The sequence below is a fragment of the Salinibacterium sp. VpJ6 genome (assembly GCF_059767345.1).
The window spans coordinates 171,139-226,557 of the sequence record NZ_JBSOQL010000003.1; the positions used below are offsets into that span (position 1 = coordinate 171,139).

General features: G+C 61.2%; 61 protein-coding genes (1 of these 61 only partly in view). 48 read left to right on the top strand and 13 right to left on the bottom strand.

Annotated elements, in window-relative coordinates; genetic code table 11:
* Positions 1 to 15: 15 nt before the first annotated feature.
* Positions 16 to 285: a 30S ribosomal protein S15 gene (gene rpsO / locus ACWTV1_RS11570; protein ID WP_009771894.1), complete on the top strand. Its 270-nt coding sequence runs from the start codon at positions 16 to 18 to the stop codon at positions 283 to 285.
* 74 nt (positions 286 to 359) lie between these two features.
* On the opposite strand, the gene ACWTV1_RS11575 is transcribed toward rpsO, so the two are convergent.
* Positions 360 to 968, bottom strand: coding sequence for an HdeD family acid-resistance protein (locus ACWTV1_RS11575; RefSeq protein WP_498505443.1), 609 nt, complete (start codon positions 966 to 968; stop codon positions 360 to 362).
* 101 nt (positions 969 to 1,069) lie between these two features.
* On the opposite strand from ACWTV1_RS11575, the gene ACWTV1_RS11580 reads away from it, so the two are divergent.
* The 6 genes from ACWTV1_RS11580 to ACWTV1_RS11605 all read left to right on the top strand — a co-directional run bounded on the left by ACWTV1_RS11580 (position 1,070) and on the right by ACWTV1_RS11605 (position 6,293).
* Positions 1,070 to 1,987 (top strand): NADP-dependent oxidoreductase, encoded by a 918-nt coding sequence (locus tag ACWTV1_RS11580; protein ID WP_498505444.1) that lies wholly within the window; start codon positions 1,070 to 1,072, stop codon positions 1,985 to 1,987.
* Complete coding sequence (locus ACWTV1_RS11585) at positions 1,962 to 3,251, top strand: benzoate/H(+) symporter BenE family transporter (protein WP_498505445.1); 1,290 nt, start codon at positions 1,962 to 1,964, stop codon at positions 3,249 to 3,251. Before ACWTV1_RS11580 ends, ACWTV1_RS11585 begins: the two co-directional genes overlap by 26 nt.
* 92 nt (positions 3,252 to 3,343) lie before the next feature.
* A complete protein-coding gene (locus ACWTV1_RS11590; RefSeq protein WP_100390051.1) occupies positions 3,344 to 4,168 on the top strand; it encodes a DUF4397 domain-containing protein in 825 nt (274 codons plus the stop codon).
* An 88-nt stretch (positions 4,169 to 4,256) separates the two neighbouring features.
* Complete coding sequence (locus ACWTV1_RS11595) at positions 4,257 to 4,865, top strand: class F sortase (protein ID WP_498505446.1); 609 nt, start codon at positions 4,257 to 4,259, stop codon at positions 4,863 to 4,865.
* A gap of 20 nt (positions 4,866 to 4,885) precedes the next feature.
* A complete protein-coding gene (locus tag ACWTV1_RS11600; protein WP_498505447.1) occupies positions 4,886 to 5,446 on the top strand; it encodes an RNA polymerase sigma factor in 561 nt (186 codons plus the stop codon).
* Positions 5,433 to 6,293 (top strand): anti-sigma factor, encoded by an 861-nt coding sequence (locus ACWTV1_RS11605; protein ID WP_498505448.1) that lies wholly within the window; start codon positions 5,433 to 5,435, stop codon positions 6,291 to 6,293. Before ACWTV1_RS11600 ends, ACWTV1_RS11605 begins: the two co-directional genes overlap by 14 nt.
* Before the next feature lie 44 nt (positions 6,294 to 6,337).
* Here ACWTV1_RS11605 and ACWTV1_RS11610 read toward each other — a convergent pair whose 3' ends face one another.
* Positions 6,338 to 7,345 (bottom strand): helix-turn-helix domain-containing protein, encoded by a 1,008-nt coding sequence (locus ACWTV1_RS11610; protein WP_498505449.1) that lies wholly within the window; start codon positions 7,343 to 7,345, stop codon positions 6,338 to 6,340.
* A gap of 109 nt (positions 7,346 to 7,454) precedes the next feature.
* Positions 7,455 to 8,420 (bottom strand): alpha/beta hydrolase, encoded by a 966-nt coding sequence (locus ACWTV1_RS11615; protein WP_498505450.1) that lies wholly within the window; start codon positions 8,418 to 8,420, stop codon positions 7,455 to 7,457.
* A 207-nt stretch (positions 8,421 to 8,627) separates the two neighbouring features.
* Between ACWTV1_RS11615 and ACWTV1_RS11620 the strand changes: the two genes are divergently transcribed.
* Positions 8,628 to 9,743: an LLM class flavin-dependent oxidoreductase gene (locus ACWTV1_RS11620; protein ID WP_498505451.1), complete on the top strand. Its 1,116-nt coding sequence runs from the start codon at positions 8,628 to 8,630 to the stop codon at positions 9,741 to 9,743.
* Positions 9,744 to 9,794: 51 nt separating this feature from the next.
* On the top strand, positions 9,795 to 10,427 hold the full coding sequence (locus ACWTV1_RS11625; protein ID WP_498505452.1) for an FMN reductase: 633 nt from the start codon (positions 9,795 to 9,797) through the stop codon (positions 10,425 to 10,427).
* 81 nt (positions 10,428 to 10,508) lie between these two features.
* Here ACWTV1_RS11625 and ACWTV1_RS11630 read toward each other — a convergent pair whose 3' ends face one another.
* Positions 10,509 to 10,691 (bottom strand): DUF5302 domain-containing protein, encoded by a 183-nt coding sequence (locus ACWTV1_RS11630; protein ID WP_010205171.1) that lies wholly within the window; start codon positions 10,689 to 10,691, stop codon positions 10,509 to 10,511.
* 321 nt (positions 10,692 to 11,012) lie between these two features.
* Between ACWTV1_RS11630 and ACWTV1_RS11635 the strand changes: the two genes are divergently transcribed.
* Complete coding sequence (locus ACWTV1_RS11635) at positions 11,013 to 13,262, top strand: polyribonucleotide nucleotidyltransferase (protein WP_100390059.1); 2,250 nt, start codon at positions 11,013 to 11,015, stop codon at positions 13,260 to 13,262.
* Between the two features lie 189 nt (positions 13,263 to 13,451).
* Positions 13,452 to 13,637, top strand: coding sequence for a hypothetical protein (locus ACWTV1_RS11640; RefSeq protein ID WP_100390060.1), 186 nt, complete (start codon positions 13,452 to 13,454; stop codon positions 13,635 to 13,637).
* A gap of 49 nt (positions 13,638 to 13,686) precedes the next feature.
* Here ACWTV1_RS11640 and ACWTV1_RS11645 read toward each other — a convergent pair whose 3' ends face one another.
* On the bottom strand, positions 13,687 to 14,247 hold the full coding sequence (locus tag ACWTV1_RS11645) for a YbhB/YbcL family Raf kinase inhibitor-like protein (protein WP_498505453.1): 561 nt from the start codon (positions 14,245 to 14,247) through the stop codon (positions 13,687 to 13,689).
* A gap of 193 nt (positions 14,248 to 14,440) precedes the next feature.
* Here ACWTV1_RS11645 and ACWTV1_RS11650 point away from each other — a divergent pair, with 193 nt between their 5' ends.
* Positions 14,441 to 15,433, top strand: a complete 993-nt coding sequence (locus ACWTV1_RS11650) for an aldo/keto reductase (protein WP_498505454.1) — start codon at positions 14,441 to 14,443, stop codon at positions 15,431 to 15,433.
* Positions 15,434 to 15,564: 131 nt separating this feature from the next.
* Here the strand turns inward: ACWTV1_RS11650 and ACWTV1_RS11655 are convergent, their stop codons facing one another.
* Positions 15,565 to 16,155, bottom strand: a complete 591-nt coding sequence (locus ACWTV1_RS11655) for a TetR/AcrR family transcriptional regulator (protein WP_498505455.1) — start codon at positions 16,153 to 16,155, stop codon at positions 15,565 to 15,567.
* 312 nt (positions 16,156 to 16,467) lie between these two features.
* On the opposite strand from ACWTV1_RS11655, the gene ACWTV1_RS11660 reads away from it, so the two are divergent.
* On the top strand, positions 16,468 to 17,838 hold the full coding sequence (locus tag ACWTV1_RS11660) for a M16 family metallopeptidase (RefSeq protein ID WP_498505456.1): 1,371 nt from the start codon (positions 16,468 to 16,470) through the stop codon (positions 17,836 to 17,838).
* Between the two features lie 18 nt (positions 17,839 to 17,856).
* Positions 17,857 to 18,459: a histidine phosphatase family protein gene (locus ACWTV1_RS11665; RefSeq protein ID WP_100390065.1), complete on the top strand. Its 603-nt coding sequence runs from the start codon at positions 17,857 to 17,859 to the stop codon at positions 18,457 to 18,459.
* Between the two features lie 74 nt (positions 18,460 to 18,533).
* On the opposite strand, the gene ACWTV1_RS11670 is transcribed toward ACWTV1_RS11665, so the two are convergent.
* Positions 18,534 to 19,031: a GNAT family N-acetyltransferase gene (locus ACWTV1_RS11670; protein ID WP_498505457.1), complete on the bottom strand. Its 498-nt coding sequence runs from the start codon at positions 19,029 to 19,031 to the stop codon at positions 18,534 to 18,536.
* 118 nt (positions 19,032 to 19,149) lie between these two features.
* On the opposite strand from ACWTV1_RS11670, the gene dapB reads away from it, so the two are divergent.
* Both dapB and ACWTV1_RS11680 read left to right on the top strand, forming a co-directional pair.
* A complete protein-coding gene (gene dapB, locus ACWTV1_RS11675) occupies positions 19,150 to 19,902 on the top strand; it encodes a 4-hydroxy-tetrahydrodipicolinate reductase (protein ID WP_498505458.1) in 753 nt (250 codons plus the stop codon).
* A complete protein-coding gene (locus ACWTV1_RS11680; protein WP_498505459.1) occupies positions 19,899 to 20,348 on the top strand; it encodes a tetratricopeptide repeat protein in 450 nt (149 codons plus the stop codon). The genes dapB and ACWTV1_RS11680 overlap by 4 nt, the downstream gene beginning before the upstream one ends.
* Here the strand turns inward: ACWTV1_RS11680 and ACWTV1_RS11685 are convergent.
* Both ACWTV1_RS11685 and ACWTV1_RS11690 read right to left on the bottom strand, forming a co-directional pair.
* Positions 20,345 to 21,256, bottom strand: a complete 912-nt coding sequence (locus ACWTV1_RS11685; protein ID WP_498505460.1) for a TIGR01777 family oxidoreductase — start codon at positions 21,254 to 21,256, stop codon at positions 20,345 to 20,347. The two genes, ACWTV1_RS11680 and ACWTV1_RS11685, sit on opposite strands and share 4 nt — an antisense overlap.
* Positions 21,257 to 21,258: 2 nt before the next feature.
* Positions 21,259 to 21,684, bottom strand: a complete 426-nt coding sequence (locus ACWTV1_RS11690; protein WP_100390069.1) for an OsmC family peroxiredoxin — start codon at positions 21,682 to 21,684, stop codon at positions 21,259 to 21,261.
* Positions 21,685 to 21,782: 98 nt separating this feature from the next.
* On the opposite strand from ACWTV1_RS11690, the gene ACWTV1_RS11695 reads away from it, so the two are divergent.
* The 14 genes from ACWTV1_RS11695 (at position 21,783) to dapF (ending at position 36,627) form a co-directional block, all read left to right on the top strand.
* Positions 21,783 to 22,592, top strand: a complete 810-nt coding sequence (locus ACWTV1_RS11695; RefSeq protein ID WP_498505461.1) for a thymidylate synthase — start codon at positions 21,783 to 21,785, stop codon at positions 22,590 to 22,592.
* Positions 22,589 to 23,173, top strand: a complete 585-nt coding sequence (locus ACWTV1_RS11700) for a dihydrofolate reductase (RefSeq protein ID WP_498505462.1) — start codon at positions 22,589 to 22,591, stop codon at positions 23,171 to 23,173. The genes ACWTV1_RS11695 and ACWTV1_RS11700 overlap by 4 nt, the downstream gene beginning before the upstream one ends.
* Before the next feature lie 9 nt (positions 23,174 to 23,182).
* On the top strand, positions 23,183 to 24,157 hold the full coding sequence (dapA, locus tag ACWTV1_RS11705) for a 4-hydroxy-tetrahydrodipicolinate synthase (RefSeq protein ID WP_100390072.1): 975 nt from the start codon (positions 23,183 to 23,185) through the stop codon (positions 24,155 to 24,157).
* Positions 24,158 to 24,251: 94 nt separating this feature from the next.
* Positions 24,252 to 25,928, top strand: coding sequence for a ribonuclease J (locus tag ACWTV1_RS11710; protein WP_100390073.1), 1,677 nt, complete (start codon positions 24,252 to 24,254; stop codon positions 25,926 to 25,928).
* Between the two features lie 146 nt (positions 25,929 to 26,074).
* Positions 26,075 to 28,828 (top strand): FtsK/SpoIIIE family DNA translocase, encoded by a 2,754-nt coding sequence (locus tag ACWTV1_RS11715; protein WP_100390076.1) that lies wholly within the window; start codon positions 26,075 to 26,077, stop codon positions 28,826 to 28,828.
* Positions 28,829 to 28,832: 4 nt separating this feature from the next.
* Positions 28,833 to 29,507 (top strand): CDP-diacylglycerol--glycerol-3-phosphate 3-phosphatidyltransferase, encoded by a 675-nt coding sequence (gene pgsA / locus ACWTV1_RS11720; protein ID WP_498505463.1) that lies wholly within the window; start codon positions 28,833 to 28,835, stop codon positions 29,505 to 29,507.
* Positions 29,508 to 29,517: 10 nt separating this feature from the next.
* Complete coding sequence (locus tag ACWTV1_RS11725) at positions 29,518 to 30,015, top strand: CinA family protein (protein WP_100390078.1); 498 nt, start codon at positions 29,518 to 29,520, stop codon at positions 30,013 to 30,015.
* Positions 30,016 to 30,259: 244 nt separating this feature from the next.
* The gene (locus tag ACWTV1_RS11730) at positions 30,260 to 30,568 is read left to right on the top strand and encodes a helix-turn-helix domain-containing protein (protein WP_100390079.1); all 309 of its coding nucleotides are present in this window, start codon (positions 30,260 to 30,262) and stop codon (positions 30,566 to 30,568) included.
* An 83-nt stretch (positions 30,569 to 30,651) separates the two neighbouring features.
* The gene (locus ACWTV1_RS11735) at positions 30,652 to 30,876 is read left to right on the top strand and encodes a DUF3046 domain-containing protein (RefSeq protein WP_100390080.1); all 225 of its coding nucleotides are present in this window, start codon (positions 30,652 to 30,654) and stop codon (positions 30,874 to 30,876) included.
* 242 nt (positions 30,877 to 31,118) lie between these two features.
* Positions 31,119 to 32,273, top strand: a complete 1,155-nt coding sequence (gene recA / locus ACWTV1_RS11740) for a recombinase RecA (protein WP_100390081.1) — start codon at positions 31,119 to 31,121, stop codon at positions 32,271 to 32,273.
* Positions 32,274 to 32,280: 7 nt separating this feature from the next.
* Entirely contained in the window at positions 32,281 to 33,225 is a 945-nt protein-coding gene (locus tag ACWTV1_RS11745; protein WP_498505464.1) for a regulatory protein RecX, read from the top strand.
* A gap of 43 nt (positions 33,226 to 33,268) precedes the next feature.
* The gene (gene miaB, locus ACWTV1_RS11750) at positions 33,269 to 34,804 is read left to right on the top strand and encodes a tRNA (N6-isopentenyl adenosine(37)-C2)-methylthiotransferase MiaB (RefSeq protein ID WP_498505465.1); all 1,536 of its coding nucleotides are present in this window, start codon (positions 33,269 to 33,271) and stop codon (positions 34,802 to 34,804) included.
* Between the two features lie 7 nt (positions 34,805 to 34,811).
* Complete coding sequence (miaA, locus tag ACWTV1_RS11755; protein ID WP_498505466.1) at positions 34,812 to 35,762, top strand: tRNA (adenosine(37)-N6)-dimethylallyltransferase MiaA; 951 nt, start codon at positions 34,812 to 34,814, stop codon at positions 35,760 to 35,762.
* The gene (gene dapF / locus ACWTV1_RS11760; RefSeq protein ID WP_498505467.1) at positions 35,749 to 36,627 is read left to right on the top strand and encodes a diaminopimelate epimerase; all 879 of its coding nucleotides are present in this window, start codon (positions 35,749 to 35,751) and stop codon (positions 36,625 to 36,627) included. Before miaA ends, dapF begins: the two co-directional genes overlap by 14 nt.
* A 42-nt stretch (positions 36,628 to 36,669) precedes the next feature.
* Here dapF and ACWTV1_RS11765 read toward each other — a convergent pair whose 3' ends face one another.
* Positions 36,670 to 37,290, bottom strand: coding sequence for a class I SAM-dependent methyltransferase (locus ACWTV1_RS11765; RefSeq protein ID WP_498505468.1), 621 nt, complete (start codon positions 37,288 to 37,290; stop codon positions 36,670 to 36,672).
* A gap of 42 nt (positions 37,291 to 37,332) precedes the next feature.
* Between ACWTV1_RS11765 and hflX the strand changes: the two genes are divergently transcribed.
* Positions 37,333 to 38,895: a GTPase HflX gene (gene hflX, locus ACWTV1_RS11770; RefSeq protein ID WP_498505469.1), complete on the top strand. Its 1,563-nt coding sequence runs from the start codon at positions 37,333 to 37,335 to the stop codon at positions 38,893 to 38,895.
* Positions 38,896 to 38,947: 52 nt separating this feature from the next.
* Here hflX and lexA read toward each other — a convergent pair whose 3' ends face one another.
* Entirely contained in the window at positions 38,948 to 39,637 is a 690-nt protein-coding gene (gene lexA / locus ACWTV1_RS11775) for a transcriptional repressor LexA (RefSeq protein ID WP_100390087.1), read from the bottom strand.
* 230 nt (positions 39,638 to 39,867) lie between these two features.
* On the opposite strand from lexA, the gene ACWTV1_RS11780 reads away from it, so the two are divergent.
* The 6 genes from ACWTV1_RS11780 to ACWTV1_RS11805 all read left to right on the top strand — a co-directional run bounded on the left by ACWTV1_RS11780 (position 39,868) and on the right by ACWTV1_RS11805 (position 44,249).
* Positions 39,868 to 40,230, top strand: a complete 363-nt coding sequence (locus ACWTV1_RS11780; RefSeq protein ID WP_100390088.1) for a LysM peptidoglycan-binding domain-containing protein — start codon at positions 39,868 to 39,870, stop codon at positions 40,228 to 40,230.
* Between the two features lie 86 nt (positions 40,231 to 40,316).
* Positions 40,317 to 41,402 (top strand): histidinol-phosphate transaminase, encoded by a 1,086-nt coding sequence (locus tag ACWTV1_RS11785; RefSeq protein WP_341620876.1) that lies wholly within the window; start codon positions 40,317 to 40,319, stop codon positions 41,400 to 41,402.
* Positions 41,402 to 42,007 carry an imidazoleglycerol-phosphate dehydratase HisB gene (gene hisB / locus ACWTV1_RS11790; RefSeq protein WP_498505470.1) on the top strand — a complete coding sequence of 202 codons (606 nt, stop codon included), beginning with the start codon at positions 41,402 to 41,404 and terminating at the stop codon, positions 42,005 to 42,007. The genes ACWTV1_RS11785 and hisB overlap by 1 nt, the downstream gene beginning before the upstream one ends.
* A complete protein-coding gene (gene hisH / locus ACWTV1_RS11795) occupies positions 41,964 to 42,641 on the top strand; it encodes an imidazole glycerol phosphate synthase subunit HisH (protein WP_498505471.1) in 678 nt (225 codons plus the stop codon). Before hisB ends, hisH begins: the two co-directional genes overlap by 44 nt.
* 79 nt (positions 42,642 to 42,720) lie before the next feature.
* Positions 42,721 to 43,470, top strand: coding sequence for a bifunctional 1-(5-phosphoribosyl)-5-((5-phosphoribosylamino)methylideneamino)imidazole-4-carboxamide isomerase/phosphoribosylanthranilate isomerase PriA (gene priA / locus ACWTV1_RS11800; RefSeq protein ID WP_100390092.1), 750 nt, complete (start codon positions 42,721 to 42,723; stop codon positions 43,468 to 43,470).
* A gap of 2 nt (positions 43,471 to 43,472) precedes the next feature.
* Positions 43,473 to 44,249: an SseB family protein gene (locus ACWTV1_RS11805; RefSeq protein WP_498505472.1), complete on the top strand. Its 777-nt coding sequence runs from the start codon at positions 43,473 to 43,475 to the stop codon at positions 44,247 to 44,249.
* Between the two features lie 140 nt (positions 44,250 to 44,389).
* Here ACWTV1_RS11805 and ACWTV1_RS11810 read toward each other — a convergent pair whose 3' ends face one another.
* Entirely contained in the window at positions 44,390 to 44,740 is a 351-nt protein-coding gene (locus ACWTV1_RS11810) for a DUF1844 domain-containing protein (protein WP_100390094.1), read from the bottom strand.
* A 301-nt stretch (positions 44,741 to 45,041) separates the two neighbouring features.
* Here ACWTV1_RS11810 and infC point away from each other — a divergent pair, with 301 nt between their 5' ends.
* From infC to pheT, 10 genes are all read left to right on the top strand, one after another.
* The gene (gene infC / locus ACWTV1_RS11815) at positions 45,042 to 45,659 is read left to right on the top strand and encodes a translation initiation factor IF-3 (protein WP_100390095.1); all 618 of its coding nucleotides are present in this window, start codon (positions 45,042 to 45,044) and stop codon (positions 45,657 to 45,659) included.
* Complete coding sequence (gene rpmI, locus ACWTV1_RS11820) at positions 45,652 to 45,846, top strand: 50S ribosomal protein L35 (protein WP_100390096.1); 195 nt, start codon at positions 45,652 to 45,654, stop codon at positions 45,844 to 45,846. The genes infC and rpmI overlap by 8 nt, the downstream gene beginning before the upstream one ends.
* 18 nt (positions 45,847 to 45,864) lie before the next feature.
* Positions 45,865 to 46,251 (top strand): 50S ribosomal protein L20, encoded by a 387-nt coding sequence (rplT, locus tag ACWTV1_RS11825; RefSeq protein WP_009771944.1) that lies wholly within the window; start codon positions 45,865 to 45,867, stop codon positions 46,249 to 46,251.
* Between the two features lie 104 nt (positions 46,252 to 46,355).
* Positions 46,356 to 47,159 (top strand): TrmH family RNA methyltransferase, encoded by an 804-nt coding sequence (locus ACWTV1_RS11830; protein WP_100390097.1) that lies wholly within the window; start codon positions 46,356 to 46,358, stop codon positions 47,157 to 47,159.
* A gap of 73 nt (positions 47,160 to 47,232) precedes the next feature.
* The gene (locus ACWTV1_RS11835; protein WP_100390098.1) at positions 47,233 to 47,985 is read left to right on the top strand and encodes an amino acid ABC transporter ATP-binding protein; all 753 of its coding nucleotides are present in this window, start codon (positions 47,233 to 47,235) and stop codon (positions 47,983 to 47,985) included.
* 37 nt (positions 47,986 to 48,022) lie between these two features.
* Positions 48,023 to 48,892: a glutamate ABC transporter substrate-binding protein gene (locus ACWTV1_RS11840; RefSeq protein ID WP_498505473.1), complete on the top strand. Its 870-nt coding sequence runs from the start codon at positions 48,023 to 48,025 to the stop codon at positions 48,890 to 48,892.
* A 77-nt stretch (positions 48,893 to 48,969) separates the two neighbouring features.
* On the top strand, positions 48,970 to 49,638 hold the full coding sequence (locus ACWTV1_RS11845) for an amino acid ABC transporter permease (protein WP_100390100.1): 669 nt from the start codon (positions 48,970 to 48,972) through the stop codon (positions 49,636 to 49,638).
* Positions 49,635 to 50,573 (top strand): amino acid ABC transporter permease, encoded by a 939-nt coding sequence (locus ACWTV1_RS11850; RefSeq protein WP_498505474.1) that lies wholly within the window; start codon positions 49,635 to 49,637, stop codon positions 50,571 to 50,573. Before ACWTV1_RS11845 ends, ACWTV1_RS11850 begins: the two co-directional genes overlap by 4 nt.
* Positions 50,574 to 50,624: 51 nt before the next feature.
* Positions 50,625 to 51,665: a phenylalanine--tRNA ligase subunit alpha gene (gene pheS, locus ACWTV1_RS11855; protein WP_498505475.1), complete on the top strand. Its 1,041-nt coding sequence runs from the start codon at positions 50,625 to 50,627 to the stop codon at positions 51,663 to 51,665.
* A complete protein-coding gene (gene pheT / locus ACWTV1_RS11860) occupies positions 51,665 to 54,157 on the top strand; it encodes a phenylalanine--tRNA ligase subunit beta (protein ID WP_498505476.1) in 2,493 nt (830 codons plus the stop codon). Before pheS ends, pheT begins: the two co-directional genes overlap by 1 nt.
* Before the next feature lie 74 nt (positions 54,158 to 54,231).
* Here the strand turns inward: pheT and ACWTV1_RS11865 are convergent, their stop codons facing one another.
* The gene (locus tag ACWTV1_RS11865; protein ID WP_100390104.1) at positions 54,232 to 54,780 is read right to left on the bottom strand and encodes a DUF937 domain-containing protein; all 549 of its coding nucleotides are present in this window, start codon (positions 54,778 to 54,780) and stop codon (positions 54,232 to 54,234) included.
* Between the two features lie 270 nt (positions 54,781 to 55,050).
* Here ACWTV1_RS11865 and argC point away from each other — a divergent pair, with 270 nt between their 5' ends.
* A protein-coding gene (gene argC, locus ACWTV1_RS11870; protein WP_498505477.1) for an N-acetyl-gamma-glutamyl-phosphate reductase crosses the window boundary here: on the top strand, positions 55,051 to 55,419 show its beginning. 678 nt of this gene lie beyond the right edge of the window; only the first 369 of its 1,047 coding nucleotides appear in the window; its start codon is at positions 55,051 to 55,053; the stop codon falls past the right edge of the window.

Here is a 55,419-nt window from a genome sequence, read left to right on the forward strand (position 1 = left end):
AAAGGGGATCACCTTATGGCTCTAGAAGCAAGCATCAAGAAGGCGATCATCGAAGAGTACGCAACCCACCCAGGTGACACGGGATCCCCCGAGGTCCAGATCGCGATGATGACTCGTCGCATCCTCGACCTCACGGAGCACCTCAAGATGCACAAGCACGACCACCACTCACGTCGTGGACTGCTTCTTCTTGTTGGTCAGCGTCGTCGTCTGCTGGGTTACCTGCAGAACGTTGACATCACGCGTTACCGTACGCTGATTGAGAAGCTGGGACTGCGCCGCTAGTCCACTCGTCACACTTGCCAAAGGCCGTCATCGCATTGCGATGGCGGCCTTTGTTGTTGCTGTGAGCGTGTTGCCTATTCGGCGGTGGCCGGTGCGCTGGGAGCAGTGGTCTTGGGCTTGCGCGGCAGCGTGAGCAGGGTGGTGAGGCTCACGGCGATCATGAGTACGGCGCCGATAGCCACGAGCGAGAAGACGCCGGCGGCGGGAAGCACGAACATCGCTACACCGGCCGCCATCGAGACGATGCCGCTGACCCAGCCGAACCAGCGCGGGTGGATGGTGCCGCGCACTCCACCGACGAGGTCGACGACTCCTTCGAGAATCCAGCCGATTCCGATGACGAGGGCGAGCGCGATGAGCGTCTGGAACGGGTTAGCGAGGCACAGGATTCCGGCGATCACGATGAGGAGTCCGAGAAGGCCAGTGGTCCAGCGCATCGGGGAGTCAAGGTTGTTCGCGACGAAAGCGGCGGTCACGCGGTACATTCCCGACGCGATGAGGTAGATGCCGAAGAGCACTGCGATGGTGAGCAAGGTTGCGCCGGGGAACAGCAGCCCGATGACTCCGAGCACAAGCCCGATGACGGCGACCGCCATGAGTTGACCGCGGTGAACGCGCAAGAGTCCGGGGAGAAGATCTTCAGCCGAGACGGGGCGGGGAGTGGTGCTGTCAGACGAGCTCATTACGGTCCTAACCAGAGTTGTCAATGCGTGCCTTACGTTGCCCATTCTCCCAGTTGGATTACCCCAGTGTGCAACTGCGACGCACCGGTTAGGCTCGAAGCATGTCGCGTCGTGTTACTTACTCTCAGCTCGGTGGGCCTGAAGTGCTCACGATTTCCGAAGTTACCGAACCTCACGCTGGTGCGGGCGAGGTGCGGGTGCGCGTGAAGTGCGCCGGCATCAATCCCTTTGACGCGAAGGTTTTTAGAGGGGCGGCTACGGCTAATCCACAAAGCGTGGAATTCCCGAGTGGCAACGGCAACGACTTCGCCGGTGTTGTCGATGAAGTTGGCGCGGGAGTGGACCAGTGGGCTGTCGGTGACGAAGTGCTCGGCGGCAAGGGCTTCAGCGGTCAGGCAGATTTCGTTGTTGTTCCCGCAGCCAAGCTCGTTCGCAAGCCGGCTGATTTGAGTTGGGAACAGGCGGGCGGCCTCGATATCGCCGGTCGTACGGCCTGGGCGAGCGTCGAAGCTGTCGCCCTCACTGAGGCCGACACCGTTCTCGTGAGCGCTGCAGCGGGTGGCGTCGGCGTCATCGCCGCGCAGCTCGCCAAGCTCAAGGGTGCGAAAGTGATTGGCTCCGCCAGCGCATCGAACCATGAGTTCTTGCGTTCGCTCGGCGTCCACCCCGTCGCGTACGGCGAGGGCATGGTCGAGCGCATCCTCGAGATCAGCCCCGAAGGTGTGACCGCTGCCCTCGATAACAACGGCCGCGAAACAGTGGATGCTGCGCTAGCGCTGGGTGCCCCGGCCGACCGCATCAACACGATCGCTGACTACGCGGCGGTCTCGGAGTACGGCACCTCAGGTGTCGGTGCCGCGGGGGCGACCCCGGCCGACCTCGCGTCGCTTGCGGCCCTCGTTGCTGCCGGAACCGTTGAGGTTCCGATCGACTCGGTGTTCCCGCTCGAGCAGGTCTCTGAGGCCTACGCCAAGCTTCTCGAAGGCCACGCTCGTGGCAAGATTGTGCTCACGCTCTAGAGAGGCATCCGCCATTTTCCAGCTCTTTTCTACCGGCATCATCGCCGGGATCGCGGGCTTTGCATCATCGTTCACCCTTGTGGTTGCTGGGCTGCACGCGGTCGGCGCGAGTGACGACCAGGCAGCCTCTGGCCTGTTGATTCTGACGGTCATGATGGGGCTTGTGACGATTGGGCTGGCGTGGGGCTACCGGATGCCGATCACGGTCGCGTGGTCGACTCCCGGTGCCGCTCTGCTGATCGTTGCGGCGCAGGGTGACGTCGAGTTTCAGGCCGCAGTTGGTGCCTTCATCGTGTGCGGCGTGCTCATTATGGTGTGCGGCCTGGTTCCCGCGCTGGGGCGACTCATCACGCGAATTCCGCAACCGATCGCGAGTGCAATGCTCGCGGGCATCCTGTTTCCGATTTGTCTTGCGCCGATTACCGCGTCGGTGGAGTACCCCTGGTTGGGCCTTCCGATGGTCGTGGTGTGGTTGATTCTGTTGAAGGTTGCCCCGCGCTGGGCTGTGCCGGGAGCGCTTGTTGCAGCGATTGTTGCGATTGCGCTGACGACCGACCGCAGTCTGTTTGGTGATGCCGCCGTGGTGCCTCAGCTCACTCTCGTGATTCCCGTCTTCGACCCGATTCTGATCGTAAGCCTCGGTATCCCGCTGTTCATCGTCACGATGGCCGGGCAAAACGTGCCGGGCTTCACCGTCATGCGCACCTACGGCTATGCGGTTCCCGCCGGCCCTGCTCTCGCTGTTACCGGTGCCGCGTCTGCCGCGAGTGCGTTCTTCGGCGGTCACGCCCTCAACCTCGCCGCTATCACCGCAGCGCTCACGGCGAGCGAAGAAGCGCACGATGACCCGAAGCGCCGCTGGATCGCCTCTGTGGCAGCGGGCACCACTTACGTTGTGATCGGTCTGGGGGCCGGTTTCGCCACCGCCCTCGTCTCGGTAGCGCCTCCCATTGTGGTGGTGGCGATCGCGGGGCTTGCGGTGATCGGTGCTCTCATCACTTCGGTGCGTACTGCTCTGGATGCTGCCGAGCACCGCATCGCGGCCATCGCCACGTTCCTCGTTGCCGCGTCGGGCATCACCGTGATCGGAATTGGCTCCGCGTTTTGGGCGCTCATCGTCGGAGCGATCATCATGGCGTGGCTCGGTTGGCGCCGAAAGACTGGCGTCACGGCCACGCCAGCGGGTCCGGATGCCGCCCCCGAGGGAGCCGGGCCGACCGCCCCTGAGAGTGCCGCACCGGCCGTCCCAGAAAAGAAACTTTAAAGTTTTTTGCGATTGCTGCATCCAAAACAGGGGTTCAGCCAGAAGTACTCCATGTAAGGCGATTTACGCCCGACCATGAGAGGACAAGAACAGTGCGAAACAAAATTTTTGCCGGTGTAGCTGCCGGAGCGATTGCCGCCGTAGGAGTCGCCATCCCCGCCAACGCAATCTCGGACACCACCGCTGACCTGTACGTTCTGCACGCAGTGCCGGGACTCACCGTAGACGTTTACGTCAACGGCGAACTCACCCTCGACGACTTCGAGCCCGGTGACCTCGCAGGCCCTCTCGACCTTCCGGCCGACACCTACACGGTCGCGATCACCGCCTCTGATGCCGCCGACGACTCGTCGCCCGCCATCGGCCCGATCGACCTCACGCTCGAAGCAAACACGAGCTACACCGCGGTGGCTCACCTCGATGAATCAGGTGACCCCACGGCCAGCCTCTTCACCAACGACCTCTCGACGGTCGCTGCCGGTGAAGGCCGACTCACCGTTCGCCACACGGCTGCAGCCCCCGCTGTCGACGTGCTCGCCAACGATGCAGTTGCCTTCGAAAACCTGAGCAACCCCGACGAAGTGAAGGCTGACCTTGCGGTCGGAACGATCTCCGCCGCTGTTGCACTCACCGGAACCACTGACCCCGTCATTGGCCCGGCTGACGTCGAAATCGCCGAAGGCGTCAACACAATCGTGTACGCCTGGGGCAGCGCCGCAGACGACAACCTCACCCTCGCAGTGCAGACCATTGACGGTCTCCACTCGAACCCCGGCGGAGTAGACGCCGGAACTGCAGGACTCGCCGCTGACAACAACAACGGCATCCTCGTCGCCGGTCTCGGTGGCCTCGCGGCACTCCTTGCTCTCGCAGGATTCGCCGCAACCCGACTCTCCGCCGCCCGCGCAGCGAAGTAGTCACAGCACAACCTCCACAGCACGACCCAGTACGACCCAGCACGACCCAGTACGAACAGCACTCACACACCCCAGCAAGGAGAACGTCATGGCCCCGAGAACCCTAGTCCTCGCGGCCATGGCGCTTCTCCTTGCTGGCTGTGCTGCAGCCCCCGCAGAATCCATCGCCCCGACGCCCGTGCAATCCCCGCCGCCCACCGCGGTGATCGATGTGCCCCGCCAGTCGAGCGAACTTGCACCGGTAGAGCAGCTTGCTGCCCCGGTTCGCATCCACATTCCTTCCGTCTCCATCGACATCCAGATCACACCGGTCGGAGTCGAGGATGACGGTCTCATGCAGATCCCCGAAGACATTCGAGTCGCCGGCTGGTACCGCTACGGTCCCGCACCCGCCAGTGACACCGGTTCGACCGTAATCACCGCCCATGTCGACGACTTCGAACAGGGCCTTGGCCCCTTCGCCTATCTCAAAGAGATGCCAGCGAATGCCGAAATCATCGTGACAACAGATGACGGCGTCGATCACCGCTACGTTCTCGAATCCGTGCAGAACATCGAGAAGAAACAACTGCCTCTCGACCAGGTCTTCGACCGCGACGGAGCTCCACGAATTGTGCTCATCACGTGTGGGGGACAGTTCGATCAGAACGTCTTGAACTATTCTGACAACGTCATAGCGATTGCTAACCCGCTATGAACACCCTCAACCGGAGAGCTATGACGGACGACGAAGCCGCAGACGAAGCCCGCATGACGCAGGCGTTCATCGCGGGCGACGAAGCGGCGCTCGCGGAGGTGTACAAGCGGTGGTCATCGCTCGTCTTCACACTGGCAGTTCGCTCGCTCGGCGATCGCGGCGATGCAGAAGACGTCGCTCAAAAAGTCTTCGTCTCAGCCTGGACCGGGCGCTCAAGTTTCAAGCCTGAACGATCGAGCCTGTCGGCGTGGCTCGTCGGAATCACCAAGAACAAGATCGCCGACACTCACGAAGCTCGAGCGCGAATTCGCCGGCTTCAAGAAGAACTGGCGTCAACAACTTCGCGGGGGGAGGCTGTCGTGGAAGACTTCGACTTGGCCGACACCCTGATGGTTGCCGACGAGATCGCTCGCCTTGAGCCGGATGCTCAAGCGATCATGCGATTAGCGTTTTTCGACGATCTCACCCACAACCAAATAGCCGACCGTCTCGAACTACCTTTAGGCACGGTCAAGAGCCATATCCGGCGCAGTCTGCAACGGATGCGAACACGATTGGAGGCGACCTATGCGACACGTTGATCCTGAGGTCCTTGCGCTGCTCGCCCTGGGTGAGCAAGTTGCCCTCCCCGAAGACAGTGTGCACGTGCGCGAATGTGACCAGTGCCGTCGCGAGATCGAAATCCTTGCGCGTGCTGCAATGATTGGCCGTTCCACTTTCGATGCTGGTGAGCTGCTCGAAGCTCCCTCGCGCGTCTGGGATCGCATCAGCGACGAGCTGGCGCTGACGGCCGAAGACGCAAGCGCGACATCCGCCCCCGCCGTTGGCGATGCTGACGACAGGGTTCCCAGCGACAGGGTGCCCAGCGACGAACTGGCCCAGAAACGCGTCGAACGCGTCGAACGCGACGATGTCGCGCTAGACGAGTCAACCGCAACGAGCATCGCGGAAAGTGGCACTGTGCACTCTCTTGCCGAGCGCCGTCGCCGTCCGTGGATCGGCTTTGTTGCTGCAGCGGCCGCCGTCGCCCTCGTCGCGAGCGCCGGTACCGCGCTGTGGGCAACTTTCAGTCCTGCTGCACAGCCGACCATCCTCGCAAGCGCAACCCTCGAAGCATTCCCTGCCTGGCCAGATTCCACGGGTGAAGCCAAGCTTGAGCAATTGCCCGACGGTACGCGCGTGATCGACGTCAACTTTAATGCTCCCGCGACCGACGGTGGCTACCGTGAAGTCTGGTTGATCACAACGGATGCCACGGCTCTCGTCAGCCTCGGAATCGTTGAAGGTACGTCAGGTCAGTTCACGGTTCCCGACGGGCTCGATATCTCGAGTTACGACCTCGTGGACATCTCAGAGGAACAGTTCGACGGAAACCCGGCTCACTCCGGCGACTCCATCGTGCGCGGTCAGCTCTCCACCGAGGCCTAGCGAGCGCCGCTGCTGTGCACTGTCGGCGTGAGCCCGAACTCCGATTAGTCGAAGTGCGTGGTCTCGAGCCGGTGAAGGGCGAGAGCTACGGAGAGCCGGGTGCGACCGCGCGACGTGCGCACGTCAAAGCCGAGTTTCGCGCTTAACTCTTCTGCCCGCGACTGCACCGTCGAGTGGTGAAAACCGAGGGTCGCTGCTGCTGCGCGAAGGCTCTCGCTCGCGGCCAGAGTGTCGAGCATGGGCACGATGCGTGGGGTCGCACGAATCACGACGCCGAGCGACTGGAGGTCGCAATTCTCGGGAGCTCCCGCGGGACTGATTTCGGCGAGCAGCAACAACGAACCAAGATCATCCCCGTACAACACGGGCTCATGATCGGAGGTCAGGCGTAGCGCGGTGAGCGCCGAAAGCCACGAGCGCACCAGATCGGCGGGGGAGGCAGCGATGCCGATGCCGGCGCGCTCTGCTGCCACGGCATCCGTACTGAGCACGATTTCGGCGCGAACGGCGCCAGCGACCGTTGTCATTACGGCAGCAGGGCCCGCAGCTGCTGTCGTAGTGCTTGCTGGCTGAGTGATCACGCGGTAGCGCGTAGTGCTCGCCAAGTGCAGAGATTGGGCTGCGGCTTGGCGGTGCTTGACGGTTTCGGTGGGGTCGAGAAGGGTCTCGACGGGATTGCGTAGTGCTGCGGCAGGGCCGGTGCGTTCGAAGAGGATGCTGAGGGCGAGCGCGACACGCTCGAGAATCATGTCGTCGTTCGCGTGAGCGCCGCCGTCACGTTCGATCCAGACCGTCCCTCCACCGGTAAGGCTTCGGGGCGGCCACGAAGCGGGGGAGCCAGGATCAGCACTGCGGCGTCCACGTTCGTCGACTCGCAGGCTGAGAGACGGCGAGGCCACCCCGGCGGGGCATCCGGCCAGCATGCTCGCGCCGCGAACAAGAACCTCGGCGTTGGCATGACCGGCGGTCAACGCGTCGAAGTATGAGATCACCCGCAAGGTTTCGCTGGCCTCGGGGTCGAGCGCCTTCAAGCGTCCGGCTAGTTCTTGCATTCTCGTTCCGCCCTCTGTGGTTCGAGCCCTACTCTATTGCGGCCCTGCGAGAACAGACAGTCGCGGTTGGGCTCGAACCACAGTGACGCTGGGGTGTGCCAGTGGATGATTAGAGGCCGAGCGTGCGGCGCAAGCAGCTGAGTCGTGCATCTTGCGTGGCGACCGATAGCGCCGCGAACGGAGCCAGTACATCGTAGGCATGGAAGCCGCCGGGCCAGACGTGCAGTTCGCAGTCTCCACCTGACGCCCAAATGGTGGAGGCATACGCAACGTCTTCGTCGCGGAACACTTCTGCAGTGCCCACATCGATGAACGCCGGAGGAAGATTGCTGAGGTCTGTCGCTCGCGAGGGAGCCGCATAGATCGAGACGTCGTCTGTCTTGCGGCGGTCGCCAAGCAGGGCATCCCAGCCGGTGTCATTGCTGCCGCGATCCCAAATGCCCTTGCCGTCGATCTGATAGCTCGACACGGTGTCATTGCGGTCGTCGAGCATCGGATAGATCAGCATTTGGGCGGCGAGCGGAGGCCCTTGACGGTCGCGCGCCAGTAGTGCCGTTCCGGCGGCAAGCCCACCGCCCGCGCTACCGCCCGCGATGACGAGCTTTTTCGCGTCGATGCCGAGCCGTGCTGCGTTTTCCGCCGTCCACACTAGAGCGGCGTAGCAGTCGTCGACGGGAGCGGGGTCCGGATGCTCGGGAGCCAGACGGTATTCGACCGACACCACCACGGCATCCAACTCTTCGACCCAGTCGAGCATTGTCTCGATCCCTCTGAAGCGATCGCCGAAGATCATTCCACCGCCGTGGGTGTGCACAACGCCGACTCCGGCAACGCTGTGATCGTCGCGTTGGAAGAGTGAGACGAGCAAATCGCCACCGGGACCCGCGAACGTTTCCTCGCGATGAGTTATCTTTCGACCAGCGAGAATCTCCTCGAGCGACAGGGTGGGCGTGGCCCGCCGTGGCTGGATCATGTCGGGGGTAATGGTCGAAGGCTCTTGCTCATTGATGATCGCGAGCGCCGCAGCCAGCTCCACATCGAACGGGGGAGCGGGATGAAACTCAGATGCACTCATGGGGCCTCCATCGGTTTGCGCCACAGCGGTGTGACGGCCTGCCTCCACGCTAGAGCGTTGCGGCACTGCGCGAGTACCGCCACTCATTCCACGATGGCTGCACGTTAACCGCCATGTGGCGGTACGGCTCCGGAATTATCGGGAAATAGCGTGGTTGAACGGAATAACTGATTCATCCAGACAGATTTTGGGAGACCGGAGCACACCATGCAGTTCGGAATTTTCACCGTCAGCGACATCACTACTGACCCGACCAATGGCACGACGCCCACCGAGGCGGAGCGCATCAAGGCCACCGTGACCATCGCCAAGAAAGCGGAAGAAGTCGGGCTCGATGTCTTCGCCCTGGGGGAGCACCACAACCCTCCGTTCTTCTCCTCGAGCCCCACCACCACGCTGGCCTATATCGCCGCGCAGACCGAGAAGCTCATCCTCTCGACCAGCACGACGCTCATCACGACGAACGACCCCGTGAAGATCGCGGAGGACTACGCGATGCTTCAGCACCTCTCCGACGGTCGCGCCGACCTCATGATGGGCCGCGGCAACACGGGGCCGGTGTACCCGTGGTTTGGCAAAGACATTCGCGAGGGCATCCCGCTCGCCATCGAAAACTACTCGCTGCTGCACAAGCTGTGGCGTGAAGAGTTCGTGAACTGGGAGGGCAAGTACCGCACGCCGTTGCAGGGCTTCCAGTCGACGCCGCGACCCTTGGATGGCGTGCCTCCCTTTGTCTGGCACGGTTCGATCCGCAGTCCCGAGATCGCTGAGCAAGCCGCGTACTACGGCGACGGCTTCTTTGCGAACAACATCTTCTGGCCCAAAGAGCACTACATGCGTCTCGTGAGCTACTACCGTCAGCGCTTCGAGCACTACGGCCACGGCACCGCGGAGCAGGCCATTGTGGGTCTCGGCGGTCAAGCCTTCATGCGCAGCAACTCACAGGCGGCCAAGGCAGAGTTCCGCCCGTACTTCGACAATGCTCCCGTGTATGGCCACGGACCCTCGATGGAGGACTTCACCGACCAGACGCCGCTCGCCGTGGGTAGCCCGCAAGAGGTCATCGACAAGTACGCCGGCATGCGCGAGCACTTCGGCGACTACCAGCGCCAGCTCTTCCTCATGGACCACGCTGGACTGCCGCTCAAGACCGTTCTCGAGCAGCTCGACATTCTCGGCGAAGAGGTCGTTCCCGTCCTCCGCAAGGAGTTCGCCACCAATCGTCCCGCTGAGGTTCCGGATGCCCCCACTCACGCTTCGCTCGTCGCCAAGCGCGATGCGGCTCTCGCCACCGTCGCGGCCGACGCCCCCGCAACCGTCTAGCTTCGCTACCGGCTCGCTTCACTCCACTAGATCCCCAGAAAGAAGCACATCATGTCCGACGTCAAGAAAATTGCCGTCATCGCCGCTGGCCTCAGCCAGCCATCGTCCACCCGACTGCTCGCCGACCGGCTCACTGAAGCAACCGACACCGACCTGCGTGACCGCGGTATAGAAGCCGAAGTGACCGTCATCGAGCTGCGCGACCTCGCGCACGACGTGACGAACAACCTGCTCACGGGCTTCCCGAGCACCAAGCTCGACGAAGCGATCGCCGCTGTCACCAGCGCCGACGGGCTTATTGCCGTCACGCCCATCTTCACGACGAGCTACAGCGGGCTGTTCAAGTCATTCATCGACGTGCTCGACCCGCAATCCTTGACGGATCTGCCGGTGCTGCTCGGAGCGACCGGTGGAACAGATCGTCACTCCCTCGCGATCGACTACGCGATGCGACCGCTCTTCAGCTACTTGCATGCCGTGGCTGTGCCGACCGGCGTCTATGCGGCATCCGCGGACTGGGGAAGTGGTTCAGATAGTGCGTCGAGCACTCTTCCGGCACGAATCGCGCGGGCGGCGGGAGAACTCGCGGCGCTCGCCGCGGTGTCCGATCGTTCGAGCCGGGTTATTGATCCCTTTGCGCTGCCGGAGGGCTTCAGCCCCGTCGGTAGCTTCGGAGCGCAGTAAGAACCAGCCGCGCTGCTCGGCGAACTCCGCGGGGAGCATCCCCGCCGATCTCGCCGGGCGGCAGCGGTCGCTTCGTTTGTTTTACCCAGTCTTGCGGCGGAAGTCGCGCTTGTGATCGGCGCGGTCCTGAGTGCCGTGGATAGCCGATTCGGCATCCAAATGTCCTGGGCGTGATGTTTCTTTGCCCTGCTTGCGATCAAGCGCCTCGCGGAACCTGCGCTTGTTCTCTTCGCTCGCAGAGGGTGTTTCTTCTGTGGGTTCCATACCCGTCAGCGTAGGCCACCTGCATGATAATCAGCGCCGAAACCGTGTCGTGCGCCAATCTCTAGGGCTTCCCAGACCCCCGGTGCTACGATTGTGAGCAGTTGTCCACGTAGTAGTAGGGCAACAAACGGAGCAGGCTGGCAAGAAGCTGGTCACCGGTGGTAATTTTCCGAGTCGTTCGGAGGCTTTCTACTGTTGGCCAGACACGCGCCGCCACTCTAGGCATGCGCGTGAACCATCGCGTCCTTCTGCCCGCTCCTGCTCCTTGACGAGTCGCACACCACACGGGTGCGCGACGTAAAACAAAGGAGAAACCCCCGCATGGAGGGTCCAGAAATCACATTCGCCGAAGCCGTTCTCGATAACGGCAAGTTCGGCAAGCGCACCGTGCGCTTCGAAACCGGTCGACTCGCTCAGCAGGCACAGGGTGCCGTTGCCGCGTACCTCGACGAAGAAACCATGATCTTGAGCGCCACGAGCGCGGGTAAGCACCCGCGTGAGGGCTTCGACTTCTTCCCGCTCACCGTGGATGTCGAAGAGCGTTCGTACGCTGCCGGCAAGATCCCCGGAAGCTTCTTCCGCCGCGAGGGTCGTCCCTCGACGGAAGCGATCCTCGTCTGCCGTCTCATCGACCGTCCGATGCGTCCAACCTTCGTTGAGGGCCTCCGCAACGAAGTTCAGATCGTCATCACCGTTCTGAGCATCGCTCCGGACGAGTTCTACGACGCACTCTCGATCAACGCCGCATCGCTCAGCACCCAGATCTCAGGACTTCCGTTCTATGGTCCGGTTGCCGGCATCCGCATGGCTCTGATCAACGACCAGTGGGTTGCCTTCCCGAAGCACAGCCAGCTTGCTGACGCTGTCTTTGACCTCACCGTTGCTGGCCGCATGGTCACCAACGACCAGGGTGAAGAAGACATCGCCATCATGATGGTTGAAGCAGAAGCTACCGAGAACAGCTGGGAGCTCATCAAGGCTGGCGCCACGAAGCCCGACGAGGCTGTTGTTGCTCAGGGCCTTGAAGCCTCGAAGCCGTTCCTCAAGCAGCTCGTCAAGGCTCAGCTCGAGGTCGCCAACAAGGCCGCTAAGCCTGTTGCCGAGTTCAAGCTCTTCCCGCCGTACTCCGACCAGGCGTACAACGTGGTCAGTGAAATTGCTGAAGCTGAGCTTCGCGACGTCTACAAGATCGCCGACAAGATCGAGCGCCAGACCGCTGATGACGAGCTCAAGGCTCGCGTCAAGGCTGAGGTTCAGTCCAAGGTTGACGCTGAAGAACTCAGCGAAGACGTACTCGGCATGGTTGGCGGAGCGTACAAGGCCGTCAGCAAGAAGGTCATGCGTACCCGCGTGCTCACCGAGGGCATCCGTATCGACGGCCGTGGCTTGAGCGACATTCGTGCGCTCGATGCTGAGGTCGAGGTCATTCCTCGCGTTCACGGTTCGGCTATCTTCCAGCGCGGCGAGACTCAGATCCTGGGTGTAACCACGCTGAACATGCTCAAGATGGAGCAGCAGATTGACTCACTGGCACCAGTGACCAAGAAGCGCTACATGCACCACTACAACTTCCCGCCCTACTCGACTGGTGAGACCGGTCGCGTTGGTAGCCCGAAGCGTCGCGAGATCGGGCACGGCTTCCTCGCCGAGCGCGCTATCGCACCGGTGCTTCCTGCTCGTGAAGACTTCCCTTACGCCATCCGCCAGGTATCCGAGGCTCTCGGCTCCAACGGTTCCACGTCGATGGGTTCCGTCTGTGCTTCGACTCTGTCGCTGCTGAACGCTGGTGTGCCGCTGCGCGCACCCGTCGCCGGTATCGCAATGGGGCTCATCTCCGACGAGGTCAACGGCGAGACGCGTTACGCGGCTCTCACCGACATCCTCGGCGCTGAAGACGCACTCGGCGACATGGACTTCAAGGTTGCCGGTACGAGTGAGTTCATCACCGCTATCCAGCTCGACACCAAGCTCGCTGGTCTGCCGTCGTCAGTTCTTGACGGTGCACTCAAGCAGGCTAAGGAAGCGCGTACCGCGATTCTTTCGGTGATCAACGCTGCAATCGACGCTCCCGACGAGATGGCCCCCACGGCTCCTCGCGTGATCTCGGTTCAGATCCCGATCGACAAGATCGGTGAGCTCATCGGGCCCAAGGGCAAGAACATCAACCAGATTCAGGATGACACCGGAGCCGACATCTCGATTGAGGATGACGGAACGGTCTACATCGGCGCTGTCGATGGTCCTTCTGCCGAGGCTGCACGCGCGGCGGTCAACGCCATCGCGAACCCGCTCAACCCTGAGGTGGGCGAACGCTTCTTGGGTACGGTCGTCAAGATCGCTACCTTCGGTGCATTCGTATCGCTCACCCCGGGCAAGGACGGACTGCTGCACATCTCTGAGGTTCGCAAGCTTGCCGGTGGTAAGCGTGTCGAGAACGTCGAAGACGTACTCGGAGTCGGCCAGAAGATCCAGGTTGAGATCACCAAGATTGATGATCGTGGCAAGCTCTCGCTCGCACCCGTCACTGACGAGGCTGACGCAGAAGCAGCGGCTCCCGCTGACGAAAGCTAAGTCCCGCTAAACGCAGGTCATACTCAGCGCCCATTCTCCTTGAGGATGGGCGCTGAGTCGTTAATGGGGCAACTGTGTGTCGGGCAGAAAAATTTCTTTTTCACATCCCAGTAAAAATGGGGGTAGTCACCCTAGTCTGCCCTTCGATTGGGTCCCGCTATCGGTGCTCCATGCCACTATCCTGAGCGAGTGACCCGAATCACTACACCTCTTGACGCCTTCATGAGCGACATGCTCCTGTGGCTTGAGACCGCATGGTACCTCTGGGTAGCCCTCGGCATTGTTGTTGTCGTCGTGGTCGTCAGCGTGGTTGTCGCGAAGATGCGCAGCCGAGGCTACGAACGCGTTCCGCACTACTACCGCCGTAACACCTAAGCAGAGCTCATCGCGTTCTCCTGATGACCCGCATGCCCGATGCGGGTGTTTATCGTGCCCGCGAAGCCTCTAGCGTGTACGCGGCTTCGGTGCTCGAGTATCCGATCAGTTGCGCTCGCGCCACGATGTGATCGCGAAGCACAAAGCCCAGCATGGCGGGGGTGCTGCCCTCGGCGAGGTCGAGGCGTTCAACGTTGAGTGCGCTCACCGTGAAGACGTAACGGTGGGGGCCGTGGCCGGCCGGCGGCGCAGCGCCCTGAAATGCTTCGAGGCGAAGTTCGTTGGCCACGGTAATTGCACCATGCGGCATGAGTTGCGACTCCGGGTTTCCAGCATCCTGGGGGAGCGATTCCACCGACGCGGGAATGTTGTAGACAGCCCAGTGCCACCAACCGCTACCGGTAGGCGCATCCGGATCGAAAACGGTGAGCACGAAGCTCTTCGTTCCCGAGGGAAAGCCGTGCCAGTGGAGAGTGGGGGAGCGATCTTCGCCTCCCGCATTTGCAATGCCGGAGCGTGCGAAGGTTGGCAGCTCACCGCCGGGTTCAAAATCGGGGCTCTCTAGGGTGAACGACGGTACTTCGGGCAGTTTCCAGTTGGGGTCATTCACGGCGTCGATCCTCTCGCTTGCGGAAATGGAACTGTGGCCATTATGGCGAGAATGACGTGACGCCGACACCGTGCCGTGCTGCACCAGAGGAAAAATGAGTCATTTCGACACGGACTAGTAACGATCTGTCTGTCCTCCGCGTATTTGCGGTGTTGGCGGCATATTCTTACCAAAAGCCTTGTGGGAGGCCGTTATGACGCAAGTGCACCCGACGCGATCACTGCCGGGTTCCATTCGTGTGCGCCCAGTAACGGGGCAGCACTTTTCGACTCGAGTCATCGGTTCTTCTGACCTTCGTGTTTTGCCTCTCGCGCTCAGCGGAAACATCTTCGGGTGGACCGCAGATGACGCGGCCACCACCTCCATTCTGAACACCTTTGCCGACGGCGGAGGCAACTTCATCGACACGGCTGACTCCTACGCCTCAGGTCGCAGCGAGCTCATGATTGGCAAGTGGATGCGCACCCGGCGCAATCGCGATCAGATCGTAGTTGCTACCAAGGTGGGCAAGAGCCGCGACAATCCCGGTATGGATGCCGCGGCGATCAAGCGCTCCGTGGATGCCTCGCTCGCGCGCTTGGGTACCTCGCACATCGACCTGCTGTATCTGCACGTCGACGATGAATCGGTCGACTTTGACGAAACCTTGCTCGCTGTCGACGAATTGATCGGCGATGGCAAAGTGCGCTACTTCGGGGGCTCTGATCACACGGGCAACCGGCTCATTCAAGCGCGCATCGCGTGCGGCCAGATGGGCGTTGCCCCCATGGTCGCCGTGCAAGCCCACTACAACCTTCTCCACCGCCAAGAGTATGAAACGGGCCTCGCTCACGTCGCGGCGATCCAAGGTCTGGGCGTTATGCCTCGCTTTGCATTGGCTAGCGGTTTCTTGAGCGGCAAGTACCGTCAGCGTGCTGACCTTGCTCTCAACTCTCGCGGCCACGACGCTGCGCAGTACTTGCGCCGTCGCGGAATCAAAATCTTGAACGCTCTCGATGAGGTTGCCGAAGAGCAAGATGAGAGCGTGGCGACAATCGCACTCGCGTGGTTGTTGAACAAGCCAGGTGTGGTCGCGCCCGTCGTGAGCGCGAGTCGTGCAGAGCAAGTGCCGGAATTGATTGCGGCGGCCCGCGTTCAATTGACGCGACACCAGTCAGCAGAGCTCGACCGCGTCTCTAGCTACTAGCGGGAGCGGCTAGCGCGCGAGCTGCTACCGGGCAGCGAGAGCGCAGCAGCGTTCAGCGTCGTTCGAGTGTGCATCGAGCGCTGAGTGCCTGATGCTACGTGCTAGCCGCGCCGCGACGCGATGATGCTGCGTTAGACCGTGACAGCGTCGCTGAGTACGCGCTTGACGACGCGAGCCATGGCGGCGCCGGCAGCAATAGTGTCTCCGGCGTAACCGCCAGCGAGAGCGCCATCCTTGGCGAGCATGAGTTCGTCAGCGGCATCGCCAGCGAAGGGATGCTCTGCAGCACGCATGAGTTCGTAGAGCGACTCGTTGTACCAGTCGCGGTGATCGGAGATCAGCACGCGAACGGGGTGAGTCGGGTCGGGGAACTCTGCGACTACGTTGAGGAAAGGACAACCACGGAAGTCGGGCTTCGTGAGTTCGCCAGCGACTGACTCCAGGAGGCCAAGAACGGCGTCGTGGGGTGAGGCGGCGTTATCGATGATCGATTGCGTTTCGGCTTCGACGGCAGCGCGACGGCTCTTGACGTACTCAAGGATGAGGTTGTCTTTTGAGCGGTAGTGCTTGTAGAACGTGGCCTTGGTCACGCTCGACTGAGCGATGATGCGGTCTACGCCGACGTTCAGAATGCCGTCTTGGTAAAAGAGTGTGTTGGCCGTCTCGAGGATGCGGCCTTTGGCCGGAGCGCGCTGCGCAGTCTCTGGTGTCTCAAATATCATCGCAGCGCACTCCTTCCGTGGAGGTTCGGACCAGGAACATTTCCCCACTATGTGCATCGCAAGATTTCGGGTTCAAGCGATGCGGTTTATTTTCACGACCACGTTCGGGTCCAGGTCGCAGGTTTTACATCGCCGGGTTCGGGTCCCGGTGATGGGTTATTGGCTTCGGGTGCCTACAAAGAACATTAGCACGTGAGGACATACAGACAAGTCTGTCTGTCCTCATTTTCATTCCCCAGTTTGGGGGATGGTTCTGCAGGGTCCCTGAGCATCAGGCGCTGGAAGGCCAGTAATGACGTAGGCTCATAGGTGATGAGCGACGCTGTGATTCTTCCTCTTTACCTTTCCGAACTGTCGTTCACCGCAACCGGCGACAGTCTCGTTCGTAGAACTGTTTTGCCGAGCGGTGTGCGCATCCTGAGTGAGCAAGTACCGGGTGCACGCAGTGCGACGGTCGGCTACTGGGTAGCAGCGGGCTCCCGCGACGAGCATCCTGAAACGTACGGTGCAACGCACTTTCTCGAGCACTTACTCTTCAAGGGCACGGCGTCGCGCTCTGCTCTCGACATTGCGGTGAGCTTCGATGCTGTCGGCGGCGAGCACAACGCCATGACGGCCAAGGAGTACACCTGCTACTACGCCAAGGTGCAAGACATCGACTTGCCCATGGCGATCGAAGTCATTGGTGACATGCTCACCTCGAGCTTGATCGACCCCACGGAGTTCGCGAACGAACGCGGGGTGATTCTCGAAGAGCTGGCGATGGCGGATGACGACCCCACCGATGTAGCCAGCGAGCGTTACTTTGAGGCCGTCTTTGGCGCGCATCCGCTCGGTCGTCCGATCGGCGGTAGCCCCGACACGATCAATGCGATCTCTCGCGACGCGGTGTGGGATCACTATCAGTCGAATTACCGTCCTCAGGATCTCGTGATTACGGTGGCGGGAGCTGTCGACCACGATGAACTTGTGGCTGCCATCTCCTCATGCCTCGTTGCAGCCGGCTGGGATCTCTCGATGGAAGCATCGCCGGTTGCCCGCCGTGACCTCTCGGGAAGCGCGCATTCCACCGTGCTGACTCCTGGCCAACGCCTGCACGTGACACAGCGCCCCATCGAGCAGGCCAACATTATCGCGGGTGTTGAAGGGCTCTCGGCAACCGACAGCCGACGCGCCACGATGACAGTGTTGAACTCCATTCTGGGTAGCGGCATGTCGTCGCGGCTCTTCCAAGAGGTGCGCGAAAAGCGCGGTCTCGCGTACTCCGTGTACTCGTTCTCGCCGAGTTACTCCGACGCTGGTGTCTTCGGCATCTACGCCGGTTGCTCGCCCGCCAAGGTCAGCCAGGTCACCGAGCTCATGCTCGAAGAGTTCCACAAGCTCGGCACCGCGCACGTGACCGACGAAGAGATTAGTCGCGCGATCGGTCAGTTGCGGGGAGCGTCAGCGCTCGCCCTCGAAGACTCGGACTCGCGGATGTCGCGCCTCGGTCGTAGCGAGCTCACCCTCGGTGAATTTATTGACCTTGATGCCTCGATTGCCCGCATCTCTGCGGTCACGGCCGATGACATCCAAGAACTTGCTCAAGAACTCTCGTCACGACCCCTCTCTATTGCAGCAGTGGGGGCCGTCAACGAAGAGATGTTCGCCGGTATCGATCTCGGCAGCGTTGCCGAGAGCTAGATCGACAAAGGAATGATGATGGCCCATTACTTGTACCTCGTGCGTCACGGCGAGCAGCAAGACGCAGAACACGGTTTGCCCGACGGCCCGCTTTCGGGCAAGGGGGTGCGCCAAGCGCAAGCGATCTCGGAGCGATTGAGTGGCGTGCCGTTCACTCGAGCGTTCCATTCGCCACTTCAGCGAGCCGCTGAGACTGCCGCAATCATGACTGAGCGGATGCCCGCCCTCGAGTCACAGCCGACGACGCTGCTGATGGACTGCATTCCTAGCGGACCCACTCCCGATATGCCTGCCGCTTTCGAACCTTTTTTTGGTTCGATCACCGATGAAGAGATTGATGCCGGTCAGGCTCAAATGGAAGACGCCGTTGCCGAGTTCCTTACTCCGGCGCGCGAAGACCGTCACGATCTGCTGATCACGCACAATTTTGTGATCTCCTGGTTCGTCCGCGAAGTTCTGGGCGGAGACCAGTGGCGGTGGCTTGGGCTCAACCAGGCCAATTGCGGTCTCACTATCATCCGAGTGCGCAGTGCGAAGCCACCCGTTCTCGTGAACCACAACGACCTCGGTCACCTGCCCGTTGAGTTGCGCACGGGAATGCCGGCTGAGCAGCCCTACTAGACGCTAGTTCGCTAACGGGTGTGTGCGAGGCCGCAGCACGCCAGCACGCCAGCGCATGCTGAGGCCTACGTCACCTAGACCAGCGGCTTGAGATACCAGGTTGTGGCGTTGGGGTTGTCGTTGTACGGCGCGCACGGCTCGAAGCCGCTCGAGCGGTAGAGCCCGCCTGCTGCGGCAAGACTTTCGTTGGTGTCGAGCACGAGTTCGGTGGCGCCCCAGGCTCGCGCTCGCCGTTCCAGCTCGCCAAGCAGCTGACGCCCGAGCCCTGCACCGCGGCCCTCGGGCCGCACCCAGAGGTGCTTGACCTCAAAGCGCGCGGGCTCAAGCTGGCGGATGCCGCCACAGCCTAGAGCGCCGCCGGCAGCGACACCGTCGGTGTCGACGTCGGTGTCGTTGCCATCGGGCTCGATCACCACGAAGACGCCCTGAGGTTCGGTGAATTGCTCCGCGCTGGGGAACGTCGTGACATACCCCGAGGGCGTCGGAAACGTCTCAGCGCGGTAGCTGAAGTATTCCGTGAGAAGTTCGAGAGCGAGAGCATCCGTGACCGGAAGTGAACGAAACTGAAGCACACAACCACAGTACTCTCGCCGTTGCGGAACGGCTGCCCGGCGCCCGTGCTGCTTCGAGTGTTTCCTTGCCAGCCGTAGGGGAGTCTGCGACGCCGCTCAGCATTGGTAGATTTGAACAATGACAACGAAAGTAGCGGTAGTCGGCGCAACCGGTCGCATGGGCAAGTACATCAGTGGCGTTGTTGAGGCATCCGCTGACTTCTCGCTCGCGGCCTCCCTCAACTCGCGTTCGGAGCTCAGCGAGATGCTCGTTGCCGACATCGTGGTGGATGTCACGGAGCCCAGTGTCTCGCCCTCCGTTGTCGACTTCGCCGTGCGCAACGGCAAGAGCGTTCTCGTGGGTACCTCCGGCTGGAGCGAGGACCGCGTGCAGGGACTGCGCTCGCTGCTCACCGAGACCCCGGAGATCGGCGTCGTCATCATCCCCAACTTCTCGCTTGGCTCCGCGCTTGCCACGTCGTTTGCCGCATCGGCTGCTCGCTACTTCGACTCAATCGAGATCATCGAGAGCCACCACGCTGCCAAAGTCGATTCGCCCTCCGGTACCGCCGTGCGCACCGCAGAACTCATGGCCGACGCCCGCAGCGAACGCGGCCCTGCGCTCGCCCCGCATGTCGACCAGCGGGCACGCGGCGAACAAGTGGCCGGAATCCCCGTGCATAGCCTGCGCATGACGGGAGTGATCGCACACCAGCAGGTCATCTTCGGCGGGCCCGGTGAAGTTCTCACTGTCGACCACCGCACCATGTCGCAAGACTCCTACGAAGCGGGCATCCTGCTCGGTCTGCGCGCTGTGCCCACCGCTCAGGGCGTCACGGTTGGCCTCGACCAACTCATTGATCTCTCCCCAGCTGGATCGGCCTCCGAGTGAAAACTCGCATTGCCGCTCTCGTGATGGTGGCGCTGCTCACCATCTACCTGATCTTCGTCATTAACTATTCGACGATTCTGATCCGTGCTGACGAGCCCATCGTGAACGTAATGGGCTGGGCACTGCTCGTGCTGCCCATCATCGGGTTCTGGGCGCTCGCCGCGGAACTCTTCTTCATCGTACGGGCCGAACGTCTCCTCGCCACTCTCACGGAAGAGGGAGCGTTGCCGGATGAGGTTGTTGAGCTTTTGCCGAGTGGTCGTCCTGACCCTGCCGCGGCCGATCGCGCGTTCGATCGCTACCGCACAGAGGCGGAGGCAGAGCCCAACTCGTGGCGCACCTGGCTACGTCTCGGCCTCGCCTACGACGCTGCTGGAGACCGGGGCCGAGCGCGCTGGGCTACCCGTCGCGCTATTGCGCTGTCGCGCGGCAAAACCCCGCGCTAGTCGACGAACGCGTCGATGGCCTGCTCGATGGTGGTGTGGGTGAACGTGAAGCCCGTGCTCGCGAGAGTGGGCGATTGAACGTTCTCGTCGACCAAAATGAGATCCTTGCCAGCGTCGCCCAGCATCCGAAAAGCGAAGCTCGGCACAGCGAACCAGTGCGGCTTTCCCATTTCGCGAGCGAGCGTCTTGGTGACGGTCTCGGCAGTAGCCGGGGTAGGGCCCACAAGGGAGACCACTCCCGAGAAGTCACTGCGCAGCAAGTGCACGATCGCGGCGGCTTCGTCGTGGAGGCTGATCCACGGCCAGTATTGAGCGCCACTGCCCAGGCGACTTCCTACGCCGAACCGGGTCAGCAGGTTCAAGGGAGTGAAGGCTCCGCCCTTGCCCACGACAATTCCGGTGCGGAACATCACGAGCCGTGTTGTCGGGGGAGTGAGGCGAGCAGCCTGCTCCCACGCGTAGACAACATCGCTCAAGAAGCCAGTGCCCTTGCTCGATTCATCTGTGAGTACTTCGCCAGGGCGGCTACCGAAGAAGCCGACTGCTGAACCGCTCAAGAACACCGACGGTGGCGTCGTGGCTCGGCGAATCGCTTCGGCCAACACGCGGGTTCCATCGACGCGCGATCGCAGAATCTCGCGCTTGTAGCCGGGGGTCCAAGGTATCTTTCCCGTGGAGGCTCCCGCGAGGTTGATTACGGCATCCGCCAGCTCAATCGCGCGATCATCTATCGTGCCGGCGCTGGGGTCCCAGCGGAATTCGTCTGCACCCTCCGGTTCGCGGCGCACAAGTCGCAACACTTCGAAGCCCGCGGCCTCCAGCTGAAACACCAGTTCAGTGCCGATGTAGCCGGAAGCGCCCGCAACGAGGACGCGAGAAACGGTGGGTGCAGACGCAGAGTCAGTCATGACTACGCCAAGCTCGCTTCGAGAGTGATGGGGATGCCGGTGAGGGCGCGCGATACGGGGCACCCATCTTTGGCCTCGGCCGCCAGTCGCTGAAAGTCGTCGTCGCTGAGATTCGCTACTTTGGCGCTCACCAGCAGGTGGCTTCCGGTGATGCCTTCGGCTGGATCAAAAGTGACCGCCGCAGTGACCTGCAGGCTTTCGGGGGGAGTGCCGTTTTCGGCTAGTCCGTTAGAGAACGCCATTGCAAAACACGAGGCGTGAGCGGCTCCGAGGAGTTCCTCGGGGTTGGTCGTTGCTTCTTGACCTTCGGATCGTGCAGCCCACGTCACGGGGAATTCCGCCGCATCTGAGGAATCGAGTGATGTCGTTCCCTTGCCGCTAAAGAGGTCTCCGAACCAGAGTGTTGTTGCTTCGCTCGTTACAGGCATTGCCGTTCCTTTCGTCGTTCCCCAACCCTAGGCGCTGGCGTGGCGGCAGGGGTGAGAAAGCGGTGTGAAGTGCGACGCGCATCAGTACTATTGATGCGATGGCAACCACGATCGCAACACCCTATGAAGACTTGCTGCGCGACACTCTCGCTCACGGCGTGACGAAAGGTGATCGCACGGGCACCGGCACCCGCAGTGTGTTCGGTCGCCAATTACGGTTCAATCTCGCGGAGGGTTTTCCGCTTATCACGACCAAGCGTGTTCACTTCAAGTCGATTGCTTACGAGCTGTTGTGGTTCTTGCGCGGTGAGAGCAACGTGTCGTGGTTGCGCGATAACGGCGTGACGATCTGGAGCGAGTGGGCGGATGCCTTGGGCGAGCTCGGCCCGGTCTATGGCGTGCAGTGGCGTTCCTGGCCAACACCCTCGGGTGAACAGATTGACCAGATCTCTGAGGTCATCGAGCAGATCAAGACCAACCCTGATTCTCGGCGGTTGATCGTCTCTGCGTGGAACCCCGCTGACATTCCTAATATGGCGTTGGCGCCGTGCCACGCGTTCTTCCAGTTCTATGTGGCCGATGGCAAGTTGTCGTGCCAGTTGTACCAGCGCAGCGCCGACCTTTTCTTGGGCGTTCCGTTCAACATCGCCAGCTACGCGCTGCTCACCCACATGGTGGCGGAGCAGACCGGGCTCGAGGTGGGAGACTTCGTCTGGACCGGTGGCGATTGCCACATCTACGACAACCACGTCGAGCAAGTGACCGAGCAGCTGACTCGCGAGCCGTACGCTGCACCGCAACTGAAGATCACGAGCGCACCAGAGAGTATCTTCGACTACGCCTTCGAAGACTTTGAGATCATCGGCTACGAACACCACCCCGCCATCAAAGCACCGGTCGCGGTGTGAGCGACTCGACTCGTCCTATCTCGGTCGCGCTTATTTGGGCGCAGTCCGCTGGCGGAATCATCGGCCACAACGGTTCGATGCCGTGGCATCTTCCCGAAGACCTTGCCCACTTCAAAGAACTCACGCTCGGCAGCCCCGTGATCATGGGCCGCAAAACGTGGGACTCTTTGCCTCCACGATTCCGCCCGCTGCCCGGTCGCCGCAATATTGTTGTCACGCGCCAAGAAGAGTGGAATGCGCCGGGAACTGAGGTTGCTCACACCGTGGAGTCTGCTATTGATCTGGCTGCGGCATCCGCGTCGACAGTGGATGCCGATCTGACCGATCGTGGGCACGGCGAGCCGGTCGAAACCGTGTGGGTTATCGGTGGCGCCGAGATCTTTGCGTCGGTGCTCGACAGCGCCGATCGTCTCGAGGTTACCGAGATTCGCGAGACGTTTGAGGGCGACACGATTGCGCCCGAAAGAGACGATGAGTGGATGCTCGTCGCGAGCGATCCGAGCGATGGTTGGCACACTTCGACCACCGATCTTCGCTACCGATTCCTCCGTTACGAGAATCAGCGGGCTCAGCAGCGGTAGCCTAGAGGGGTGACTATTGAAAATCCCTTCGGCCAAGTCCTTGTTGCGCTCATCACGCCCTTCACCGCAGACGGTGAAGTGAGCTGGCCCGACGTAGAGAAGCACATCGACGATGTGATCAGTTCTGGCGCCGACGGCATCGTCGTCACCGGCACCACGGGGGAGACGAGCACGCTCACCGACCCCGAGAAGATCAAGCTTGTTGAAGTCGCGAAATCCGTTTCGGCCGGCCGCGCCAAGATCATCACGGGCGGTGGCTCGAACGAGACCGCGCACGCCATTGAACTGTACAAAGCCAGCGAGAAGGCCGGCGCCGACGGCGTCATGATCGTCACCCCGTACTACAACAAGCCGACTCAGGCGGGGGTGCTCACGCACTTCCGCATGATCGCGGATGCCACCGATCTTCCGGTGATCTTGTACGACATCCCCGGTCGCACCGGCATCCCCATCACGTACGAAACGATTCTGCGTGCAGCCAAGCACCCCAACATCTTGGCCGTCAAAGACGCCAAGGGTGACTTCAGCGAGGTGAGCCGCGTGCTCAACCAGACTGACCTGATGTACTTCTCGGGCGACGACTCGAACGTGCTGCCGCACCTCGCGATCGGTGCTTCGGGGCTCATCGGTGTCACGGCGAACATCGCTCCGGCTCCCTACCGGGTGATCGTGGATGCGGTGAACGCTGGCGACCTCGCCACTGCCACCGCAGCGCACCAGGCGCTCGAGCCGCTTGTGCGTGCTGCCATGACCCACGTTCCGGGAACAGTTGCTGCCAAGTACATCCTTCAGGGCCTCGGCCGCATCTCGAGTGCACGCGTGCGTTTGCCGCTCGTCGGGCCAGAAGATGCTGAAGCCGCGATGATCGAAGACGAATTGGCGTTGGTTGGCGAGATCAAGGGCCTCGATCTGTCGAACTTTCGTCCCGACCGCAATGCCGCTGCCGGCGGAGCGCTTCCCAAGATCGCGGGAGCAACCCGCTAGTTTCCCCGCGAGGGGTAGGGTCTGGCCTGAGCCAGAGCCACACATTTTTAGCACGGGGGCTGACGGCCCCACCCCACTAAATGCAAGGTACTGAATGCCCGTTTCTGTTTTTGACCCGCCCGCACTCGAGAAGGGCACGCTCCGCGTGACCCCGATTGGTGGTCTTGGCGAAATTGGTCGCAACATGACCACGTTCGAGATTGACGGCAAGATCCTCATCGTCGACTGTGGTGTGCTGTTCCCGGAGGAACACCAGCCCGGTGTCGACCTGATCCTGCCTGACTTCAGCTCTATCCGCGATCGACTCGACGACGTTCTTGGCATTGTGCTCACACACGGCCACGAAGATCACATCGGCGCGGTTCCTTATCTCTTGCGCCTGCGCCAAGACATCCCCCTGATCGGTTCCACTCTCACGCTCGCCCTCATCGAGGCCAAGCTCAAAGAGCACCGCATCAAGCCGTACACCCTCAATGTTGCTGAGGGCCAGAAGGAGAAGATGGGGCCGTTCGATCTCGAGTTCGTCGCGGTCAACCATTCAATTCCGGATGCTCTTGCTGTCGCCATCACGACCGTTGCCGGCACTGTGCTGCACACCGGTGACTTCAAGATGGATCAGTTGCCGCTCGACAACCGCATCACCGACTTGCGTGCCTTTGCTCGCCTCGGTGAAGCCGGTATCGACCTGTTCCTCTCAGACTCGACCAACGCTGACGTTCCCGGCTTCACGCCGAACGAACGCGACATCGGCCCGGTTCTCGAAGCCGTTATTGCTAAGGCTCCGCGCCGAGTGATCGTCGCCAGCTTCTCCAGCCACGTGCACCGTGTGCAGCAGGTATTGGATGCCGCGATCGCGAACAACCGCAAGGTAGTTCTCATGGGGCGCTCCATGGTGCGCAACATGGGTATCGCTGCCGATCTCGGCTTCCTCAAGGTGCCCGACGGAGTGCTGTTGGACGCCAAGAAGGCTGTCAACTACCCCGACAACCAGCTCGTGTACATGTCCACGGGTAGCCAGGGCGAGCCGATGGCTGTGCTTGCTCGTATGGCCAACATGGAGCACCAGATTGAGGTCGGCCAGGGCGACACCGTCATCCTCGCCTCCAGCCTCATTCCGGGTAACGAGAACGCGGTGTACCGCGTCATCAATGGCCTCACCAAGCTGGGGGCCAATGTTGTACACAAGGCCAACGCCAAAGTTCATGTCTCGGGCCACGCTGCAGCAGGGGAGTTGCTCTACTGCTACAACATCCTTCGTCCCAAGAACGTGCTGCCGGTTCACGGTGAGTACCGTCACTTGGTCGCCAACGCAAACCTCGCGATTCAGTCCGGCGTGCCGGCTGAAAACACGATCATCGCCGAAGACGGCACCGTCATTGATCTCAAGGACGGCCACGCTGCCGTCGTGGGTCAGCTCGATGTCGGCCTCGTCTACGTTGACGGTTCAAGCGTCGGTGAGATCACGGATGCTGACCTCAAGGATCGCCGCATCCTCGCCGAAGAGGGCTTCATCTCCATCTTCGTTGCCGTGGACGCGCAGACCGGCAAGGTCATCGTCGGCCCCGAGATCCAGTCGCGCGGCTTCGCGGAAGACGAGAACGTCTTCGATGCCGTACTTCCTCAGGTGGTCAAGGCTCTGACGGATGCTGCCGAAAACGGAACGCGCGACACTCACGCGTTCGCTCAGGTTGTTCGTCGCACCGTCGGTCGCTGGGTCAACACGCAGCACCGTCGTCGTCCGATGATCGTTCCGGTCGTCATCGAGGCGTAACGAATTATTAATGGCGCGGAGGCTTCGGTCTCCGCGCCATTGTCGTGCGCCCGCGTCCTGTTGGGCGGTCGCTGTCGACCGGCCGAGAGCCGGAGCCATGAGTGTCGCTGCGGTGCTCTGACAGAGGCCACAGGTAGCTTTGAATCATGGCTACGCGTACAACGTCGAACTCGCGCTCGGGTGCGTCGAAACCGCGCGCCAAGAACACGTCAAACAAGACTCAAGCAACCAAGAGGCTCCCGCGGGGCAAGCAAGCACCGGTCGAGCCCGAAGGGCCTTTGACCAAGTTGTGGCTTGCGCTTGCCCACATGGTGGGAGGCGCTTTCCGCGTCTTTGGTCGCGAAGAACTCACCAAGGATGAGCGCCGTGACGGCGTTCCCTTCTTGTTCTTTTTGCTGGCTATTGTCGGGGCCGTTGTGGAGTGGTTTAATCCGACAGACTCCGTCGCGATCGCGCTCGATGCCTACACGTTCGGCGGGCTCGTCGGCCGCGTGGCCTTCGCGCTCCCTGTTATCTTGCTGCTGCTTGCGGTCTGGATGTTTCGGCATCCGTCGAGCGTGCATGACAACGGCCGCATCGGCATCGGCCTCAGCATTCTCATTGTCACTGTCGCGGCGTTATGCCACGTGTACAGCGGTCAACCGCACCCCTCAGAGGGCGCAGAGATCATCGCTCGTGCCGGGGGAGTCTTTGGTTGGCTTCTCGCAAACCCCTTGCTCTGGCTCGGGGGAGAGTGGCTCGCGGTGCCGCTCATCGTGTTCCTTCTGGTGCTCTCGCTCTTCATCATCACCAAGACGCCACCCAACCGCCTGGGGTCGCGACTCCGTGAGCTCTACGCATACCTCTTTGGTGCTCAACTGCAGACAGACGAAGAGCGCGCTGCGGCCAAGCTGCAGGCCAACACCGGCAAGAACGATTCTGTTCAGTTCGGTTCGCTGACCGATATTGGGCTGGGCGACAACGACACTGGCTCGCTGCCGTGGTGGCGCCGCAACAAGTCGCACCCCACCGAAGACAAAGCGTTCGACAGCCCCGTGATCGGGCGAGACAACTCCACCGAAATCGTTGACCCGGCACCGAAGGCCCAGCCCACTGCGCCTCCCGCCGCGAAAGACCTTACGAAGAAAGAGGAAGATTTCGGCGTCGAGCTGCTCGAAGATCTCCTCAAAGCTGAAGACGCTGTCAAGAAGTACGCAACCGGTGAAGTGGATGCGCCCGCCACTGGTGTTCGTGACGACGGCCCTGGCGTCCTCCCCGGTTTCACCACCAAGGCGAGCGAAAAGGGTAACGCCGGCGAATTCGATGGTCCGCACGAGACCACCCCGCAGCAATCGAACATGACTTACCGCTTGCCGCAGGCATCGATGCTTTCGGCCGGCACGCCGCCGAAGTCGCGCTCAGCAGCGAACGACGAAGTCGTCGCTGCCATCACCGAAGTTCTCAAACAGTTCAGCGTGGATGCCACCGTCACCGGTTTCAGTCGCGGCCCCTCGGTCACTCGCTACGAGTTGGAGCTGGGCCCGGGTGTCAAGGTCGAGCGCGTCACGGCGCTCGCCCGCAACATCAGCTACGCCGTGGCAAGCAACGAGGTCAACATCTTGTCGCCGATCCCCGGCAAGAGCGCCATCGGTGTCGAGATACCTAACAAGGATCGCGAAATCGTTTCGCTCGGCGATGTGTTGCGTTCGAGTGCCAGCACCAAGAGCGAACACCCCATGACCATTGGTCTGGGTAAAGACGTCGAGGGTGGATTCGTCGTAGCCAACCTCGCCAAGATGCCTCACTTGTTGGTGGCTGGTTCTACGGGCTCCGGTAAGTCGAGTTTCGTCAACTCCATGATCACGTCGGTGCTGATGCGCGCTAAGCCCGCTGAAGTTCGCATGGTGCTCATCGACCCCAAGCGCGTTGAACTCTCAATTTACGCCGGGGTCCCTCACCTCATCACGCCCATCATCACGAACCCCAAAAAGGCTGCCGAAGCCCTCGCGTGGGTCGTGAAAGAAATGGATATGCGGTACGACGACCTCGCAAGCTTCGGTTACCGCCACATTGATGACTTCAACCGCGCCGTCATCGCGGATGAGATCAAGCTTCCGGAGGGCAGCCAACGCAAGCTCAAGCCGTATCCGTACCTCCTCATCGTGGTTGACGAGCTCGCCGACCTCATGATGGTCGCGCCGCGCGACGTTGAAGACTCGATCGTGCGCATCACCCAGCTGGCGCGTGCCTCGGGAATTCACCTCGTGTTGGCGACCCAGCGCCCGAGCGTAGATGTCGTGACCGGTCTGATCAAGGCCAACGTTCCGTCGCGCCTCGCGTTTGCGGTGTCGAGCATGACCGACTCCCGCGTGATCCTCGATCAGCCGGGCGCCGACAAGCTCATCGGCCAGGGTGACGCGCTCTTCTTGCCCATGGGTGCATCCAAGGCCATTCGTGTTCAAGGCGCGTGGGTACCAGAAAGCGAAGTTGCTGAGATCGTGCAGCACGTGATCGCTCAAGCTCAGCCTGAGTACCGCAACGACGTCACCGCTGTCGCCGAGAAGAAGCAGATCGATGCTGACATTGGCGATGACCTCGATGTCCTTCTCGCGGCGACTGAACTCATCGTGAGCACTCAGTTCGGATCTACGTCAATGCTGCAGCGCAAGCTCCGGGTCGGCTTCGCTAAGGCAGGCCGCCTCATGGATCTGCTGGAGTCCCGCGAAATTGTTGGCCCCTCCGAAGGGTCGAAGGCTCGTGACGTTCTCGTGACAGCAGAACAGCTCCCGGCGGTGCTCGCTCGGCTGCGCGGGGAAGACGACCCCGGTCCTGTTGACGCAGTAGAAGAGTCCCTCAGCGGATACGATGAAGTAGAAAGCTCCTCAGATGAGGATGCTTGGAATTTGACCGATCGGGAGTGATCGCGTGGGTGAACAACCTGTTTCGGAGTCCACTCCACCCGTAGTTCCTAGCTTCTCGATGCGCGGACGAGTGTTCCGTCGCGGCGATACGCCAGCATCTAACGGCAATATCGCCAACATCATTACGGTTGTGCGCATCTTCATGGCGCCCGTCTTCATCTGGCTGCTCTTGCTTGATGACGGTGAGATGGGACCGATTCGCTACATTGCAGCGGCGCTCTTCATCATTGCGATTGTCACGGATGCGGTCGATGGCCATCTGGCGCGTGGTCGCAATCTGATTACCAATGTGGGCATCATCCTTGATCCGATTGCCGACAAAGTTCTCACCGGCGGGGCCCTTGTGGCGCTCTCCATTCTGGGAGAGCTGCCATGGTGGATCACTATTCTGATTCTCGTGCGCGAGTTTGGCATCACGATTTATCGCTTCGCCGTCCTCTCCAAGGTCGTCGTTCCCGCGTCGCGCGGTGGCAAGCTCAAAACGGTTCTTCAAGCTGTCGCGATCGCGCTGTTCCTCGTCCCCTTGTTTACCGTGCTCGGCTCGTGGGTCCTGTGGCTCAACTGGTCGGTCATGGCTATCGCTGTCGTACTCACGGTCTACACCGGCATCGAGTACTTGTGGCTCGCCTGGCGCCACACCCGTGCATCCAAGCCAGTAACTACAACCCCAGGAGTGTGACCCTTCTCTCGTGACTACTGAAGAACTCGCCACAAAGATTGTGGCGATTCTCTCCGAACAACGTCTCACGCTTGCGCTTGCAGAATCCCTCACGGGTGGCATGTTGTGCGCTTCTCTCGTCGCCGTTCCCGGTGCTTCGGCCGTGCTTAACGGATCCGTCGTGGCGTACAACACGGCCATCAAGCATCAGGTTCTCGGAGTCGACGCGAGTCTCTTGGCCATCCACGGCACGGTGTATCCGGATGTCGCAGCCCACATGGCCATGGGAGCACGCGAGATTCTCGGCGTTGGCGACCAACAGGCATACTTCGGTTTGGCCACGACCGGTGTTGCCGGCCCCGGTCCGCACGAGGGCAAGGAGCCGGGAACCGTGTTTATCGGATTCGCTGCCACAGGATTCGTCGAGACACGCGACTTTCACTTCACGGGTGATCGGCACGAGATTCGCGAGCAGGCGGTGACGGCAGCACTGCAGTGCCTCTACGACTACCTCACGTCAGAGGATTAACGCGAGCGCATTTCGATGAGGATGTCAGAATGCCGCTCAGCGAAAATGTGTCACGACCGCCCCAAAAGAGGTGACAGATTCGCCCTGATGGTGGGAATATCCTACGTTTCGGTGCGGTTACAGTAAGCGAACTCACAAGGCTTCTCCAGAGTGGAGCGGCTAGAGTTCTCAACATACAAGTGGCTGTAGTCTTAACTATCCAGAGTTATCTGGTCGCACGATTCAGCCAGAAAGGGAGTGTCCAATGGTTCTAGTTCGTCAAGAAATCGGTGACGTTCTCCGTGACTTCCGCTTGCAAAAGGGACGCACCCTTCGACAGGTCGCAAGTAAGGCGAGCGTTGCGCTCGGCTACCTCAGCGAGGTAGAGCGTGGTCAAAAAGAAGCCAGCTCTGAGATTCTTGCCTCGGTAGCTGAAGCTCTCGATACACCTATCTCGGTGATCATGCGCGAAGTCGGAGACCGACTCGCTGTCATCGAAGGTGCCACCACAATCCCCGATACTCTGCCCGACGAGCTCGTCGCAGAGTTCGATTCCAACTTGGTTACGCGCTAACCCAGCACGTCAGATGCCCCGTTCCGGTGTGGAGCGGGGCATTCGTGCGTTCGGGCACAGGTTGGCGCGCTTAGGCTGGTGGGATGCGACTGAGTGAGTTTTGGCTAGCTGTTTCCGATGAGTTCGGTGAGGCCTACGGTCGCGTGCTCGTTAACGACCAGGTGTTGGGGTCGGTCGGTGGCGTAACCGCGTCTCAGGCCTTGTCTCGCGGTGTTCCCGCCAAGCAAGTGTGGACCGCGCTGTGTGATGCCATGGACGTTCCTGCTGATCGCCGCTATGGCGTAGGCCAGCGCGAGCCTAAGAAGTAGCCTGCTTTCTCCCCGCGTGGTGTGTTCGAACATGTGTTCGATATTGTTAGTCTTCTCCCTAACATCCATTCGAATACTGCTTATGGATGCGTTACGCCCGTCGTAGTCCTGGAATGTCAGAGCCTGCACGTAGCGTGGCATTAGCAACACAGCCTTTGTCGGGAGGCTGCGGGCCTTGCATCATCGGTCCGCACGAATCGCGACAGCCTATGGGCAGCAACCTACGACTAACGGAGAAAATAATGCCATCAGCAGCAGACCGCGAGAAGTCCCTCGAGACCGCTCTCGCTCAGATTGACCGTCAATTCGGCAAGGGCTCAGTCATGCGCCTGGGCAGTGATGAGCGCGCTCCGGTCGAGGTTATCCCTACCGGCTCTATCGCTCTCGATGTCGCACTCGGCACGGGCGGCCTTCCGCGTGGCCGCATTGTTGAGATCTACGGCCCGGAGTCCTCGGGTAAAACCACGCTTACGCTCCACGCAATTGCTAATGCACAACGCAACGGAGGCATCGCAGCGTTTATCGACGCCGAGCACGCTCTCGATCCGGAGTACGCCGCCAAGCTGGGTGTCGATATCGACGCACTTCTTGTCTCACAGCCCGACACCGGAGAGCAGGCGCTTGAGATCGCCGACATGCTCGTGCGAAGTGGATCAATCGATCTGATCGTCATTGACTCGGTTGCTGCGCTGGTTCCTCGTGCAGAAATCGAGGGCGAGATGGGTGACACTCACGTGGGTCTCCAGGCGCGCCTCATGTCGCAGGCGCTGCGCAAGCTCACCGGTGGGCTCAGCCAGACCAACACGACCATGATTTTCATTAACCAGCTGCGCGAAAAGATCGGTGTCTTCTTCGGTAGCCCCGAGACAACCGCCGGCGGTAAGGCGCTCAAGTTCTACGCGTCCGTTCGCCTCGACATCCGTCGTATCGAAACGCTCAAGGACGGCACGGATGCGGTGGGTAACCGCACGCGTGTCAAGGTCGTCAAGAACAAGATGGCTCCGCCCTTCAAGCAGGCAGAATTCGACATCCTCTACGGAATCGGAATCTCGCGAGAAGGTAGCCTCATTGACTTCGGCGTCGACCACGAGATCGTACGCAAGTCCGGTGCCTGGTACACCTACGAAGGTGACCAGCTCGGCCAGGGTAAAGAGAAGTCGCGTGCGTTCCTCATCCAGAACCCCGAAATTGCACTCGAGATCGAACAGCGCATCATGCGCAAGCTCGGCATTGGTGCTGAGGCCAAGGCTGCGAACGCCCTTGAAGCCAAGGTCGCCGCAGAAGCGGCAGCCGTCGCCGAAAAGGCTGCGAAGGCTGCGCCCAAGGCCGATGGCCCCACGCTGCCGGTAGCAACCAAGACTGCTGCCGCGCCGCTCAAGAAGGCCTCCGGACAGTAGAAGCGCCATGACTAGCTCCGACGACGACTACATCGCTCCCGTTATCAACCTGTTTGGTGACCGCAAGGCTGCAGCGCAGCCTGAAAACGCTGCGGTGGAGTCGTCGTCGGAGAGCGTCGATGAGACGAATGCCAGCGCGGCCGGTTCCCCGGTTGAAGAGGAAGGTTGGGCAGACGAAGCACCGGTCGATGCCTTCCCGCATGACACGCGCGACCTCGGGATTGTCGCCCCGGCAACCCTCGCTCCGGTCGCATCGATCAACCCTGTGCGAGCCCTCCCGACCATGCGCGACTTTGAGTCGGCGAGCTCTCAAGAGAGCAACGACACCGGCAGCATCGCGCACGAGGATGGCCCCACCTCGGCGACGGGGGAGCCCGACGCTCCCGACCTGTCCAGCGCAAACCTGTCTAGCGCAGACTCGTCGAACGCAGGCTCGTCGCGGGCTGGGCGCCGCGAGGCGCGTGACGGGTTTTCGGAAATCAGCAGAGTGAGCATGCGTGCTCTCGCCCGTAGAGGCATGTCTTCACATGAGATGACCCAGTTTTTGAGTACGCGTGAATTCGACAGTGACGAGATCGACGCCGAGATCGAGCGACTAGAGGGTTCTGCGCTTCTTGACGATGCGGCTCTGGCAGAAACTCTTACGCGCACGTTGCGCGAACGCAAAGGCTTGGGGGCTTCCGCGATCACCGCAGAGTTGCGCCGCCGCAAGATCGATCAAGAGCACATTGATGTCGTTGTCGACTTTGAGCGCGACGACGAACAAGAACGTGCGAACGAACTGGCCTTTAAGCGGGCTCCGCAGCTGCGGTCCCTCGACAGCGTGACGGCCAAACGACGGCTAAGCGGTTTCCTGCTCCGCCGCGGCTACTCAGGCTCCGTCGTGTCGGCCGCAGTAAATGCAGCCTTGGCCGGCGGTGGCGCATCTTCGAATGGCCCCACCTTCCGCTGACGTACGTCAAGTCCCACACGCGTTCAGGCTTAAGGTGGAACACATGATTGACGAAAAACTGGCGAGCCCGCGCAGCTATGAAGTGCGCACCTACGGATGCCAGATGAATGTGCACGACTCCGAACGTCTCAGCGGCTCTCTTGAAGCCGCCGGCTACATCCGCGCCACCGAGGGTCAAGCTGACGTGGTCGTCATCAATACCTGTGCCGTTCGCGAAAACGCCGACAACAAGCTCTACGGCAACCTGGGCATGCTCGCGAGCGTCAAGAAAGAACACGACGGCATGCAAATTGCCGTTGGCGGTTGCCTTGCGCAAAAGGACCAGGGCGTCATCCTCGAGAAGGCCCCCTGGGTCGATGTGGTGTTCGGCACCCACAACATGGGCTCGCTGCCCACGCTTCTCGAGCGCGCACGGCACAACGAAGAAGCTCAGCTAGAGATTCTCGAGTCCCTCGACGTCTTTCCCTCTACGCTTCCCACCCGTCGAGAATCGACCCACAGCGCGTGGGTATCGATCTCGGTCGGCTGCAACAACACCTGCACGTTCTGCATCGTTCCCACCCTGCGCGGCAAGGAGAAAGACCGCCGCCCCGGCGAAATTCTCGCTGAAGTGCAAGCAGTCGTCGATGACGGTGCCACCGAAGTAACTCTCCTCGGGCAAAACGTGAATTCCTACGGCGTTGAGTTCGGTGACCGTCAAGCATTCAGCAAACTGCTTCGCGCCACCGGGTCGATTGAAGGTCTCGAGCGGGTGCGGTTTACAAGCCCGCATCCGGCTGCGTTCACCGACGACGTCATTGACGCGATGGCCGAAACTCCCAATGTCATGCCGCAACTGCACATGCCACTGCAGTCCGGCTCTGACCGCATCCTCAAGGCCATGCGTCGCAGTTACCGCTCGACCAAGTTCTTGGGCATCCTCGAACGCGTTCGTGCGCAAATGCCGGATGCCGCCATTACGACCGACATCATCGTGGGTTTCCCTGGCGAGACCGAGGAAGACTTTAGAGAGACACTTCGCGTCGTCGAAGAGTCTCGCTTCGCGTCGGCCTTCACTTTCCAGTACTCGATTCGCCCGGGAACCCCCGCGGCCACAATGGATGATCAGGTTCCCAAAGAGGTCGTGCAAGAGCGTTACGAGCGCCTCGCCGCTCTTCAAGATCGCATCTCGCGAGAAGAAAACGACAAGCAAATCGGCCGCACACTGCAGGTGATGGTCACCGCGACCGAGGGTCGCAAGCAGGCCGAGACCGCACGACTGTCGGGCCGAGCCGAAGACTCCCGCCTCGTGCACTTCAACGTGCCCGAGGGCAGCGCAACTCCGCGTCCCGGCGACGTCGTCACGCTGACGGTGACCGAGGCTGCAGCGTTCCATCTCGTGGCGGACACCCCTGCGGGAGGCCAGCTCAACATCCGCCGTACCCGCGCCGGCGATGCGTGGGATCGGGCCGAAGCTGCATCGTGTGGAGTGCCGTCAGCCGCGTCTGCCGGCGATGCTGCCCCCAAAGTCTCGCTGGGGCTGCCGACGATTCGTGTCGCTACGACGCCGATCTACGACCCCAGCGACTCGCTGCGCTAACCCAGAGATGGCTATCGCCAGCACGCCACCCCTCGTTGTTGTCGTCGGGGCAACCGGAACAGGCAAGTCCGAGCTCTCTCTCGACATCGCCGAGGGCCTAGCGCGCCAAGGTAATGCGAGCGAGATCATCAACGCCGACGCTATGCAGTTTTACCGCGGCATGGATATCGGTACCGCCAAGCTTCCTGTAGACGAACGTCGCGGCATCCCGCACCACATGCTCGATGTTCTCGACCCCACCGATGACGCCAGCGTGGCGCAGTATCAACAGGATGCTCGGCAACTGATTACGCAAATTCAGGGGGCAGGGCGCGTGCCCATCATGGTCGGGGGATCAGGGCTCTACGTGTCGAGCGTCATCCACGACTTTCGGTTTCCCGCCCGCGACCCGGAGGTGCGGGCACGGCTCGAAGCTGAGCTTGAACGCGATGGTGTCGGCCTCCTTTTTCAGAGGCTCCAAGCGGTGGATCCGGCGGCTGCACAATCGATCGGCGCCAGCAACGGGCGTCGCATCGTGCGCGCTCTTGAAGTGATCGAGATCACGGGGGAGCCCTTCGGTGCGGGCCTGCCCGAAGAAACCAAGCTCTGGACGCCAGCGCACATCTTCGGCCTCACCGCTCCGCGAGACGAGCTCGTGCCGCGTCTTAACCGTCGGGTGCAGCACATGTGGGATACCGGGCTCCTCGACGAGGTGCGCGGTCTTCGCGACCGGGGGCTTGGGGTTACCGCTGCACGGGCGATTGGCTATGCGCAAGCGATTCAACAACTCGATGACACGCTTAGCGAGGCCGAGGCTATTGAACAAACCGCGGCTTTGACTCGTCGCTACGCCCGGCGCCAGGTCGGCTGGTTCAAGCGCTATGACCAGTGCATCTGGTTGCCCTACGACGCTCCCGACCGTGCTCAACGTGCTCTGGCGATCGTGATGGGAGAGAATGGAACGCATGGCGACGCTTAACTTCACCAAAGGTCAGGGAACTGGCAATGACTTCGTTCTCTTCACCGACCCGGACGGAGAGATCAACCTGACTCCGCAGCAGGTCGCCGCAATCTGCGACCGTCACTTTGGCGTGGGCGCTGACGGTGTCATCCGTGCCGTGCGATCCCGCAGTCTCGATGCCGGCGCTGCGGCGCTAGCGGAAGACGCCGATGCCGAGTGGTTCATGGATTACCACAACGCCGACGGCAGCATCTCGGAAATGTGCGGCAACGGCATCCGTGTGTACGCCGAATACCTCGCCTCGGAAGGGCTCGTTGGTTTCGAGCCGGGAGACACTTTGCCGATCGGTACCCGCAGCGGTGTGCGTGACGTTCAGCGCAATATGGCCGGCTACCAGGTCGACATGGGCCGTTGGATGCTCGACGGTGGCGAGCCGCTCGTGCGTGCGAAGGAACTCGAAGTGGCCCGACCGGGCCTCGGTATCAACGTCGGCAACCCCCATGTGGTCGTGGCGTTGGCCGAAGAGGCCGAGCTCGATCGCGTAGACCTCAACTACATTCCCGTCATCGACCCGCTGCCCGAACACGGGGCCAACGTTGAATTCGTTGTTCCTGCCGAGCCGCTCGTAAAAGACGGCGTTGGTTCAATCCGGATGCGGGTGCACGAGCGCGGCAGCGGCGAAACTTTGTCGTGTGGTACCGGCGCAGTCGCGGCGGCGTTGGCAATTCGCCACTATGCCGGACGCAGCGCGCCCCACCAGTGGCGCGTGACGGTACCCGGTGGCACTGTCGTCGTGCGCATGTTCCCGACCGAGGATGGCGAGCACGTCTCGTTGAGTGGCCCAGCCGAGCTCGTGTTCACGGGCACGCTAGAACTCGCTTAGCGAGCCCCCTGCGGCCCCAGAGCCGCCTTTCCGTCTGGCGAGCTACTCGCTGACAGCGTGGTGGCGCGCCCGCAACACTCGGTAGCCCTTGTTGGTGGCGGCGCGCGTGAAGCTGAAGTTGTCGGGGAAGGTTGCTTCCATCCACCGCTGGAGGGAATCTGATCCCAGATTCTTTTGCACGACGAGCCACGCGTCGGCATCGAGCTCAAGGCGGGGCAGCCAAGTCTGCAGAATGTTGTGGAGTTCGTTCTTGCCCACGCGAATGGGCGGGTTCGACCAAATAGACATAAATGTTATGTCTTTGGGAACATCTGCGGGCAGAACCGCGTTAATGTTGGGTATGGACAATTTCTCGGCGTTAGCCCGCACAAGATCCAGTGCGCGCTCGTTGACGTCCACCGCCCATACCGTTGCATGAGGTGACTCGAGGGCAAGGGTGAGCGCCATAGGTCCCCAGCCGCAACCGAGGTCAAGCAGGTTTCCTCCCGGAGGAGGCGCCGGCACATTCGATAGCAGAACTTTCGTTCCGGCATCGATGCGCTCGGGGCTAAAGATCCCATTTGACGTGACAAGTTCGCGTTCAACACCTGCAATGGTCGCGTGAATCGTCCGCAACTTGAGATCACTCTCGGGTGATGACGAGAAGTAATGCTCGTTGGCCATGCACAGAACTTACCGAAAACTAGACAAGTAGGGTTAACCCAAATGACGCGAAAAACGACAGAAACCAGTATTGAGGCCAATAACGGCGACGACGCCGAGCGTTCAGTCGACCGTGTTCTTGCGAGTGAAGGCTCAGATCATGCCGCGGTGAAGCGGTTCGGAGCGGCGGGGCTCGGCAATTCAGGCGCGCAAGCGTTGCAGGCGGATGCCCATTATGAAGCGGATCGCGATGGCGATCAGTTTGATCGCGACGATCGACATGCGCTCAAGCGTGTTGCTGGTCTTTCGACCGAACTCGACGACGTCACCGAAGTTGAGTACCGCCAGCTACGCATCGAGAACGTTGTTCTCATCGGCATCTACGGACAGGGTGACCTGCGCGACGCCGAGAACTCCATCCGCGAACTCTCGGCTCTTGCTGAGACCGCGGGTGCTGTGGTGCTTGATGGCCTCCTGCAGCGCCGCAGCCACCCCGACCCGAGTACGTATCTGGGAAAGGGTAAAGCTCGCGAGCTGAAGGATGTCGTGGCCGCAACCGGTGCCGATACCGTCATCGCTGATACCGAGCTCGCACCGAGCCAGCGACGTGCGCTGGAAGACGTTGTCGGCGTCAAGGTCATCGACCGCACCGCCGTCATCCTCGACATCTTCAGCCAGCATGCCACGAGCCGCGAGGGTAAGGCTCAAGTTGAGCTTGCTCAGCTCGAGTACCTGTTGCCCCGACTGCGTGGTTGGGGTGAATCGATGTCTCGCCAGGCCGGTGGTCAGGTCGGTGGCGCCGGCGCCGGTATGGGTAGCCGCGGACCGGGTGAGACGAAGATCGAACTTGATCGTCGTCACATCCACACTCGCATGGCTCGCCTGCGTAAGCAGATCAAGAGCTTCGCACCGGCTCGCGAAGCGAAGCGGGCTAACCGTGACCGGTTCGAAGTGCCGAGTGTCGCAATCGCTGGCTACACCAACGCGGGCAAGTCGAGTTTGCTCAACCGCATGACTAAGGCCGGCGTACTCGTCGAGAACGCTTTGTTCGCGACGCTTGATGCCACCGTTCGCAAGTCGACGACGGCAGACGGGCGCCTGTTCACTCTGAGCGACACCGTCGGATTCGTTCGAAACCTGCCTCACCAGCTCGTGGAGGCGTTTCGTTCGACGCTGGAAGAGGTCGGGCAGGCCGACGTCATCGTGCACGTTGTTGACGCTTCGCATCCCGACCCGGGAGCGCAGCTCGCTACCGTTCGCGACGTGATCGGCGAGTTGGGTGCCCGCGGCATCCCAGAGATCGTCGTCTTCAACAAGAGCGATCTTGCGGATGACGACCAGCGTTTGGTGATCCGTGGCCTTGAACCGACGGGCATTTTTGTGTCGGCGCGCTCTGGCGAGGGCATTGACGAACTCAACGCCCGCATCGCGGAGCTGCTGCCCAAGCCCGAGGTCGAAGTCACCCTGCTGGTGCCGTACGACCGTGGTGAGGTGATCTCGCGCCTGCATGTGCAGGGCCGAGTCATGTCAACGGACTATCGCGAAGAGGGCACGCTTGTGACGGCGCTTGTTCACCCTGCGCGTGTGCCGGAGATCGAAGAGTTCGTCACCGCTCAGGTGAAGTAGCTTGCCGCGGCGTAGCTCCGACTAAACGGGGCTACGCCGACTCGGTCAGCACTTAGAGCGCGCGCAGTACCGTAACGACTTTGCCGAGTACTTGCGCGTAGTCGCCCAGGATCGGCTCGAAGTTGGAGTTGCGGGGGAGTAGCCACGTGTGGCCGTCGCGCTGGCGGAAGACCTTGACGGTGGCTTCGTCATCGAGCATTGCTGCCACGATGTCGCCATTCTCTGCAGTTTGTTGCTGGCGCACCACTACCCAGTCGCCGTCGCAAATCGCTGCGTCGATCATGGAATCTCCGACGACCTTGAGCATGAAGAGCTCGCCCTTGCCTACAAGTTGGCGGGGGAGGGGGAATACTTCTTCGACGTGCTGTTCGGCGGTGATAGGGATGCCGGCAGCGATTCGTCCGACGAGAGGAACCATCGCTGCATCGCCCATAGATGGGCTGATGGTGCTGGATTCATCGACCGCGCTCGGAACGTCAATGAGTACTTCGATCGCACGAGGGCGATTGGGGTCTCGGCGCACGTAGCCACTCAGCTCAAGCTGGTTGAGCTGGTGCGTCACGCTAGACAGCGAAGAGAGTCCGACGGCGTCGCCAATCTCACGCATGCTCGGCGGGTAGCCCTGAGTAGCTACAGAACGCTGGATCATTTCGAGGATCGCCTGCTGTTTGGCGCTCAGGTTGGTTCGCCGCCGCGTTCCCCGCTCAGAAGCGTCATCGGGGCGGGCTGTTGAGTCAGTCACGAGTCCTCTATTTCTGCCAGTGACGATTCCAATGTCAGTGGCTCATTCGAAACTGTATCCGCAGGAGAGGCCAAAACCAAACATTTGTTCGAGTGTCTGAAACAAATGTCAGTGGCTTCTTCGAATATGTACTTGATATTCGAACTATTCGAATGTATGTTCGGAACACAGCTTCGCACCCGGCTCTCCCGGCCGAGAGTCGGGTGCGATAACCCCTAGAGGAGTGAATGATGTCCACTGCAGTGATTGCACCTAACGCGGCTGTCCGTGCTCGGCAGTCCGCACCACGTCTTCGCCTCACCACGCGTGGCCGTGTCGTCTTCACGACGCTCGCGGCCGCGCCGTTGGTTATCGCCGCGCTCGTGTTCTCGCTTAACAGCGGTGGAGCAGTCGCAACGCTCGACGCCGATGAGAACGCTTTCGTCTATGTGGATGTTGCGGCGGGTCAGTCTCTCTGGAACATCGCTGAGCAGCACGCTCCTGGCCAAGACCCGCGTGAGGTAGTCGCCCAGCTCGTGCAGCTCAACCAGCTTCCGTCAGCAGATATCTTCGCGGGCCAAGAGCTCGCGATTCCCGCAAGCTTCTCGCGCTAAGACAAGCCACGCTGAGCTTCCACCGCGCGGTCCTAGGCAAGCGTCTTGAGGCGCAGAGTCCAGCCGCGTTCCTCTAGCATTGATGAGTGACTTCGCTTTCTGATCTCCCCATTCGTGATGACCTTCGCGGTCTCACTCCCTACGGTGCGCCGACTGACCCCGTACGCATTCAACTCAATGTCAACGAGAACACGCATCCGATTCCGGAAGCAGTCGCGACCGACATCGTGATGGCCCTCGCAGGCGCGGTCATGAATGCCAATCGGTACCCGGACCGCGAGTTCACCGAGCTTCGCGAGTCACTCGCGGCCTACTTGGGGCACGGTCTGACGGCCGACCACATCTGGGCCGCCAATGGTTCGAACGAAGTTCTCCAGCAGACGCTGCAAGCTTTTGGAGGCCCCGGGCGTCGTGTCCTCGGTTTCCCTCCCACGTACTCGATGCACTCGATCATCGCTTCTGGCACAGGAACTGAGTGGGTAACCGCGCCTCGGGATCCTGCTTATGACATCACTCCCGAGAGTGTGGTGGCGGCGATCGCCGAGCACACCCCAGACGTCGTGTTCCTGTGCTCACCTAATAACCCGACCGGCACTCCCGTGAGTAACGACACCATCGCCGCCGCGTACGACGCGACTGACGGAATCGTGCTCGTCGATGAGGCCTACGCCGAGTTCTCCGACCGCGAATCGGCTCTGGCATTGCTCGACGGCCGCCCTCGCCTCATCGTTTCTCGCACCATGAGTAAGGCATTCGCTTTCGCGGGAGCGCGCGTGGGCTACCTCGCGGCTGATCCCGCCATCGCTGATGCGCTTCGACTCGTTCGCTTGCCCTATCACTTGTCCGCGCTCACTCAAGCGGCGGCTGTTGCGGCGCTTGCCCACGCACCGGAAATGCTTGCGATGGTCGACGAGATCAAGACTCAGCGTGACCGAATGAGCGCCGGGCTGTCGGCTCTGGGCTTCACGCCAGTGCCCAGCGAGGCAAACTTCGTGCTGTTCGGCGGAGTGGACGACCCGCAGGCGCTGTTCCACAAGCTCCTCATTCAAGACATTTTGATCCGCGACGTGGGCATCCCGCACCACTTGCGGGTCACCGCCGGTACTGCGGAAGAGACTACGGCGTTCTTGGATGCGATGGCAGACCTTCAAGCGCTCGGTAGGGTTGAGTAATGACTTCAGATCGCACCGCGACGATTAAGCGCGAAACTAGCGAGTCGAGCATCGAACTTTCGATCAACCTCGACGGCACCGGCACCTCATCCATTGAGACCTCGGTTCCTTTCTACGACCACATGCTGACGGCATTCTCTAAGCACTCGCTCATCGACCTCACGGTCAAAGCGAGCGGTGACACCCACATCGACGTGCACCACACGGTGGAAGACATCGGTATCGCTCTGGGACTCGCCATCAAGCAAGCTCTGGGAACCAAGGCGGGTATCTCACGCTACGGTGACGCTCTCGTGCCTCTCGATGAAGCTCTCGTGCGGGCAGTTGTTGATGTCTCTGGGCGTCCCTACCTCGTGCACACGGGGGAGCCTGCGGGCTTCGAAATGCACCTCATCGGTGGGCACTTCACCGGCTCGATGGTGCGTCACGTCTTTGAGGCAATCAGTTATAACGCGGGCATCACGGTGCACGTGACGGTATTGTGTGGCCGCGACCCGCACCACATCGCGGAGGCCGAGTTCAAAGCTTTCGCTCGCGCGATGCGTGCTGCTGTCGAGCCGGATGCCCGTGTCTCGGGTATCCCGTCTACGAAGGGCACGCTCTAGAGTGGCTGCTCCTTCAGTTGTCATCCTCGACTACGGTTCCGGCAACATCCACTCGGCGGCGAAAGCTCTCGAGGCCGCGGGTGCGAACGTTCGGTTGAGCGCGGATCGGTCGGTTGCTGAGGCAGCAGACGGTCTCCTTGTGCCCGGCGTCGGTGCCTTTGCGGCCGTCATGTCGGCTCTCGAGTCGGTTCGCGGTGGCGCAATCATCGAAAAACGCCTCACGGGTAGCCGCCCGGTTATGGGCATCTGTGTCGGCATGCAAGTGCTCTTCGCCTCTGGCGACGAACACGGTATTCAGACCGACGGGCTCGACGAGTGGCCGGGTGTTGTAGAAAAGTTACCCGCGCCGGTTTTGCCGCACATGGGCTGGAATACTGTCGAGACTCCTGACGATACGACGCTGTTCGATTCCATTCGCAACGAACGTTTCTACTTCGTTCACTCGTACGCTGCACAGCAGTGGACGCTTGACGTTCAGCCCCCTTTCCCGCAGCCGAAGCTCACGTGGGCCGACCATGGCGGGCGTTTCTTGGCAGCGGTCGAAAACGGACCCTTGACTGCCACTCAATTTCACCCGGAGAAGTCGGGCGAAGCCGGAATTAAACTTCTAAGCAACTGGTTGAAGACACTCTGATTTTGCGCCTGTTCGTCGTGCACTAGTATCGGATGCTTGTGCGCGGCGTTCCGCGGTCAGGTCTTTAGAGAGCGTATCTATGAGCGAGTTCAACAAAACCCCCGGTCTTACACTGCTTCCCGCAGTGGATGTAGCAGACGGTAAGGCTGTGCGTCTCACGCAGGGCGAAGCCGGCACCGAGAAGAGCTACGGCGATCCATGCGCTGCTGCGCATGATTGGGTTGATCAGGGCGCCGAGTGGATTCACCTCGTTGACCTCGACGCGGCTTTCGGCCGGGGCAACAACCACGCGATGATCAAGAAGGTCATCAAGTCCACGCCAAAGCGCGTGAACATCGAACTCTCGGGTGGCATCCGCGATGACGAGTCGCTCGAAGCTGCTCTCGCCACCGGCGCCAAGCGCATCAACCTCGGCACGGCCGCGTTGGAGAACCCCGAGTGGGCTGCCCACGTTATCGCCGAGTACGGTGAGGCAATCGCTGTCGGTCTCGACGTCCGTGGCACGACGCTCGCTGCCCGCGGTTGGACTCAAGAGGGCGGCGACATCTGGACCGTCCTCGACCGCCTCGAGTCTGCCGGTTGCTGCCGCTACGTGGTGACTGACGTCACGAAAGACGGCACGCTGCAGGGCCCGAACATCGAACTTCTTCGCCAGGTCATGGACCGCACCCACCGTCCGGTCATCGCCTCGGGCGGAGTATCGAGCTTGGACGACCTCATCGAACTGCGCGAACTCGTTCCTCAGGGACTCGAGGGCGCAATCGTCGGTAAGGCGCTGTACGCCAAGGCCTTCACGCTCGCTGAAGCGCTCGACGTCTCCTCGCACTAATCATGGCGGCGGAATCGAACGCAGCAGACTCTGCCGGGGTGCCCTGGGCGGGGCGCTCGTTCGAGCCGAATCCTGCTCCGGATGACGATGGTCGCGCCCCAGAAGAACTCATGGCGGCAATCACCCGCTTTCACGCCGGTGATGCTTCCGAGTCCGAAGTTGTCGATCAGGTACGCACCTCGCGCCTGCTGATCCCGCTTCTCGCGAAGGCAGGGGAGACGGGCACCACCGCCGAGGGGCTCACAGTCGATAAGACTCAAGAGCTGTCGATCGTGACCGTTACCGGGCCCGATGGCCGCGCAGTGCTGCCGGTGTTCAGCTCTGTTGACGCGATGAAGACCTGGAACCCGGATGCTCGGCCGGTGCCTGCAGCAGGCACCCGTGTCGCGCTGGCCGCCGCGAGCGAGAATACTGACCTTGTCATTATTGACCCGCTGAGTGACAGCGAGTTCATCATCCGCCGTCCCGCGGTGTGGGCGATTGCTCAGTCCGTTGACTGGACCCCGAGCTTCTTGCGTGCTGACGTGCGAGATGAGTTTGCGGCATCCGCTGCTGACGAATCGAACGTCGTTGACGTTCAGCTTCTCGCCGGCGACCCCGGAGCCCGTTTGCAGGGCCCTGAATTGGTTGTGCAGATCGCAATGCGCGAGGGGCTTGATCGCGACACTCTCGACGCCATCATGGATCGCCTTCGCACGAGTTGGAGTGCTTCAGAGCTCATCGCAGAGTCGGTCGACTCTCTCGCAATTCAAGTCGTGCGGGCTCCCGCTGCCGACTAGCGGAGCAAACGTGGCGGTCGCCAAGCCAGCGGTAATCCAGCAGGCGAGGTGCTAGCCGCTGGGATTCGAGAAGTCGAGGCGTCATCCGACCGCAACCGAGCCGTCGTGCCCAGCGGCCCAAGGACCGCCGGGAAACGTGGCTAGTTGACGGGGCCGGTGTACTTCTCGCCGGGGCCCTGGCCGGGCGCATCCGGGAATGTCGATGCTTCGCGGAACGCGAGCTGCACCGAACGCAGGCCGTCGCGCAGCGGTCGAGCGTGGTGGTTTCCGATTTCTGGGGCGGCAGCGGTCACAAAGCCGGCGAGGGCGTTGATGAGCTTGCGTGCTTCGTCCAGATCTTTTTCTGCCTCAGCATTGGGGCCATCCGAAAGTCCCAGTTTGACGGCGGCGGCACTGAGCATGTGTACGGCGACGGTGTTAATTACCTCGACCGCGGGCACTTCAGAGATATCGCGAAGTTCGTTGTAATCCTCATTGGTGGGCTCGCTCATGATGTCCTTCGCTAATTGGGGTTCGCTCTGCTATCCTTATGCAGGCCCGGGGCTCGCCCCGGTTACGAAAGTGGAGATTCTCCCACCTGTCAACCGCATACAAGGTTACCGGGTAGTTACACCCCGCACAGTCCGCTGGCGGTGCAGTACGCATGATCTACGCGATCGTGCGAATTGTTCCGGATGCTGGCTGCGCAGCTTTAAAGGGTGATGCAGCATCGCTGCGTTTGATCCTCTTTCGTGCCATGGCATCCGCCAAACTGCGCAGTGTTTACTACTGTTTCTCTGCGCATCACGAACTGTGAGGAGAACACGCATCAGCGATCCCCGTACCAACGACCGAATCCGAGTTCCTGAGGTCCGACTTGTCGGACCCGGCGGTGAACAAGTCGGTGTCGTCTCAATTGACGTCGCCCTCCGACTCGCCCAAGAGGCAGATCTAGATTTGGTCGAGGTTGCTCCCAATTCCAAGCCTCCCGTTGCCAAGATCATGGATCACGGCAAGTTCAAGTACGAAGAGGCGCAGAAGGCGAAAGAAGCTCGTCGCAACCAGGCAAACACGATCCTCAAAGAGGTTCGTTTCCGCCTGAAGATCGACAAGCACGACTACGAAACCAAGCGCAAGCGTGCCGAAGGATTCCTCTCGGGCGGCGACAAGGTCAAAGCAATGATCTTGTTCCGTGGTCGTGAGCAGTCTCGTCCTGACCAGGGCGTCCGTTTGCTTCAGAAGTTTGCCGAAGATGTGTCGGAGTTCGGTTCCATCGAATCGACCCCGACGATTGACGGTCGCAACATGGTCATGATTATTGGCCCACACAAGACCAAGGCAACGGCGAAAGCTGAAGCCGAGGCCCGCAAGGTAGCTAACAAAGCTCCTCGTGCGGCAGAAGTTCCAGAGAAAGAGGAGAAAGATGCCTAAGCAGAAGACGCACTCAGGCACCAAGAAGCGTTTCAAGGTCACCGGTAGCGGCAAGGTCATGAAGCAGCAGGCTGGTATGCGACACAACCTCGAGGTCAAGAGCGGAAAGCGTAAGCGCTCGCTCAACCAGGATCAGGTTCTTGCATCGCAGGATGCCAAGGTCATCAAGAAGCTTCTCGGTAAGTAAGGGTTTAGGACACACATAATGGCAAGAGTAAAAAGAGCCGTAAACGCTCACAAGAAGCGTCGGGTTATCCTCGAGCGCGCAAAGGGTTACCGCGGACAGCGTTCGCGTCTGTACCGTAAGGCCAAGGAGCAGGTCACGCACTCGCTCGTCTACGCGTACCGTGACCGCCGTGCCCGCAAGGGTGAATTCCGTCGCCTGTGGATCCAGCGCATCAACGCTGCATCGCGGGCCAACGGCCTCACGTACAACCGTCTCATCCAGGGCTTGAACCTGGCCGGAGTTCAGGTTGACCGTCGCATCCTCGCTGACCTCGCAGTCACCGAGCCCGCCACGTTCGCGTCGCTGGTTGCAACCGCTAAGGCTGCACTGCCCGCTGACACGTCGGCACCCCGTTCGGCTGCGTAACTAGCCGCACAACTATTCGTGCAATCGGCACGCTGTAGTGACCAATATGGTCTCTGCAGCGTGCCGATTCTCGTATATCAGGCCCGCGCGCTTAGGGTTATTTTGTGATTGATAATCCGCGTTCTCCACGCGTACGTGCAGTAGCCAAACTCGCTAAGAAGAGCGCCCGGTCTGAGACTGGGCTTTTTCTCTTAGAGGGGCCCCAGTCGGTTTCTGAAGCGCTCGAATTCCGCCCAGACCTCTTGGTGGAGCTGTACGCCACGCCCACCGCTCTTGAGCGCCATAGCGGCATTGCGCGCGCGGCCGAAGAAGCGGGTGTCGAGGTTGAGTTCGTTTCGGAGCAAGTCCTCGAGACCATGGCCGACACTGTGACGCCCCAAGGTGTGCTCGCAGTGTGCCGTCAATTCCCCACATCGTTGAAGGACATCCTTGCGGATGGTCCCAAGCTCATCGCTATCCTCGAAGAGGTTCGCGACCCCGGTAACGCCGGCACGATCATCCGTGCCGCGGATGCCGCCGGTGCTGACGCAGTCATCCTGACCGGCCGCAGCGTCGATCTTTACAATCCCAAGGTTGTTCGCGCCACTACGGGATCGCTGTTTCATGTTCCCGTCGCCGTCGGTGCTGAGCTCGAAGAAGTACTCGAGCGAGTCAAGGGCGAGGGGCTGCGCATTCTTGCCGCCGATATCAAGGGCGGAGATCTCTTAGCTGCGCGCAACGAAGGTGTGCTCAACCACCCGTCAGCGTGGTTGTTCGGCAATGAGGCCCGTGGCCTTACCGATGAGCACTATGTGCTCGCCGATTGGGTCATTTCGGTGCCAATTTACGGCCACGCGGAGTCGATGAATTTGGCTACTGCGGCATCCGTATGTCTCTACGAGAGTGCTTTCGCGCAACGCAGTATCTGATTTCGTGTCACGAGCGTGTTACGACTAGGCGCGGCGATTGACCGTGGTTGAACGCATGTGATTATCTTTCTGTATGGCAGCACAGAGCGGTGAACCTCTGGTCGTTATCGACCATGTCAACAAACATTACGGTGAGCTTCACGTGCTCAAAGACATCTCCACCACGATTAAACGTGGTGAGGTAGTTGTCGTGATTGGGCCGAGTGGTTCGGGAAAATCCACGCTCTGTCGTGCGATTAACCGCCTCGAGACCATCGACGATGGCACCATCACTATTGATGGCAAGTTGTTGCCCGAAGAGGGCGCTGGTCTCGCCAAGCTGCGTGCAGACGTCGGCATGGTATTCCAGTCGTTCAACCTCTTCGCTCACAAGACGATTCTGGAGAACGTCACGCTCGGCCCGCGCCGCGTGCGCAAGGTCTCCAAGGTCGAAGCTGACAAGCACGCGATGGAACTGCTCGACCGCGTTGGTATCGGCAACCAGGCATCCAAGATGCCGGCTCAGCTTTCTGGTGGACAGCAACAGCGTGTTGCCATCGCTCGTTCACTCGCCATGGATCCCAAGATCATTCTTCTCGATGAGCCCACGTCGGCTCTCGACCCCGAGATGATCAACGAAGTTCTCGATGTCATGGTGCAGCTCGCCAAAGACGGCATGACCATGCTCGTGGTTACGCACGAAATGGGCTTCGCTCGTAAGGCTGCTGACCGCGTGATTTTCATGGCGGATGGCGAAATTGTTGAAGAGGCCGAGCCTGAGCAGTTCTTCACCAACCCTCAATCTCCGAGAGCGCAAGACTTCCTCTCGAAAATCCTTACCCACTAACTCAGCGGGTAATCCCCACAGCAGCAAGGAGAAACACATGAGACTCAAAAAAGGTCTGATGATTTCTGCCATCGCCGTCGTAGGTCTTCTTGGCCTCAGCGCATGTGCAGCAGACTCAGGAACAACTGATCCTGAAGTAGTCGTTCCGGAGTTCGAAGCAGGCACCACAATGGCTGAGCTTGCTGATGCCGGCAAGATAACGATCGGAACCAAGTTCGACCAGCCGCTGTTCGGTCTCAAAGGACCGTCGGGCGACCCCGTCGGCTTCGACGTCGAAATTGGCAAGATCATTGCTGCTTCGCTGGGTATTAGTGAAGACAACATCGAGTGGAAAGAAACCGTTTCCGCTAACCGTGAGTCGTTCATCGAGAACGACACCGTTGACATCGTGATCGCTACTTACACGATCAACGACACTCGCAAGGAAGTAATTTCCTTCGCTGGTCCTTACTACAACGCAGGCCAAGACATCCTCGTTCTTGCAGATAACCCCGAGGGCATCACTGGCCCCGAGGACCTCGCAGGTAAGGACGTCTGCAGCGTTGCCGGTTCGACCTCAGAAAAGAACATCGCTGAGTACGACGTCAAGCTCATCACCACCGACGCCTACTCCGCTTGCCTCGAGCCGCTTCGTAGCGGCAAGGTTGTCGCTGTTACCACCGACAACGTGATTCTGGCTGGCCTCGCCGACCAGAACGCTGGCGAATTCGAAGTTCTCAGCAACCCGTTCACCGAAGAGCCTTACGGCATCGGTCTTGGACTCAACGATGACGCTTTCCGCGACTACATCAACGACGTTCTTGAGGCCTCGTACGCCGACGGTTCGTGGGATGCGGCTTGGAACGAGACTGCAGGCACCGTCCTGAAGCTTCCGACCCCGCCCGCTGTAGACCGCTACAGCAACTAGTGTGCTCGGTGCCCGTCCGCGGCTAACGCGGGCGGGCACCTTCCACGCCCTATTCATTTACTTTCCAGGAGGCCCGGATGGACGTCATCACTAACGCGATCGACGCCCTTGTCGACATAACGCCGCTCTACATGGAGGGCTTTCTTCTGACGTTGGCCCTCTTGGGCATTGCCGGTGTCGGGGCGTTTATTCTTGGGGTTCTTATCGCGGCGATGCGTATTTCGCCGGTTCCTTCGTTGCGCATCTTCGCAACCGTCTACACCGAGCTGCTCCGCAACATCCCGTTGCTTCTCGTCTTATTCTTCTGTGCCTTCGTGCTGCCCATTCTGGGCGTTGACCTCGACTACTTCCTCTTGGCAGCTCTTGGTCTGACTCTTTACACCTCTCCCTTCGTGGCTGAAGCGGTGCGTTCCGGGTTCAACGGTGTTCCCGTCGGCCAGGCCGAAGCCGCTCGCAGCATCGGCATGGGATTCACTCAGACTGTTGGCCTCGTGATTCTTCCGCAGGCAAGCCGCATGGTCGTCCCGCCGCTCATCAACGTATTTATCGCGTTGACCAAGAACACATCGGTCGCGGGAGCGTTCTTCGTCAACGAACTCTTCAAAGCAACCGGTGCTGCATCGCGTGACCACGGTGACCTTGTTCTGCTCACCCTCATTTACGCCGCTGCGCTGTACTTGGCAATCACTATTCCGCTCGGGCTGATAGCCGGAGCGATCGAGAAGAAGGTAATGGTGCTGCGATGAGCGCGAGCGTACTGTACGACGCCCCCGGTCCGAAGACCCGGCGCAACTCGGCCATCGCCTCTGCTGTCGGTGCCGTACTGATCATCGGCCTGATCATCTGGGTCTACTTCATTCTGGCTGCACCTCGTGTTAGCGCAAACGGTGCCGAGCAGCCTGGGCTCTTCGACCCGTCGCGAACCGACATCCTCGCCGACCCTGAAATCTGGAGCGCCTTCGGCCGCGGTGTGCTCAACACTCTGCGCATGGCGGGGGTCGCGGCAGTGCTCGCGATCATCATCGGAATTTTGTTTTCGTTTGGGCGCACTGCGGCATCCAAGTGGGTCCGTATTCCGACGTCGATCGCGCTTGAGATCTTCCGCGGTATGCCGCTGTTGCTGCTTATCTTCTTCGTGTTCCTCATGTTCTCGACCGGTGGCTACTGGGCCGGTGTGCTTGGTCTCGCGATCTACAACGGCGCGATCATCGGTGAAGCATTGCGAGCGGGCATTAGTTCGCTGCCCAAGGGGCAACGCGAAGGTGGTCTGTCGATCGGCCTCACTTCGCTGCAGACACGGTTCATCGTGGAATTCCCGCAGGCCTTCCGTCAGATGTTGCCGATCATTTTGGCGCAGCTCGTCGTGCTCTTGAAAGACACCTCCCTTGCGTACGTCGTTGCGTACCCTGAGCTTTCGCGCACGATCAAGGAGCTTCAGAACTTCTACGGCAGCCGCTACGTCTTCACTCTTTTCGCGGTCGGACTCGTTATCTACCTCGTCATGAACGTAACCCTGTCGTACGTTGCTCGCTACGTGGCGAAGAAGAGCGGACCGAAGGATGGTGCGACCACTCCGGATGCTCCTAAGCAGCCGGGTGTAGATGGTACGCGTGCCATCACGATGCCGCCGCGCGGTCACGCTAGCTACGGCGACAACAGCGGCGGTGCTGGCGGGTACTAGCTCCGTGAGGAAGGCGGCCCGCGACAGCGGTGTCCGCTAAACTCGGTTCTTGTGTCTGAACCCACCCCGATCACAGAACCAGCGGTAACCGCAGCGGTCGAAGCAGCTCTTGCTGCCATCGAGTCCGCAGCGATAATGGCCGACCTCAAAACGGTGCGCGGCGCCCATCTTGCAGAGGGCTCGCCACTGGCAGCGCTCAACGCGCAGATGAAGAACGTGGCGCCCGCCGACCGAGCTGCCACCGGCAAGCTCATCGGAGCCGCCCGCGGTCGCGTCAACGGCGCTTTTAGCGCGCGCGAGGCCGAGTTAGCAGTCGCCGAGGAGCAAGCCAAGCTTGCGGCAGAAGCTGTGGATGTCACGGCCGTCGCCACTCGCTACGTAAAGGGCGCCCGGCATCCGCTGAGCCTGCTCATGGAGCACATGAGCGACATCTTCGTCGGCATGGGCTGGGAAGTCGCGGAAGGCCCTGAGCTCGAAAACGAGTGGTTCAACTTTGACGCGCTCAACTTCGACGAAGATCACCCCGCGCGGGCGATGCAAGACACCTTCTTCATCGACCCGGTGGACTCGCATTTGCTGCTGCGCACGCACACGAGCCCGGTTCAGATCCGTTCGTTGCTCGAGCGCCCGCTTCCGGTGTACGTTGTGGCGCCCGGACGCGTGTTCCGCACCGACGAACTTGATGCGACCCACACGCCGGTGTTCCACCAGCTGGAGGGCATCGCGATTGACAAGGGCCTCACCATGGCGCACCTCCGGGGCACGCTCGAGCACCTTGCCCGTGCGATGTTCGGGGAGGGTGCTCAGATTCGTCTGCGCCCTAACTACTTCCCGTTCACTGAGCCCAGTGCCGAGATGGATGTCTGGCAGCCCAACGCCAAGGGTGGCGCCCGTTGGGTGGAATGGGGTGGCTGCGGAATGGTCAACCCCAACGTTCTTCGCGCCGCCGGCATTGACCCCGACGAATACCAGGGCTTCGCCTTCGGTATGGGAATTGAGCGCACGCTCCAGTTCCGCAACGAAATGAATGACATGCGAGACATGGTCGAGGGCGATATTCGCTTCTCCCAGCAGTTCGGAATGGTGGTCTGATGAAAGTTCCCATGAGTTGGTTGCGGGAATTCGTTGAAATCCCCGCAGACATCACCCACGAGCAAGTTCACGCTGCCCTCGTCAAGGTCGGCTTTGAAGAAGAAGACGTTCACGGCTTCGACATCTCCGGCCCGGTTGTTGTCGGTCAGGTGCTCGAGTTCGTCGGCGAACCCCAGTCCAATGGCAAGACCATCAACTGGTGCCAGGTCGATGTCGGCGAAGCAGAACCTCGCGGCATCGTCTGTGGAGCCCACAACTTCGTTGTCGGCGACAAGGTCGTTGTCACGCTGCCCGGTTCAGTCCTTCCCGGCCCGTTCCCTATTGCTGCGCGCAAGACCTACGGTCACGTCTCCGATGGAATGATCGCGTCTACTCGCGAGCTCGGCCTCGGCGATGAGCACGACGGCATCCTCGTTCTGTCCACGCTGGGTCTCGACCCCGCGGTCGGAACGAGCGCGATTGAGCTGCTTGGTCTTGATGACTTTGCGGTAGAGATCAACGTCACGCCCGACCGCGGTTACGCGATGTCGCTGCGCGGCGTTGCTCGCGAATACGCGCTCTCGACGGGCGCTACGTTCACTGACCCCGCCGACGCTCCCACGATCACCGAAGCGAGCGGTTTTCCCGTGGTCATCGCCGACGACGCGCCCATTCGCGGTCGCGCCGGGGTGCGAGCCTTCGTCACCCGTGTCGTACGGAACGTGGATGTCACCAAGCCAACGCCCACGTGGATGATCACGCGTCTGGCGCTGGCCGGCATCCGCTCGATCTCCCTCACGGTCGACGTGACGAACTACGTGATGCTCGAGCTCGGGCAGCCGATTCACGCGTACGACCTCGACCGTGTAGCAGGCGGCCTCACGGTCCGTCGGGCTCAGGCAGGGGAGACCCTCACAACGCTCGACGACAAGTCGCGCACGCTTGACCCCGAAGACCTGCTGATCACCGATGAGTCAGGCCCGATCGGCCTTGCTGGCGTTATGGGTGGAGCGAGCACTGAGATTACAGATTCCTCGACCAATGTCTTGATCGAAGCCGCAAACTTCGAGCCCATTTCGATCGCGCGTACCGCTCGTCGTCACAAGCTTGGCAGCGAAGCGTCGCGTCGCTTCGAGCGCGGGGTCGACCCGCTGGTGGCTCCGGCGGCAGCGGCGCGCGTCGTTGAGTTGCTGGTTGAACTGGGTGGCGGAACTGTCGACGAGCTCGGCAGCGACCTGCTGGCCGACCACGTCGCGGATGCCGTCGACCTGCCCGAGGGCTACGCTCAGGGCCTCATTGGTGTGAACTACTCTGCTGATGAGATCACCGATTCGCTGCAGGCGATTGGTGCAACGGTCGAGTCGACCGAAACAGGCTGGAGCGTTACCCCTCCGAGCTGGCGCCCCGACCTGGGTGACAAGACGACTCTTGTCGAAGAAGTAGCTCGCATCGTGGGCTACGACCGCATTCCGGCTGTGCTTCCGATTGCGCCCCCGGGCCGCGGGCTCACGCGCGCCCAGCGACTGCGACGTACGGTGTCGAACAGCCTTGCGGCATCCGGCCTCACCGAGGTGTTGGCCTACCCGTTCATCTCGCAGCACTCGAACGACCTCTTTGGGGCGTCCGAGGCCGGGGGAGCGACCACGATTAAGCTTGCGAACGCTCTGGACCCGGATGCCGCCACGATGCGTCGTTCGTTGATCCCCGGCCTCGCGGCGATCGCTCACCGCAATGTGTCTCGCGGGCTGACCGATCTGGCGCTCTTCGAGGTCGGAACAGTCTTCCTGCCCGAAGCTGGACGCAGCTACGGCAGCACGTCGCTGCCGCTCGGCTACGAATTGCCGAGTGACGCGGTTCTCGCCGACTTGCGCTCAAGCATTCCGCAGCAACCGTGGCACGTCGCCGCACTGTTCCTCGGCGATGCCGTGACGCGTCAGCCTGGCCAGCAGCCCGTCTCCCGTGGACTCGCGGATGCTCTGGCTACTGTTCAGCACGTGGCGGCGACGCTCTCGGTCGAGATCGACATTGTCACGGGCAACCATCACTCGATGCACCCCGGCCGCACCGCGGAGCTTCGCGTTGGCGACAAGACCGTGGGCTACGCCGGAGAGCTGCTTCCTGCACTCGCCCAGGAGCTCGACCTGCCGCGCGTCGTTGCGGTGCTCGAACTTGACCTCAGCGTGCTGATTCAGAGTGCGGCAGCAGACGTCGCGGCAACGCCGATCGTCTCCTACCCGGCAGCGACCCAGGATCTTTCTTTGGTAGTGCCGACGGAGGTGCAGGCTGGTGAGCTCTTGGCTCTCATCCGTGAGGGTGCCGGTGAGCTCTTAGAGCACGTGCGTCTTGTCGACGATTACCGCGGAACGGGTATCCCCGAGGCGCACAAGTCGCTGACGTTCGCGCTGCGCTTCCGTGCCGTCGACCGCACGCTCACGCAGGCTGAGGCCACGGACGCGAAGAACGCCGCTGTCGCTCTCGCCGGCGAGCGTGTCGGCGCCGAGCTGCGCGAGTAGAGCAGAACCCCGCAACGACGAAAGCCGGTCATCACCATTGCGGTGACGACCGGCTTTCGGCGTTGTGTGCAGGCTTAGCGCTTGCCGCCGCCGAGCAGACCGCCAATGAGGCCGCCGACAAGGTCTTGACCGCCAGCATTGCCCAAGAGGCCACCGAGCAAGCCGCCAATGCCACCGGCATCGGCCTTCGCGGGCTCGGCAGCAGCGGGCGCTGCCTTCTGGCCCAAGAACTGCGAGCCGACCCACGAGATCACAATCGGAGCGACGATCGGGAGCAGTTTGGCGATCAGGTCACTCGTGACGTTCGCGTCAGCATTGTTGTCGGCGACGGCGGAAGCGACATCCGCCTGCTTGCCTCCGAACACGTTGGAGACGATCTTGGCGCCGTCAGCGACATCGATGTCGTCAACCGTGCTCGCGCGCGGTACTTTCGTGCCGTGGGTGGACAGCGCGCCTTCGAGCGACTTCGCGCCGGCGTCATCCTTGGCATTGGCGGCCATCCCACCGATGAGAGTGGGGATGACTTGTTTGACAGCCGCTTCGGCCAAGTCTTCGTTGACGCCGAGTTTTGCGGCAATGTCGCCGATGGGGATCAGGTTGAGCAGACCACTGAGGTCAGACATAGGGCTCCTTTAGGGGGGGATGTAACGAGAGCGGACTCGCCACAACCAGCGTACCGATTAGCCTGCCGCGCAGTGAGGGGACTATTCTAGAAACGTGACCGACCTCCGCGCCTGCTGCCAGCGACTCTCGCTGCGCTTTGTTGCGCCGTCTTCGCCGGTACTGCGCGGGGCTGACGAGCGACGATAGGCGGAGTTTCGCCACGACCCACGAGGTTGTGTGAAACGCCGCCGCAAGTGTTCTCGTTTCCGAACCCCACTGAAGGTAATTCCATGTCAATTTCGGTCGCTGTGGCCGGTGCCAGCGGTTATGCCGGTGGCGAGCTTCTTCGCCTGTTGTCCACCCACCCTGAGTTCGATGTTCGAACCGTGACGGCGTTTAGTAACGCTGGCCAACGGTTGATCGATGTCCAGCCGCATTTGCGCTCGCTGGCGCACCTCGAACTCCAGCCGACTGAGCCGTCAGTGCTCGCCGGCCACGATGTTGTTTTCTTTGCTCTGCCCCACGGCAAGTCGGGGGCGTTGACGGCTGAGCTCAGCCCCGACACTCTCGTCGTTGACTGTGGTGCTGACCACCGCCTCACAAGCCCCGATGATTGGGCCGCGTTTTACGGTGGCGAGTACTTCGGCGCTTGGGATTAC

Coding starts and splice junctions, on each gene's coding strand:
- rpsO (WP_009771894.1), top strand. CDS start 16: ATGGCTCTAGAAGCAAGCATCAAGAAGGCGATCATCGAAGAGTACGCA.
- ACWTV1_RS11600 (WP_498505447.1), top strand. CDS start 4,886: ATGACGGACGACGAAGCCGCAGACGAAGCCCGCATGACGCAGGCGTTC.
- ACWTV1_RS11710 (WP_100390073.1), top strand. CDS start 24,252: ATGCCCGTTTCTGTTTTTGACCCGCCCGCACTCGAGAAGGGCACGCTC.
- ACWTV1_RS11630 (WP_010205171.1), bottom strand. CDS start 10,691: ATGGAACCCACAGAAGAAACACCCTCTGCGAGCGAAGAGAACAAGCGC.
- ACWTV1_RS11805 (WP_498505472.1), top strand. CDS start 43,473: ATGGCGGCGGAATCGAACGCAGCAGACTCTGCCGGGGTGCCCTGGGCG.
- ACWTV1_RS11735 (WP_100390080.1), top strand. CDS start 30,652: ATGCGACTGAGTGAGTTTTGGCTAGCTGTTTCCGATGAGTTCGGTGAG.
- ACWTV1_RS11845 (WP_100390100.1), top strand. CDS start 48,970: ATGGACGTCATCACTAACGCGATCGACGCCCTTGTCGACATAACGCCG.
- ACWTV1_RS11610 (WP_498505449.1), bottom strand. CDS start 7,345: ATGCAAGAACTAGCCGGACGCTTGAAGGCGCTCGACCCCGAGGCCAGC.
- ACWTV1_RS11695 (WP_498505461.1), top strand. CDS start 21,783: ATGGCAACCACGATCGCAACACCCTATGAAGACTTGCTGCGCGACACT.
- priA (WP_100390092.1), top strand. CDS start 42,721: ATGAGCGAGTTCAACAAAACCCCCGGTCTTACACTGCTTCCCGCAGTG.
- ACWTV1_RS11685 (WP_498505460.1), bottom strand. CDS start 21,256: ATGACTGACTCTGCGTCTGCACCCACCGTTTCTCGCGTCCTCGTTGCG.
- ACWTV1_RS11715 (WP_100390076.1), top strand. CDS start 26,075: ATGGCTACGCGTACAACGTCGAACTCGCGCTCGGGTGCGTCGAAACCG.
- ACWTV1_RS11865 (WP_100390104.1), bottom strand. CDS start 54,780: ATGTCTGACCTCAGTGGTCTGCTCAACCTGATCCCCATCGGCGACATT.
- miaA (WP_498505466.1), top strand. CDS start 34,812: ATGGCTATCGCCAGCACGCCACCCCTCGTTGTTGTCGTCGGGGCAACC.
- hisH (WP_498505471.1), top strand. CDS start 41,964: ATGCCCGTGTCTCGGGTATCCCGTCTACGAAGGGCACGCTCTAGAGTG.
- ACWTV1_RS11850 (WP_498505474.1), top strand. CDS start 49,635: ATGAGCGCGAGCGTACTGTACGACGCCCCCGGTCCGAAGACCCGGCGC.
- miaB (WP_498505465.1), top strand. CDS start 33,269: ATGATTGACGAAAAACTGGCGAGCCCGCGCAGCTATGAAGTGCGCACC.
- ACWTV1_RS11765 (WP_498505468.1), bottom strand. CDS start 37,290: ATGGCCAACGAGCATTACTTCTCGTCATCACCCGAGAGTGATCTCAAG.
- dapB (WP_498505458.1), top strand. CDS start 19,150: ATGACAACGAAAGTAGCGGTAGTCGGCGCAACCGGTCGCATGGGCAAG.
- ACWTV1_RS11575 (WP_498505443.1), bottom strand. CDS start 968: ATGAGCTCGTCTGACAGCACCACTCCCCGCCCCGTCTCGGCTGAAGAT.
- hisB (WP_498505470.1), top strand. CDS start 41,402: ATGACTTCAGATCGCACCGCGACGATTAAGCGCGAAACTAGCGAGTCG.
- ACWTV1_RS11625 (WP_498505452.1), top strand. CDS start 9,795: ATGTCCGACGTCAAGAAAATTGCCGTCATCGCCGCTGGCCTCAGCCAG.
- ACWTV1_RS11840 (WP_498505473.1), top strand. CDS start 48,023: ATGAGACTCAAAAAAGGTCTGATGATTTCTGCCATCGCCGTCGTAGGT.
- hflX (WP_498505469.1), top strand. CDS start 37,333: ATGACGCGAAAAACGACAGAAACCAGTATTGAGGCCAATAACGGCGAC.
- rpmI (WP_100390096.1), top strand. CDS start 45,652: ATGCCTAAGCAGAAGACGCACTCAGGCACCAAGAAGCGTTTCAAGGTC.
- ACWTV1_RS11655 (WP_498505455.1), bottom strand. CDS start 16,155: ATGATATTTGAGACACCAGAGACTGCGCAGCGCGCTCCGGCCAAAGGC.
- ACWTV1_RS11615 (WP_498505450.1), bottom strand. CDS start 8,420: ATGAGTGCATCTGAGTTTCATCCCGCTCCCCCGTTCGATGTGGAGCTG.
- ACWTV1_RS11650 (WP_498505454.1), top strand. CDS start 14,441: ATGACGCAAGTGCACCCGACGCGATCACTGCCGGGTTCCATTCGTGTG.
- rplT (WP_009771944.1), top strand. CDS start 45,865: ATGGCAAGAGTAAAAAGAGCCGTAAACGCTCACAAGAAGCGTCGGGTT.
- ACWTV1_RS11810 (WP_100390094.1), bottom strand. CDS start 44,740: ATGAGCGAGCCCACCAATGAGGATTACAACGAACTTCGCGATATCTCT.
- ACWTV1_RS11665 (WP_100390065.1), top strand. CDS start 17,857: ATGGCCCATTACTTGTACCTCGTGCGTCACGGCGAGCAGCAAGACGCA.
- ACWTV1_RS11620 (WP_498505451.1), top strand. CDS start 8,628: ATGCAGTTCGGAATTTTCACCGTCAGCGACATCACTACTGACCCGACC.
- ACWTV1_RS11605 (WP_498505448.1), top strand. CDS start 5,433: ATGCGACACGTTGATCCTGAGGTCCTTGCGCTGCTCGCCCTGGGTGAG.
- ACWTV1_RS11730 (WP_100390079.1), top strand. CDS start 30,260: ATGGTTCTAGTTCGTCAAGAAATCGGTGACGTTCTCCGTGACTTCCGC.
- ACWTV1_RS11835 (WP_100390098.1), top strand. CDS start 47,233: ATGGCAGCACAGAGCGGTGAACCTCTGGTCGTTATCGACCATGTCAAC.
- ACWTV1_RS11580 (WP_498505444.1), top strand. CDS start 1,070: ATGTCGCGTCGTGTTACTTACTCTCAGCTCGGTGGGCCTGAAGTGCTC.
- ACWTV1_RS11595 (WP_498505446.1), top strand. CDS start 4,257: ATGGCCCCGAGAACCCTAGTCCTCGCGGCCATGGCGCTTCTCCTTGCT.
- ACWTV1_RS11660 (WP_498505456.1), top strand. CDS start 16,468: ATGAGCGACGCTGTGATTCTTCCTCTTTACCTTTCCGAACTGTCGTTC.
- ACWTV1_RS11635 (WP_100390059.1), top strand. CDS start 11,013: ATGGAGGGTCCAGAAATCACATTCGCCGAAGCCGTTCTCGATAACGGC.
- pheT (WP_498505476.1), top strand. CDS start 51,665: ATGAAAGTTCCCATGAGTTGGTTGCGGGAATTCGTTGAAATCCCCGCA.
- ACWTV1_RS11745 (WP_498505464.1), top strand. CDS start 32,281: ATGACTAGCTCCGACGACGACTACATCGCTCCCGTTATCAACCTGTTT.
- ACWTV1_RS11780 (WP_100390088.1), top strand. CDS start 39,868: ATGTCCACTGCAGTGATTGCACCTAACGCGGCTGTCCGTGCTCGGCAG.
- ACWTV1_RS11690 (WP_100390069.1), bottom strand. CDS start 21,684: ATGCCTGTAACGAGCGAAGCAACAACACTCTGGTTCGGAGACCTCTTT.
- dapF (WP_498505467.1), top strand. CDS start 35,749: ATGGCGACGCTTAACTTCACCAAAGGTCAGGGAACTGGCAATGACTTC.
- recA (WP_100390081.1), top strand. CDS start 31,119: ATGCCATCAGCAGCAGACCGCGAGAAGTCCCTCGAGACCGCTCTCGCT.